Genomic DNA, 56,801 nt, shown 5'->3' with positions numbered 1-56,801 from the left:
CGAGCGACGCGGTGTCGACATAGATGCGCCGGAGACGCTCGCGCGATGCGATCGCGCCTCGGTCGCGCAGGTCGATGGCATCGAAGCGTTCCACGATGAACGGCAGGGTGCCGCCGAGGTTCGCTACCTGCACGGTCACGTCGGGGTAGTCGTCCAGCAGGTCCGTGAAAGCCAGCGTGATCGCCGCCGAGGTGATTCGCGACTGCAGGTCTTGGGCACCGCGGCGGTATGCGGCGTTGTCGATGGCGGTGACGCCTTCAGCGCCTGCAGCCGGCAGCGTTGCGGCCACCGGTCCCGGGTGCACGAACAGGTGGGCGTGCCATCGCTGCGCAACCGCAAGGACGGGTTTCCAGGCCTGCGCGTCGTCATGGCTCAGGAAGGCATCGACCGGAAGGATTGCGCCGATGAGCACGCCCTCCGCCAGTTCGCGCTCGAACACTTCCGCGGCGCGTGCCGGGTCGGCGATCGGCAGGGCTACCAGCCCGGAGAAGCGTTCGGGTCGACTGCGTACGAGCGCTCGCGTCTCGTCATTGAAGATCCGCACCAGCGGTTCAGCCTCCGCAACGGGGAGGCTGTCGATGCGGAACAGCCCGGGCAATGAAAGGACTTGTCGGTCGATGCCGGTCTCGTCCAGCAGGCGCAGGCGGGCGTCGATGTCGTGATAGGTGTCCCAGAGAACGAGGGAAGAGTCCGCATAGAGCAGCCGCTTGGCTTCGAGGTCGATGCGCGGTCCTTCCTTGCGGCGGGCGAGCGCGTCGACGAGTCGTGCAGGCAACCAGTGGGTATGCCAGTCGGTGAGGGACATGGAGTTCCTTGGAGAACGATCTAGATGTAGGTGCGAGGGCCCGGCACCACGCCGTTGAGGTGGTAGTTGCCGAGGTGGTAGAGCTTCCATCGCAGCGGGTCGTGCAGCGAATGGGTCCGTGCATTGCGCCAGTGGCGGTCGAGTCCGCGTGCTTCCAGCGTCGCGCGTGCGCCCGTCAGGGTGAAGAACCGATCGGCGAGCGTGGTCGCGGCGTCACCGCAGTTCAGGCGCGCATCGGCGATGGCGAGTCGTGCTTCCAGCACGCTGCGGTCGCTTGGTGCGGCCCACGCTTCGTCGACGCGCTCGGCCGCGTTGCGCAGCGAAAGCGCTGCCGTGCGCACTTGCACTGCATAGCTGCCGAACTCCTGAACCACGAAGGGCTCTCGCGCGTGCTCGTCATGCGGGTTGTCGATCCACGGACGGTTCTCGTGGAGGATGTACCGGCGCGCGTCGTCGAGCACCTCCTCCGCGATGCCCTGGTCGATGGCGGCATGGATGAGGCTCGCGAGCAATCGCCGCGATTGATTGGCGGGCCCTTCGCTGGCGAACGGCAACACATGCGCATCGGGCACGTGGACCTGGTCGAACAGCGTGGTGCCACTGGCGGTGGTGCGCTGGCCCATGCCGCTCCAGTCGTTGACGACCTTCAGGCCGGGACTTTCCGCATGGGCGAAGAACATGTGCGGACGGCCGGCTTCATCGTCGCCAATGAACGGAATCCACTGCGCGAAGATGGCGCCGGTCGAATAGAACTTGCGGCCCGTCATGCGCCATCCGCCCTCGACGCGCTCTAGGCGGTGCTCGTAGTCGAAGGCGCGCTTGCGGGTGTCTTCGGAATGCGCGTTGCCGATGCGGTCCCCGGCCAGGATGCGGGCATGGAAGAAGCGGGCCTGCTCCGGTGTCCCGTTCGAGAACAGTGGCAGCCAGCAGAAGTGGTTCTGCGGAATCTGCGCGATGCTCGGGTCGGCCGCGGCCAGAACGCGGAAGCAGTGAACCACCGTGGCCGCGGAGACTTCTGCGCCGCCGTGGGCTCGCGGCACGGTGATGCCGAAGAAGCCGGCGCTGGTGAGCTGTTCGATCTCCTTTGCGGGCAGCACACGCTGCTGGTCGCGCTCTCTTGCGCCTTCGCGAAATTCAACAGCCAGACGATCGACGACGTCGCGGGCCTGCGCATCGCTGGCGATAAGAGAAACACTCATGAGGGCTCCGGCGTTAGATGAAAGAGGGTTGAACGCACGGAGCGCGATCGCGCCCGGATGGCTGCGCTGGTTCACACGGAAAAAAAGTATAGGAACGCAATGAGCAGTGGCTTAGAAGCAATCCGCGCATCGATAGTCGTCGAGATGGAGAGTGGCCCGCGCGCATATCGATACTCGCAATTCGATGTTGTGAGCGCCGCCGCCTCTGACTAAGGTCGCGCCTTTGCACTCAAGCAGAGGACAACCATCGTGGGCATCAGACAGTTCGACCAGGAGCCGCTATCGGGCGCGGCCGGCTCCAATCAGCACGCTGCCGACGTGCTCGTGATCGGGGGCGGCCCTGCGGGCACCTGGGCTGCGGTGTCGGCTGCCGCGCAAGGCGCCCGCGTGGTGCTGGCAGACAAGGGCTTCTGCGGGACTTCGGGCGCTACTGCGCCGTCCGGCACCGGCCTCTGGCATGTGTCGCCCGATGGTGCGGCGCGCGAATCGGCCAAGGCCAGCCGCTACGCGATGGGTGGTGAGCTGGCCGAGCATGCATGGATGGATCGCGTCCTCGAACAGACGTGGGACAACGTCGAACGGCTCAAGGAGTGGGGATACCCGTTTCCGGCCGATGACGAGGGGCGCCTGCGTTGCACGTCGCTGCAGGGCCCGGAGTACATGCGGCTGATGCGCAAGCAGGCGAAGGCCGCAGGTGCGCGCATCCTCGATCACAGCCCGGCGCTCGAACTGCTCGTCGACGAACAGGGCACGGTGTGCGGCGCGACCGGCGTCAATCGGCAGAGCGGCGATACCTGGGTCGTGCGGGCGGGCGCCGTCGTGATCGCCACGGGCGGCTGCGCCTTTCTCAGCAAGGCGCTCGGCTGCAACGTGCTCACGGGCGATGGCTTGCTGATGGCGGCGGAAGTGGGTGCGTCACTGTCCGGCATGGAGTTCTCCAACGCCTATGGACTGGGCCCGGCTTTCTCGTCCGTGACCAAGTCGCTCTTCTACAACTGGGCCACTTTCTATACGGCGGACGGCACGCCGATCGAAGGCGCTGGCTCTTCCCGAGGCCGGAGTGTGATCGCGCAGACGCTGCAGACGCAACCTGTCTTTGCTTGCATCGACCGCGCCGATGCGCAGATCCGTGCGTGGATGCGCGTGGCGCAGCCGAACTTCTTCGTCTCCTTCGACCGCCAGGGCATCGATCCCTTTACCCAGCACTTCCCGGTGGCGCTGCGGCTAGAGGGGACGGTGCGCGGCACCGGCGGCCTGCATCTCGTCGACGAGCATTGCAGCACGTCGGTTGCGGGGCTCTATGCGGCCGGAGATGCGGCAACGCGCGAGTTGATCTGCGGAGGCTTCACCGGTGGCGGGAGCCACAACGCAGCGTGGGCAATGTCCTCGGGCTTCTGGGCAGGCGCGGGTGCCGCGGCATTCGGCCGCGCTGCGCGATCCGCTTCGACGCGCGTCGCATTGCGTGCCGGCGGTGCGGGGCTTGGCCGAGGCGATGCGGCACAACTGGACAGCCAGGCGGTGATCCAAGCGGTGCAGGACGAAGTGTTTCCGTTCGAGCGCAACTGGTTTCGTGAAGGCGACCTGCTGCGTGATTCACTCGGACGCCTCGACGCACTGTGGGCGCGGCTGCGCAGCAGCGCCCCCACAGCCAATGCGGTGGCAGCGGTGCGCACGCGTGAAGCCGCGGCCATGCTCGCGACTTCACGCTGGATGTACCGGAGCGCCTTGCAGCGCACGGAAACGCGCGGCATGCACCGTCGCCGCGAGCACACGGGCATCGATCCGGCGCAACGCCATCGCTTGCTCAGCGGCGGCCTCGACGAGGTGTGGGTGCAGCGGCATGCTTTGACGGAAGAGGTGCACGCATGATCGAGATCATCGACACCGCACGCTGCACCGACTGCAACATCTGTGTGAGTGCCTGCCCGACCAATGTGTTCGAGGCCACGCCGGGCGGGCCGCCGCGCATCGCGCGCCAGCACGATTGCCAGACCTGCTTCATGTGCGAGCTGTATTGCCCGGAGGACGCACTCTACGTGGCGCCGATCGCCGACCGGAGCGCCAATGCGGTCGAGCGCGATGCCGCAACCCGCGCGCTCATGGGCAGCTACCGCAGCGCCATCGGCTGGGGCCGTGGCCGTCAGTCGACCGCGTCGCTTGATGCGAGCTTCGAGCTGCTCACGCGAGCGCACTGACCTGATCCGACTTCACCTGCACGTTCATTTCCGACTGACTCATGATCTATTCCCCATCACGTCGAAGACTCCTGCGCGGCGCACTTGCCACCGCAGCGGTCGGCGCGACCACCTCGCTCGCACTGGCGCAAGGCTCTGGCAAGGTATTGCGGCTCGGCTACATCGGCCCGGGCAAGAAGCCCGCCGCGGCCACTGGCTGGGCGCTGCAGCAGGGACAACTGTTGCGCGAGCTTGCACCGCTCGGATTCACGGAGATCGCGACGCGAAACTTTCCGAACGGTCCGGACCTGAACGAAGCCTTCCTCTCCGGCGTGCTCGATGTGGGTATCTATGGCGACACGCCCGCGGTCGTCGCACGATCGAAAGGCCTGGACGGGCAGCTCATCGGCTTTGATGCCGTCGGCATGAACGTCTGGCTGCTGACGCCGCGCGGTGGCGTGCGCAGCGTGAAGGAACTCGAAGGGCAGACGATCGGCGTGGCACGTGGGTCGTACATGCATCGCTACGTGCTGGGTCTGCTCAAGGAGAACGGGCTGCAAGGTTCCGTGAAGGTGATCCACATGTTTCCGCGCGACGGTGAAGCGGCACTCGACCAGGGATCGATCGCTGCCTTTGCGGCACAGATCGATGTCGGTCCGCTGCTTGCGTCACGTGGCTATCCGGTCATCGACGAAGCGGCAAAGCATCCGACGCTGTTGGGGAGTTCGGTGATCGTGGCGTCGAAGAAGATCCTCGCAGCCTCGCCGGACCTGCCGGCGGCATGGACCCGCGCGCGCCGTGCGGCCCTGAGCGACACCCACAAGGACAGCGATCGCTATTACGCCTTTCACTCCGAGGTCAGTGGATTTCCTCTGGCGGCAGTGAAGGCATCACATCCGCTGAGTCAGTTCCCCGCGGAAGCGTATCCGGCACAGGGCCTTGCGCTGCTCGAGGAAGTCAAGAAGTTCCTGCTGGCTGAACGACTGGTGACGCAGGACTTCGCGCTTGCGCAGTGGAGGGTCGCGAACGCCTGAGCAGGCAGAATCGCGGCTGATGTCCGCCTCTGCGCCACTGCTGATCGAGACGCTCACCGAGATCAACATCGCCGACCTTCTGGATTCGGTCGGCCTTTCGCGCTTTAACGGCACGCCCTTGCGCCGCTTGTTCCACCCGGCTGCGCGTCGCTTTGCCTTGACGGCTCACGAGTTCGACAGCCGGGTGGGCGACGAAGGCCTTGCCCAAGGCAGTGAATGGTTGATGGGCCGCATGACGTCGGGCCTCGCTACATCCGGGCTGGAGCATGTCCCGGCACAAGGCCCGGTGGTGGTCCTGGCGAACCACCCGGGAATGACCGATACCGTCGCACTCTTCACCAGTCTCGCGTCGCGGCGGGATCTTCGGGTGATCGCGGCGGATCGTCCGTTTCTTCGTGCCCTGCCCAACGTAGCGCGACAACTGATTCTTCTGCCTGAGAACGAGGGCGGGCACCTGGCCGTCATGCGAGGCGCCGCAAGGCATCTGCGGGAAGGTGGTGCGCTGCTGACTTTCCCGGCGGGAGAGATTGAACCCGACCCCGCGACCTTCGGTCCGCAGCGGGCCATCTCGTCATTGCAGAACTGGTCCGACAGCTTCGCGTTGTTCGCGCGGCTTGTCCCGGAGGTTCGGTTCGTGCCGGCGCTCGTGAGCAATGTCATTTCGCCGCATGCGCAGAAGCATCCGTTCACCTTGCTGCGCCGCACGGCCCGCAACAGGGAGAAGCTTGCCGCCGCGATGCAGGTCGCGCTTCCTCGCTATCGGGACCTTGTCGCCAGGGTTGCGTTCGGCCGCGCATCAGACGCAGGTGCGGTCTCGGCGCGGGAACTCGCTGTGTCGATTTCCGCGCAGATGCGCGATCTGATCCTTGCCGACGGGTCGGCATGGCGTGCAGGGCAGTGAAGGCGCTCCGGAGCGTCAGCTTGCTGTCGCGGGGAAACTTTCTTTGTCTTCCGCGTCGGCTCTGCCTCCCAGCCCAGAGAATCTTTCAAACGTCGCCTTGGGCGTACCCATCCGCTGCGCCGCCAGCGCGTCCAGGGCCTTCAGGATCCTGGCATTGAATATCTTGCCGCCCAGGTGGCTGCCTAGTGCGCGATAGCTCTCCCACTGCGCCTCGTCGAAGAACTGGTCGGCCGTCGGCTCCTGCGGGAATTTGTCGTGATCCAGCGCGTATTGCCGCACGTCCGCCTCGGCGTCGTGCGGCACGTTGGGCTTGATGACGATGATCTGCGTGCTGGGCCGCCGCGCACCTCGCGCGTAGGCCCAGAGCAATAGCGCGGTGGGCGTTGGCTGGTTGTTCACCGCCGGGTCGATGCAAGGGCTCATGCGCTTGAAGGCTTCGGGACGGGCGAATACGCTCGCCAGATCACCCGTGAAGTTCGTCTCCACCTCGACCTCCACGTTGAGGTCGATGCGCGCAAGGCGGATGAGGTTGGCGAGATCCTCGAAGCGATAGCCGGGGTCGGCGCCGTCGTCGCAGGCGAAGATCTGGCGCACCTTGCGTTCCGGACGCAGCAACTCGTAGATGCCGGTGTTCTCGAAGTGGCCGCCGTCGGACAGGTACTGCCACGCGCGCGCCGTGCCGAAGAACCGCGCACGCAGTTCGTAGGAGATGTAGGTCTGCGTGCGGAAGGCCACGCCGATGCCGCGCCGGATCCAGTCCCACGCATGCAGGAACTTCTGCTTGTCCAGTCCAGAGGCCCACCATGTGCCCAGCCGCACATTGGCCGCCCCCATCAGCAGCGACATCCCCAGCGAGGTCTCGCGGCCGATGCCGGTCGAGAACGCGGCGCCGGAAGTGCCGATCCATTGGCCGATCGACAAAGGCCGGCTGGCGTTGGTGCTCATCCGGCGGGGTGGCTGGAAGCTGGCGCATTCCGGGGAATCCAGGTGAAAGCCGAACGGCAGCACGGCCAGCGGTTGACCCTTCCGATCGCGCTGCACCAGCTGCTCCGACGGATCCACCGTCTTGTTCACGGTCACGTTGATGATGTGCAGCGGCGCAAAGGTGGTCAGCACCTTTTCATCCTTCGGGCGACCCGGACGGTGACCGTAGTAGTCCTCCAGGACCAGGTTGTCGCTGGGCAGCGGTTCGGCGGCGCTGAGCGCCGCGCCGTCGGGCTTGAAGCGCTCGCCGTTGGACGCGCCGAGGTAGGCTCGCGTGAGCCGTGCGCTGTAGAAGGACTGCAGGCTCGAGAGGTTGATGAAACCCGCGAACTGGCCCGTGACCGTGGACAGCACGATGCTGATGCCGAGGATGAACAGGAGCGTCATCCGCTGTCCGTCGCCGAGGAAATCGGGGCCGATGCTCGGGCGCTGGCCGTCCCACACGATCCAGTGCACGAGCAGCCCCCACAGTGAGCCGACCAGCACGAAGATGACGATACCGGCGAGCCCGGCCAGCGTGTACATCGGCACCTTGGAGGCCCAGCCCGGCAGGGACGTCCCCTTGGCTGCAAGACGCTTGGCCAGCCATACCAGCACGCCCGCAAGGCCCGCTGGCGTGAGCACGGGGCCAAGCGGCGGTCTGGACGTGGCGAGGATGTAGAGCGTCTGCCCCAGCGTGTCGACCACGGCCATCACCACGATCGCCGCGGTTGCCACCAGCACCGTGCTCAGGAACCTTGTCAGCCACACGCGCTGCACCGCCGCAGAGCGGTTCACGCAGGCCACGATGACGTAGATGACGATCCCGAGCAGGACAGCCCCGCCCACGAAGAGCACCATCACTTGCCGATGCCATAGCGTCGGATCCAGATCCTTCGATGCATAACTCTGGAACGGGCCGCCTTTGAGGCCGAGAAACGAAATGCCGACCATCAGCAGAACGATGACCACGCTGCCCAGCACGGCCAGGTTGAGCGGCAGGCTCTTGCCGTCGCGCCGCTCGTGGACCAGCCAGAACGCGATGCCCAGCGGCAGCCCGATCACCACCGGCGGGACGAGGCTCAAGGGAAACAGCGAACTCCACCAGATGTGGGGCACGAACGTGGGCTCGCTGGCGGCGTAGAGGCTGGCCTGCAGCACGCTCACTTCCCAATCCATGACGAACGGGAAGTAGTAGGCCGCCAACGCCCGCAGCACGCCTACGCCGGCCAGTGCCGCGAGCAGCACCGTGCCGATGACGTAGTGAAGCGCCAGCCAGTTCCGGATGCCGAGCGCCGCCGCGTAGAACGCGTCGCCGGTGCCGGTGGGGATGAGATAGCGGCCGTTCTCGCGCAGCCAGGCCATCGGGGCTTCCAGGATGGCGTTTCCGTCGAAGGGGCCTGACGAGCGGATGCGGCCGGGTGGGCCCGACTGCAGGACCCTCACGGCGTCGTCCGCGGCCTTGGCCGCCTCCTCGGCGGTGAACGAGCGGCCCGGATTCTCATCTGTCGTCGCGCGCTTCAGGCGCGAGAAAAGTGATCCGAATAGGGAGTGGCGCTTTGGCGGCGGGGATTGCGTGGAGGCGCGCGATGGTCCGTGGCGACGCAGGCGGTTGGGCTGGAACAGGCTGCAAAGGAAGGCGCCGATGTAGCCACCTCCACTCACGGTCGACAGATAGTCGAAGCGGGACAGGAAGGAGCTTCTGAAGAGATCGCCCGGCTTGGTCGGCGAGCCAGGCTTGTCGTTGGTGTCGTGCTTCGCGATCGTCTCCAGCACACCGAGCGCGAACGTCGCGCTGCGAATGCCACCGCCCGAAAGCGCCAGGCCCCTATGGCCGGTGGCATCGGTGGACTCACCCGGATTGATCTCGGCCCGCCGGCGGGCCAGCAGGTCATCCTCGGAGGGTGCTTCGGGTGTCGCGGTGCCCTTGTGCATGCTTGCTCCATTCGCGTGGACGATCGACCGAGATCATCCTACGCAAGCGCCCCGGGTGCGACATCGCCCCGATTGGCGATGGATGCAAGCTATTGCCGCACGTCCACGTCGCGCGACTCCGGCAGCATCCACATCGCCCAGAGGCTGATCGCGCTCATGACCACCACGTACCAGGCCGGTGCCATGGGGTTCTTCGTGAGGGCCAGCAGCCAGGTGACGACGAACTGCGTGGTGCCGCCGAAGATCGACGTGCCGATCGCGTAGACCAGCGAGAGGCCGGTGCTCCGCACGGCCATGGGCAGCAACTCGGGCACCTGCACCAGGCCGGCGGTGCCGAACATGGCGGTGAGTGAGGCCAGCACGGCCGTCACGGTGAGCAGCGTGGCGACGCTCGGCGCGCCGGCCAGCCACATGAACAGCGGCACGATCAGCACCAGCAGCGCGAGGCGCGGAAGCATGTTGACGATGCGGCGGCCGTGGCGGTCGCACAGCGCGCCGCCCACCAGTGCGAACACGAAGGTCATCAGCCCGCCCATGAGCACGCTGCCTTGCGCGACTGCGGCGGGCAGCTTGAGCACCTGCACCGCGTAGGTCACCATGTAGTTGCCCACCTGCGAGGCCACCGCGGTCGAGGCCGTGGCCAGCACGCCGAGCAGCAGGATCCTGCGATGCTCGCGGAACACCGCGCCGACGATGGCCGTGCCGCTGCGCTCGTGGGCATGGTCATGCGTCTCCGGCAGGCTGCGGCGGATGTAGAGGGCGATGGGCACCAGCGCCAGGCTCAGCAGGAAAGGCACGCGCCAGCCCCAGGACGCCAGTTGCTCCGGCGACAGCGCGAGCGACAGTCCCACGCCGAGGCATCCGCCCACGGCGACCGCGAGGCCCTGGCTGGCGATCTGCCAGCTCGAATAGAAGCCGCGTTTCCCTTTGGGCGCGGCCTCGATCAGCAGTGCGGTGGCCGGACCCACTTCGCCGCCGAGGGCGAGGCCCTGCAGCAGCCGGCAGAAGACCACGATGATCGGCGCCGCGATGCCGATGCTGGCGTAGCCCGGCGTGGCTGCGAGACCAAGCGTGCCGACGGTGATGAGCGCCACCGTGAGGATCATGGCCGGCTTGCGGCCTGCCTTGTCGGCGAAGGCGCCGATGAGCACGCCGCCCAGCGGCCGTGTGAAGAAGCCCACGCCGAAGGTCGCGACCGCCGCGAGCAGGCTGCCGAACTCGCCGCTCACCGGGAAGAAGGTCTTGCCGATGTAGACCGCGAAATACGCGTAGATCACGAAGTCGTAGAACTCCAGCGCATTGCCGGCGACTGCGGCCGCGACCGCCTTGCGGCTGATGCGGGACGGCGCGGCGTCATGGGCGGCGTCGTTCGGGCGGATGATCGGCTGCACGGGGTTGGAACCGAGAGTGGTGGCGTTCATGGGGATCCTGGGGGTGGAGTGTGTGTGGTGCGGATCGTCTGCGCGCAATCAGCCTTGCGACTGGCGGCCCAACTGCAGGCCGTCGATGGCCTGGAGGCAGGCCTGGCGTCCCTGGTGCCAGATCGCCTGCTTCCAGTCTTCCGCGTCGGGGTAGAAGGCGTCCTTGAGCGCCTGCTTGATGTTGAGCGCCTGCACGCCGTCGTCGGCGCCGTGGCGATGCATCCAGTGTTCGGCGCGCAGCGCGGGCATCACGCGCTCGTTGGGATGCGTGCCGTATTCGAGACAGATGCCGATGTGCACGGCCTGCGGGCATTCCTCGAAGAGCGCCGTCTGGATGGGCCCGGTCATCGGAATGCTGGTTGAGCTGCCCGCGTGCACGTCGGTGAGCTCGCCCCACCACTGCTGCGCTCGCGGAAGCACGCCGTTGTCGAAGCTCGCGAAGATGCGTTCGCCCACGCCGTAGGGCCCAAGGCCCGTGTGGATGTCGATCGACGCGATCTCGCGCGCTCGCGTTGCGTACTGGCGCAAGACGGCGCGGAAGGTGCGGTTGCTCCAAGTGGGCGCGCGCCCGCCGAAGAACATGCCATCCGCGTGCGCATGCTGTCCGAGGCCGATGGCGCGCTGCAATCCGCGCTCGCCGTGCTTGTCGCGGTAGGCGGCCAGGGTGGCTTCGGCTTCGCTCGACGGAGGCCAGGCGGGCGGCAGCAGCGAGTCGTGGATCTCTACATAGCCCGCGTTGAGGGGCAAGGGCTTGCCGAAATCGACGAAGTTGCGGTTGAGGTCGACGTTCTCCTGCGTCACCCGGCGCAGATGCGAGAAGCCGTAGGGATTGATCGCGTGGACGTGCAGCACCGCGGTGTCCGCGTGCGCGGGCTGCCCGAGGCGCAGCACGCCGGTCTGGATCGCCGATCCGCAGAAGCCCTCGACCCCATGCACGCCGCTGAGCACGACCAGCATCCGGCTCGCGTCGGCCGGGCCGTCGAGCACCACGTCCATCGCCAGGGTCTCGCCTTCAGCGCCCGGCAGGTCCAGCACGCGGCTGTCGACCGGCAGGCCGCGCGCCGCCGCGGCATCGAGGAATTTCCGCCGCGCCGTGGCGTAGCTGGGACTGAAGAGGTCGAGGGAGGCGGTGTCGTTCATGGCAGTCAGGAAAGAATCAGGCGGCGAGCGCGACGCGCGCGACACGCTGCGCCGAAGGCACGGAAGATGGCTTGCGCCAAAGGGCAGTCGTCGATGCGCATCTCGGGGTGCCACTGCACGGCCAAGGCGAACGAGGAAGCGCCTTCGACGGAGAAGGCCTCGACCAGCCCGTCGGGCGCGACGGCTTCTGTGCGCAGGCCAGTGCCAAGGCGCTCGATGCCCTGGTGATGCAGCGAGTTGACCGAGAGACGGCGCAGCGGCAGGAGGCCGGCCAGCACGCCACCCGGCGCAATGTGGATCTCATGGCTGTCGTCGTACCAGCGCTGGATGGGCCGGTCGTGATCGCCTTCGCGATGATCGAGCCTGCCGTCCCGCGTGTGCACGGCGGCATCCAGCGTGCCGCCCCAGGCGACGTTCATCTCCTGGAAGCCGCGGCATACGCCGAGCACCGGGACGCCGGCGGCAACCAGCCGCGGCAGCAGCGGCAGCACAGTGGCGTCCCGCTCGTGGTCGAGCAGAACGCTGTCAGGCAATGCGTCGGCGCCATAGCGTTCGGGCGCTACATTGGAGGGGCTGCCGGTCAGCACGATGCCGTCGATGCCATGGATCAGGCTGTCCGCATCCATGGCCTGCGGTGCCGCAGGCAGCGCCAGGGGCAGGGCAGAGGCCAGTTCGGATACCGCGCGCACATAGCCATGCAGCAGGGCATGTGCAGGGTGCATGTGGCGCTCGATGCGGTCGGCGGCGATGGCTACCAGCGGGCGGCCTGGAGGGGTGGAAAGGTTGGAGTCGGTCATGGCGTTGTGGCCCATTGCCGCGAGTCTAGGAATCGGGGACGATTGCGTAAATTGCAAGTTCCATGTCATCAGCTTGCAATTTCTGCAAGTCATGGAGACCGTCCCTTGAACACCCGTCAGTTGCGCCACTTTCTCGCCGTGATGGACCTCGGCTCGCTCGCTGCAGCGGCCGAAGCCGTGCACCTGAGCCCGCCGGCGCTTTCGCGCAGCCTGCGCGCACTCGAAGACGAATTGCGCGTCCCCCTGTTCGACCGCCAGGACCGGAGGCTGCGTCCCACGCCCTACGCCGAGACCTATGCCGAGCGGGCGCGGCGCATCGTGTTCGACGAGCGGGAGGGCGCGCGCTCCCTGGCGCTGATGCGTTCGGGCGAGCTTGGGTCCTTGTCTTTCGGCATGGGCTCGTCGATTGCCATGACGCTGCTCGGCCCCATGGTGCTCGAATTGCTGTCAGCCGCGCCCGGCTTGCGGCTATCGACGCTGGTGCAAAGCACCGACGTGCTGCTGGCTGCGCTGCAACGCGAAGAACTCGACTTCTTCGTGGGCGATGTCCGGGCCGCCGAGGCGGACGACAGCCTGAGCGTCGAGCCGGTCTACGACTGCACCTTCGGATGGTTCGCCAGGCGCGACCATCCGCTGGCCGGCGCTGCGCGCATCGGTATCGAAGACCTGCAGCGCTATCCGCTGATCATGTCCGGCTATGCCAACGAGGCGCTGCTTCGCCGGATGGCGGTGCTGTATGGGCTGTCCCTGCCCTTGCAGGAGCACTTCGCCGCGAGCACGAACGACGTCTCCACCGTGCTCACGCTGCTCAAGTCAAGCGATGCGATCGCGCCTTCGACCGACGTGGCGGTGATCTCGGCGCTGCGCGCGGGAACGCTCGTGCGGCTCGACGTCCAGCCGATGCTCGACCTGCCACTGACGCTGGGCATCATCGAGCAGGCGGGCCGCACGCGCCTGCCGGCGGCAGAGCGAGCGTTCAAGGTCGTCAGGGCGCACTTTGCGGCCGTCAAGGAAGAGGCGGACGCTCAGCGGTCGCAGCTCACTGATCGGGCGGCGGCTCGGGCGGGGCGTCGTCCGAGGGCGTCGACATCTCTCGCATGAGTTGGTCGATCTGGTCCGGTCGCATGCTCTCGTCCGGTGCAAGCGTCGCCGGCGCGGTGCGCAGCCAACGCGTGGTGGCGGGCCATGCGATCACCATGCCCATCACCACCAGCAGCGCGACGAGATAAGGCACGAGCACCGCAAGCACGCGCCACGACCCGGGCCGGGGCGACGTGTGGCCGCGCGCCAGCACCACCGCATAACCGAAGGGCGGAAGCAGGAAACCCGCCTGCAGCGCGAACAGTGCCAGCGTCGAGACCCAGGCGGCATCGTCGATCTGCGCAAGAAGCGGCGGCATGACGATCGGCACCACCAGGAAGATGAGTTCGAAGGCATCCAGCACGAAGGCACATGCCAGCAGCACGCCGAGCACGGTCAGCGTCGCGAGCACCGGATGTCCCTGCAGCGATTGCATCAGTTGCACCGCGAGCTTGTCGGTGCCGAGGATGCGCAGCAGCAGCGAGAAGCTGGTCGCGGCGACCAGCAGGGCGAACAGCGCACCGGTCAGCGACATGGCCTCGTCGAGCACCAGCCAGAGCAGCGGCCCGGTCAGCCTGCGCGACAGGACACCCCAGCCGAGCAGCAGCATGCCCGCAGTGGCTGCCGCTTCGACGGCGCGCACCTTGCCGATCGCGACCAGCGACAGCAGGACGACGATGACCAGTGGCACCACGCAGAGCGAAGCGCGCTCGCCTGTCGTCAGCGGCATGGGCGCTGTGCTTCGAGGCGCGCGCGGTGCGGTGAAGAGGATCAGCATCGCCCATAGCACCAGCAGCACGGCGCCGGGCAGCAGGGCGGCCTGAAGAATGTCCTGCGTATTGACGATGCGGACCGCTGCGCCCGTGTGCGGCAGGCCCATCGCCTGTGCAAGGTTCACGCCCTCGGTGTGCGCCTGCAGCATCGCGTCGCCGAGCAGCAGCAGGACCAGTGACGGCGGCACGATCACACCGAGCGTGCTCGCAAGCGCGACCATCGCCGCGCGCCGCGCGGGCGGACGGCCTTCGGTGGCCCACTTCGCGTCGGCGGTGCGGGACAGCGTCATCAGGCTGGCGCCGACCGATCCGTTCATTGGCGCGAGCATCACGCCGAGTCCGAGCCCGGCGAGCTCGGGCGCCGCCGACGGCGTGCGCCGGCGCAGTACCTTGTCGAGCCCGGTGTAGAGACTGTCGGCGAGCATCAGCCGATTCAGCAGGGCGCCGACCAGCGCATAGAGCGCGAGCGCCTGTAGAAGATCGCGATCGAGCAGGCCCACGATGCGAGTGGGCAGCGTTCCGAGCACGGCGGCGTCGATGGCACCGGATGCCAATCCCGCCAACGTGCCGGCCGAACACACGCCGAGCAACACGGCGTACGTCGGCCAGCCGGTGGTCATCATCAGCACCAGCGCCAGCAGGAGCAGGGCGAGTCCGAACCAGCCCATTTCCATCACGATTCCACCGGCTCGCCGCGCAGTGCGTGAACGAGGTCGAGCGCGGACTGGAGCAGCATCACGATGCCCATCAGCATCAATGCGACCTTGATCATGAAATAGCCCGGGTTGAAGCTGTCCGGGAACAGTTCGAGCGCCTGCACCGACTGGCTCACCGGCGCCGCCGCGCTGACCACGAGGAACAAGGCCCATGGGAGCACGCACAACGGCGCGCCGATGCGGCGCAGCCGCGCCATGACGCCCGCGCCGGACGGCGGGATGTCGGGGCGCGCGACGAGATGTGCGCCCCGGCGTCGCGCATGGTTGATGGCGACCGCGACATAGAGTGCGAACAACCATTGCGCGAGGTCGTTCGCCTGCGTCGACCCCTTGCCGATCCAGTCCCGAAGCGGCCATTGAAGGAACAGCAACAGCGTGATGGCCAGCGCCAGCGGCATCATCGCGATGCTGATGCCGTCCAGCAGGCGCTGCAGGCGCGAGCGGCTGTTCATCGAAAGGGTGTCTCCTGGCTGAGGTGGTGCGCATCGTGCCACGCCTGTGGGTGAAGTCCAAGCAAGCAAGCCCGGCGTGGCGTTCCGCCCAAGGCCATCGCCACGGTCACGAAAGGCCTGTACAAAGCGCGGATGTCCTCGCCCGCTCCGCGACTTCGCGTACATGACCTTCGTTCCGCATTGGCGGGGCCGTTCGACCTGCACGCGGATGCCGGGGAGTGCGTGGTCCTCATGGGCAAGTCCGGCGCCGGGAAGACCGTGCTGCTGAGGTTGATCGCGGACCTCGATCCGCCTCGGACGGGCACGGTGGAGTTGGACGGTGCGCGCCGCGAACGCCTGAGCGGGCCGGACTGGCGCCGCCGGGTCATCTACCAGCCCGCCGAGCCGGCCTGGTGGTCGCCGGTCGTGCGCCAGCATTTCGGCGGCGCCGATCTCGACAGAGTGGGGGCGATGGTCACCGCGCTGGGGCTGCCGCCCGCCATCCTGGACGCGGAACTCATGCACCTGTCGACAGGGGAGCGCCAGCGCCTGGCAATGGTCAGGTCGCTTTCGCGCGGTCCTTCGGTGCTGTTGCTCGACGAGCCGACCGCGGCGCTCGACCAGGCGTCGACCCTGGCCTACGAAGCCTTGCTGCGCGAAGAGACGGCCAAGGGGACGGCCATCGTCTGGGTGACGCACTCGGAGGAGCAGGCCGCGCGTGTCGGGCATCGCCGTCTCGTCGTGGTCGATCGCAGTCTGCAAAGCCCATGAACGTCATCCATCTGCAATTCACGGACATCGCGCTTGCGGCGACGCTGGTTCTGGCGAATGCCGTCGCCTCGATGGTCTTGCGGTTGAGCGTGCATCGCCAGGTCCTCTGGGCGGCGGTGCGGATGGTGGTGCAGCTGCTGCTCGTCGGCTATGTGCTCAGGCTGGTGTTCCAGTCTCAATCGCCGGGCTTCACGGTGCTCGTGGCCGCGTTGATGATGGCCGCCGCGGCGCGTGAAGTCGCGGTGCGTCCGGAATGGCGCCTGCGCAGGGGCGGCAACTACGGCATCGCGGCGGTCACGGTGTCCGTGTCGAGCGTGGCGACGGTGGTGCTTGCCCTGCTCACCGCGATCCGGCCGGAACCATGGCACGACCCGCGCTATGCCATTCCGCTGCTGGGCATCGTGCTCGGCAGCGTGCTCAATTCCGCCAGCCTGGGGCTCGACAGCTTCTTCGACGGTGTGGCGGTGCGACGGACGGCGATCGAAGCGCAGCTTGCGTTGGGCGAAACCATTCGCGAGGCGCTCAGGGAGCTGGTGCGCACGTCGATCCGGCGCGGCATCATTCCGATCATCAACCAGATGTCGGCGGCGGGCATCATCACCTTGCCGGGGATCATGACCGGGCAGTTGCTCGCCGGCATGGATCCGCTCGAATCGGCCAAGTACCAGATCCTGCTGCTGCTGTTGCTGACGGGCGCCGGCGCCTTGGCCTCGATCGGATCGGTGCTGCTCGCTGCCCGCCTCATCACCGACGACCGCCAGCGCTTGCGCATGGACAGGCTGGTGCATGCAAAAGCGGCCAGGCGCAAGGAATGACGGGAACGTATGCGTGTTCATACGTGCGTAAGATTTGTCGTTCAAGATCGCGGCAGACAGTTCGCAGGCGCTGGTAGAGGGCGCTTCGGCGCTGGTCCAGAGGATCGGTTCCCTCGATGCCTCGAACTGTCCCCACCGCCGCGAACTCGTCGCGGCGCGACATATGATCGGACGCCGCCGAACCCGTTCCATGTGGGACGCCCATCCGGTGCCGCCCTAGCCAATCAATGAAAGTCATCGATTTCCTCTGGATTCTCAGCGGCGTGCTGCTGAACGCAGCCGCACAGTTGCTGCTCAAGTCCGGCGCCAACGCCGCCGGCGAAATCAACATGTCGGCCGGCGCGAGTGCGCTCTGGCGCACTGCCATGGGCCTCGCGATGCATCCCGGCATCATCGGCGGGCTGGCCTGCTATGCCATCAGCGTGGTCGTGTGGATCGTCGCACTGTCGCGCGTGGAAGTGAGCGTCGCCTACCCGATGCTGTCCATCGGCTACGTCGTCAATGCGCTGCTGGCGTGGTGGCTGTTCGGCGAGAGCGTCGGCCTGCAGCGCTGGCTGGGCATCGGCGTGATCATCATCGGCGTGATCCTGGTCGCGCGCAGCGGCCATTCGGCATAGCGCAGCTCAGCGCTTGATCACTGCCTTGTAGCTGAACTGGTCCGCGCGGAAGTACATCTCCGAATAGCACAGCGGCTGGTCCGACACGTCATGCGGCGTGAAGCGGATGCGCAGCAGCGGGGCGCTTTCCGGCACGTCGAGCTGGCGTCCGCGCGCCTTGCCGGCGCGCACCGCGCTGGCCTCGATGTGCGTCGATCGCAGGCGGAAGCCGAGCCTGCCCTCCAGCATCGTCATCATGTCGTTCGCTTCCGCGTCCTCGTCGACCAGCGCCTTGATGAGCGACGGCGGCCCGTAGGTCGTGCCGACCGCGAGCGGCTTGCCGTCGACCAGCCGAAGGATCGCCACCGCTGTGAGCGGCGTGCCCGGCGAGACGCCCAACGCTTCGGCGATCTGCGCACTCGCCGCGACTTGCCGGACTGACAGCGTCCGCCCATGCGCCTCGCGCCCCTGGGCGCGCATGTGTTCGTAGAAGCCGGTCAGGCCGCCGAGGCGCGGCAGCTCGTTCGGTCGCGTGACGAAGCTGCCCTTGCCATTGATCTTCTGGATGAAGCCGCTCGCGTGGAGCGACGAGAGCGCCTGTCGCACCGTGATGCGGCTGACGCCGAACTCGCGCTCGAGTTCGGATTCGGAAGGCAGCTTGTCTCCGGCCACCAGCTTGTTGTCCAGGATGCGCTCGCGCAGCGCCGATTCGACTTGCGCGAAGAGAGGGGGCGGGGCGGACGGGGCTTTGGCTTCCATGGGGGTGCGATGACGGGCGAGGAATTCTGTCGACGCCGAGATCATCGCCGAGTGACCTGTTATGACAGCTTAGGTGAAATCCCTATCACCTGTCATAACAGGTACGGCGCATCATTCGACCGTCCGGGCATCGGCGCAATCGCGGCCGCTGCCTCGCCAACACCACTCCGGAGACACCATGATCAGGTCCATCGTCCCTGCAGTCCTCGCCCTGGCGGCCGCTTTCGTGACCGGTTCCGTCCAGAGCGAGGAGGCATTTCCCACCAAGCCGATCCGCGTCATCGTTCCCTATGCGGCGGGCGGCGTGGTCGATGTGCAGACGCGCGCCGTCACGCAGCGCATGGCGACCGAGCTCGGCCAGCCGATGGTGGTCGAGGCCCGCCCCGGAGCCGCCGGCAACATCGCGGCCGACTTCGTCGCGCATGCACCCGCGGACGGCTACACGCTGCTCGTGTCCGCGCCGTTCCTGATCAACAACCCGCTGATGGAAAGCCACCTGCGCTGGGCGCCGAAGGACTTCGCGCCGGTCGGGCGCTTCACGCTCTCGCCGAGCTACTTCGTCGTGCCCGCCAGTTCGCCCGCGAAGACAGTGAAGGAGTTCGTCGCGATGGCGAAGAAGGCGCCCAAGCCGCTGCAATTCGGCGACGGCGGCTCTGGCAGCACGCAGAACATGGCGAACGAGATGTTCAAGATCGTGGCCGATATCCCGCTGGAGCCCGTGACCTACAAGGGCGCGCCGCCGATGGTGCCGGACCTGATCAACGGTGCCTTCTCGATGGCGATCCTGCCGTCGAGCGTGGCCTATCCGCACATCAAGTCGGGCGCGATCCGCGCGCTTGCCAACATCAACAGCACACGCTCCGCGCAACTGCCGGATGTGCCGACCATTGCCGAAGCAGGCTATCCGGAAGTGACGGCGCTCTCGTGGTACGGCTTCCATGTGCCGGCGGGTACGCCGCCCGAGGTCATCCGGAAGCTCGATGCCGCGCTGCAGAAGGCCACCGCCGCGCCCGAGACGAAAGAACGCCTGGTCAACGCCGGCGGCGAAGAGGCCTACATGAACACGGCTGACTTTGCCGCGTTCATCAAGGCCGATGCGGTTCGTTGGGAAAAAGTCGCCAACGCGATCCGCAAGTGATGCAGCAGACAAGGCAGGAGAAGCGAACGTGAGCGTGGCGCGCAACACCGCTGAATTCAATGCGCTGATCGAGAATCTGCGCGACTTCATCGATACGGAAGTCATTCCCTGCGAGGACTTGCGCCTTGCCGGCGACCGCGAGGCGATGCGCGAACTGACGGGCCGCCTGCGCGATCGAGCGATCGCGCGCGGCCTTGGAGCGCCTCGCACGCCGCGTGAGATGGGCGGGCTCGATCTCTCGTGGGAGGAATGCTGCAGCTTCCTCGAAGAAGCAGGGCGTAGTTTCCTCGGGCCGGCCACCTTGCAATGCGCGCCCCCGGGCCAGCCGGACATCGCCGCGCTCGACAAACTCGCGAGCCCGTCGCAGCGCGAACGCTTTCTCGAGCCGCTCATGCGCGGCGAGCGGCGCTCCTGTTTCGCGATGACCGAGCCCGCTCCTGGCGTGGGCTCCGACCCTCGCATGCTGCGCACCACCGCACGGCGAGATGGCGAAGGCTGGGTGATCGACGGGCACAAGTGGTTCATCACCGGCGCGATGCAAGCGGACTTCGCGATCGTGGTCGCGCGGACCGAGGCGGGCCCGTCGTGGTTCCTCGTCGAGCGGGGAACGCCCGGCTTCGAGCTGGTGCGCGACATTCCGAACATCGAGCCCTTCGACCTTGGCGGCCATGGCGAGTTGCGCTTCACCGAATGCAGAGTGGGATCCGATGCATTGGTCGGCGAGGAAGGGCGTGGTCTCGAGAACGCCCAGTTGCGGCTCGAAGGCGCGCGGCTCTTTCATTGCATGCGCTACATCGGCCTGGCCTCGCGCGCGATGTCGATCGCGCAGGACTACGCGAGCGGACGCGAGTCGCACGGCACGCGGCTCGCGGAGCATCAGATGGTGCAGGCCATGGTGGCCGATGCGCACATCGAGCTCTATGCAGCACGACTGATGACCGTGGATGTTGCGCGACGGCTGGACCGCGGCGAATCGATCCGCCATGAATCCTCGATGGCCAAGGTCTTCGTGTCCGAGGCGGTGAACCGCGTCGCCGATTCGGCAGTGCAGATCGCCGGCGCGCTCGGCATCTCGGAGGACGCGCCGCTCTCGATGATCCTGCGCATGCTGCGCCCCTTCCGCATCTACGACGGTGCGTCCGAGGTTCACCGCTCGGCGATCGCCCGCCGGGCTTTTCATCAGCGCCTGAGGGCCTGAGCCAACAAACCCATGACAGCGACTTCCGACCTTTCAGACTTCCGGCGCCGCGTGCGCGACTTCGTGCAGGAGCACCTTCCACCGGATATTCGCGACAGCGTTCGGCGCGGTCAGCAGTTGTCGCGCGAGCGCACGGTGGCCTGGAACGAAATCCTTGCCAGGCACGGCTACCTTGTGCCGCACTGGCCGCGTGAATGGGGCGGGCAAGGTTGGACGGTGAGCCAGCAGCTCGCGTTCGACGAGGAGATGTGCACGCACGACGCGCCCGAACTCAACTCGGTCACCTTCGACATGATCGGCCCGGTGCTGGTGCGCTATGGCACCGACGCACAGCGCGATCGCTTCCTCCCGGCCATTGCTTCGGGGCGTCAGTGGTGGTGCCAGGGATATTCGGAACCGAACGCGGGCTCCGACCTCGCATCGCTCGCCACGCGTGCGGAGCGCCACGGAGACCGGTATGTGGTCACCGGCTCCAAGATATGGACGTCCTATGCGCAGTACGCGGACTGGATGTTCTGCCTCGTCCGCACCGACACGCAGGCCAAGCCGCAGGAGGGCATCTCGTTCCTTCTCATCGACATGAAGAGCCCTGGCATCACCGTGCGCCCCATCGTCGGCATCCACGGCTGGGTGGTCTTCAACGAAGTGTTTCTCGACGCGGTGGAAGTGCCTGTCGCCAACCTGGTGGGCGAGGAACATCGCGGCTGGGGCATCGCGAAATCGTTGCTGGAGTTCGAACGGCTCAAGCTTGCGCGCGTTGGCGAGAACAAGCGGCGCCGCGCACGGGCGCGTGCGGTCGCAATGGAGCGTCATGTCGATGGTCGGCGCATCGCGGATCACGGCTGGTTCCGCGAGCGTTTCGCGGAACTCGACATGCGCCTCATGGCGCTTGAGGCGAACGCCGCACGTTTCATCGCGCGCTCGCAGGCCGGCGAGCCGATCGGCGCCGAGGTCTCGATGTTGAAGCTGCGCGGCAGCCAGTTGATCCAGCGCTGGGAGGAGCTCACCGTCGATGCGCTCGGCGAGGACGCCCTGCCGCTCGATCCGGCCGCGCTCGATGGCAGCGGCCGTGCGGAAGGACTTGCCGCAATCGCATTGACCGCGTCTTCGAGGCGCTTTCTGTCGCGCGGCTACACGATCGCGGGTGGCTCCAGCGAGATCCAGCACAACATCCTTGCCAAACAGGTGCTTGGCCTATGACCGACATGACCCTCAGCGATGACCAGGGCATGCTGGCCGATAGCGCGCGACGCTACGTCGAGCGCGCCTACGACGCGGCCGTGCGCGAGCGCTCGATGTTGGACGGCCATGGTTGTCTGAAGGAAGTCTGGCAAGCCTTCGCCGGTATGGGATGGCTTGCCATGGCGCTGCCCGAGTCGGCGGATGGCCTCGGGGCTTCGGTGCTCGATCTGTGTCTGGTGGCCGAAGAGCTGGGTCGGGCGCCGGTGAACGAGCCATGGATCGCCGCGAGCGTGTTCGCCGCGCCGCTGCTCGCGGCATGCGCCGACGATGAGCTTCGTCGGGAGTGGCTTCCCGGGCTCATCGACGGCACGCGTCGTATCGCCTTCGTGCCTTGGACGCACGGCACGGTCTTGCGCAAAGAGAACAGCGTGGAGGTGCTCGAAGGCGGCGGCGGCGCACTCGTGATCGGCGGCTCAGGTGCCGATGCGTACATCGTGGAAGCCTCGCCGCAGGAAGGACGGCGGGCGCTGCTGCTGGTTCGCGCGGATCAGGCGGGTGTGACCATCGATGCCTGTGCGCTGTACGACGGGCGTGGTGCCGCCAGGTTGCGCTTCAGCGGCGTTGAAGCCACCTGCTTGCGGTCGGATACGCGCGAAGCCATCGCTGCATGTGTGGAGGTCGTCGTGCAGCAGGCCACCGTGGCGCACTGTGCGGAAACGGTTGGCAGCATGCAGCGTGCCTTCGAAATAACCCTGGAGTACCTGAAGACGAGGCGGCAGTTCGGCGGGAGCATTGCTGCAAACCAGGTGGTGCAGCATCGGCTTGTCGACCTGATGATCGAGATAGAGGAAGCGCGTGCTCTGACGCATGCGGCTGCGCGCTCGCTGGACGACGACGCTGCGACCGATGCGGCACGGCGGCGGATGGTTTCGGGTGCGGCGAGTTGCGTCTCGAGCGCCGCGCGGTTGGTGTGGAAGGAGTGCGTGCAGTTGCACGGCGCCATCGGCATGACGCAAGAGTACGAGCTCGGCCAGTTCGTCCGCCGGCTGGCAGCGGCAGCGACGCTTCATGGCGGTGCGGCTTCGCATCTCGAAGCGCTTGCCGCTCTCTCATTGGACGAAGAAGGAATTCCGGCATGACCGCAGATCAACGGCCCGTGGTCGACATCGAGCGCAACGATGGCGTGCTTCAGCTGCGCATCGATGCGCCCGCGACACGCAATTCACTTTCCACGCCGGGCGTCGTCGAGGGCCTGCTCGCGGGGCTCGACCAACTCGAGAACGATCCCGAATTGCGTTGCGCCATCCTGACCGGCGCAGGCGGCGCGTTCTGCTCGGGCGGTGATCTCCGGCAACTCGCGAGTGCGCCCGAAGCCGACACTCGCCGCAAGATGAGCGCGAACGCGTGGCTCTACAGGCGCATCGCATTGGCCGACAAGCTCGTCATCGCGGCAGTGGATGGGCCGGCCTTTGGTGCGGGGCTCGGGCTCGCGACCTGCTGCGACCTGGTCGTCGCCGGCGCCTCGGCGCGCTTCTGCTGTGCCTTCGTTCGCGTGGGCGCGATGCCCGACGCCGGGTTGTTCTGGTCGCTGCCCGCGCGTGTGGGTGTGCCCATGGCGCGGCGGATGATGCTCTTTGCAGAAGAGCTGGACGGTGCTCAGGCGCGGGCGGCAGGCCTCGCCGACGAGCACGTGACGGAGGGTTCCGCGCTGCCCGCGGCGCATGCGCTTGCGCGCCGACTAGTCGAAGGACCGGGCAGGGCACATGGGCGCATCAAGGCGGGGTTGCGGCAGTCGCCGATGTCGATCGAGCAGGCGTTGGCGTTTCAGCTCGACAACGCGCCGGGTCTGTTCGCGAGCGCGGACTTCCAGGAGGGCGCGGCGGCCTTCTTCGAAAAGCGCAAGCCGGTCTTCACTGGACGATGAGGTCGGGCATGCAAACGCAAGATTCCTTTTCGTCGACCAGTGCGCCGCTCGCGGGCTTGCGCGTGGTCGAGTTCGGTCAATTCATCGCCGCGCCCGCGGCAGCGCAGACGCTGGCCGACCTGGGCGCTGATGTGATCAAGGTCGAACCCGCCGCCGGTGATGCCGCACGCGCAGTGGGCTGGACCCGCGATGCGTTCGGCCCGATGTTCACCGCCTACAACCGGTCGAAGCGCTCGGTGGTGCTTGACCTGCGCTCCGAGGCGGGTCGCGCGCAGGCGCGCAAGCTCGCGGGCAGCGCCGACGTGCTTCTGCAGAACATGCGTCCAGGGAGCATGGAGAAGCTCGGCCTTGGCGCGGCACAGTTGGTCGATGCGTTCCCTCGACTCGTCTACGGGCAGGTCAGTGGCTTCGGGCAGGCCGGGCCCGCAAGCGTGCGGCCGGGTTTCGACATTGCAGCGCAGGCCGAGAGCGGGATGATGAGCCTCAATGGCCCGCGTGACGGCGACCCCACCCGCGTCGGATTCACCGCGGTCGATTCGATGGCCGCTCACGCGCTCGCGACCGGGGTGCTCGCGGCATTGGTGCGGCGTGGCACTACCGGTCGCGGCGGGTTGGTGGATGTCTCGCTGGTCGACGTTGCGATCGAGGCGCTGGGCAATGCATGGGCCGAGTACGGCCTGACTGGTGAACTGCCCATGCGCTGCGGCAACGGGCAGCCGCACACCGCGCCCGCGGCGGACGTGATCGCGACCGCCGACGGGATGGTGGTGGTGTCGGCATACACGCAGGAGCACTTCCCGCGTCTGTGCGCTGCCATCGGGCGCGAGGACATGGCAATCGATCCACGCTTTCGCGAGAACGCCGGGCGTGTGCAGAACCGTGCGGCGTTGCGCGCCGAACTATCGGCAGCGCTGCGGCACCTGTCGTCGGATGCCGTGTCCGAATTGCTCACGCGCGCAGGCGTCGTGGTCGGCGCGATCCGCACGATGGCCGAGGTGAAGCCCGGGCGTGCGGGTGTTTCGGCAGATCTGTTCGTCGACATCGCAGCGCCGGGGCGCGATGCGGTGCGCATCCCGGGCCTGCCTTTGACGATCGATGGCGGTCTGCGACACGGAGCGCGATTGCCGGCTGTCGGAGAGCACACGCGCGAAGTGCTCGCCGAACTTGAAGCGCTGGGTGCGGGCGGCTAGTCGAGCGTGATGCCGGCCTTGCGCGTCACGCCGCGCCAGCGGGAGAGGTCCGCTTCGAGATCGGCACGGAATTCGCTCGGGCTGTTCAGCACCGGCTCAACGCCGCGGACTGTCAGACCCTTGCGGGACTCGGAATCGCTGAAACCCTGCCCGAGCGCGACGTTGAGTTGCTGCGCGATCGCGCTGTCGAGCCGGGGCGGCGCGAGGACGCCGAACCATGTCGTCGGGCTGTACTCGGTAAGACCTGCCTCTTGCATCGTCGGGATGTCCGGTGCGGCCGCGGAGCGCGCTTGCCCGGTGACCGCCAGTGCGCGCAATTGCCCGTTCTGGATGAAAGGCAGGGACGAAGGTAGCGTGTCGAAATAGGCCTGTACCTGGCCGCCGATCAGGTCGGTGATGACCTGCCCGCTTCCCTTGTACGGAATGTGCCGGAGCTGGGTGGCGCCGGTGGTCTGCACGAAGAGCTCTGCCGCCATGTGCGTGATGTTGCCGATACCTGCCGACCCATAAGGCACAGGCTCCTTGCTGGCCTTCACGTAGGTGATGAACTCGCTCACCGATCTGACGGGCAGCTTCGGATTGACCACCAACACTAGCGGCGTGAAGCCGACCATGCTGATCGGCGTGAAGTCCCGCAGCGGGTCGTAAGGAGGCTTCGCCACCAGCACGGGGCTGATGGACTGGCTCGCGGTCACGCCCAGGAGCAGCGTGTAGCCATCCGCCGCAGAGCGGGCCACGTCGGCCGCCGCGATCATGCCGTTGGCGCCCGCCTTGTTTTCCACGACGACGCTGGCACCCAGCGCCTGGCTCATGCGCTGGGCAACGAGCCGGCCGACGAAGTCAGCGCCGCCTGCCGGCGGGAAGCCGATGACGAGGCGAACGGGACGCTCTGGATACGCAGCCGCATGCAGGGGAAGGGCGGCCGCTCCGAGCAGACACGAAAGACCGCCGAGCATGGCACCTCTGCGGGTGATGGAAGGGTTCACGTATGTCTCCTTGATCGAGCATGGTGCCCGCTCTCGCGCGTCGTGTCAGGCGGCTTCGCGGACCGGCGCCCAGGCGAACGAGCCGGGCTTGGCTGCAATCACGGCGCCGGACGCGAGCAGGGCGTCGCGCTGTGCGCCGATGACACCTGCGGCTTCGAGAACTTCGAGCGTGTGTTCACCCAGTTCGGCGGGTGCGAGGGTTCGCACGCCGTCTGTTGCCGCGTGCAGGCGCGGGAACTCCGGCGCCTGGAATTCCAGGCCGCGGAAGCGCAGCGCGCGTGTCTTGCCCGGCTGTTGCGACTGCGGTGCCTCGAGCACGCGCTCGAGCGGCAGCACTTCGGTGCAGCCCACACCCGCTGCCTTGAGCCGCGCGACAACGTCGTCGAACGCGTGCTGCGAGATCGCGCGGCGGACGATGTCCTCGACATGCTCGCGCGCCTTCTTACGCAGCCGAAGTGTGGCGAGCGCGGGGTCGGCAGCCTGCGGAAGACTCATCGCCTCGCAGAACTTGAGCCAGTGCCCGTCGGTGAGCATGAGCAGGTAGATCCAGCGCTCGTCGGCAGTGCGATACGCGCCATAGCCCGGCATGCTGAATTCACCATGCGGCTCGCGCTCGGGCCTTCCGAGCAGTTGCGTCTTGAGCTGCACGCCCACCAGATCGCGCGATGCGACATGCAGGCCGGTTTCGTACAGGCCGATTTCGACATGGCCCTGATCGCTTTCCTGTCGGGGCTGCAGCATCGATGCAAGGATGCCGATCACGGCATAGGCCCCGGCGAACTGATCGTGATAGGAGGGGCCGAGGCGGCTCGGGCGGCCATCGATGCGGTTGGCATCCATCACGCCGGTAGCGGCTTCCGCCACGGGGTTCGATGCGAGGTCGTCTTCCTGCGGGCCGCCGGCGTAGCCGCGGATGTGGCAGTAGATGAGAGCCGGGTTGATCTTTGCGCACGCTTCGCGCGTCACGCCCAGCTTGCGCGCAGCGCGCGGCGCGAGGTTGTGGACCAGCGCATCGGCGCTTGCGAGCAACGCACGCAACGCGGCCTGGCCGTCGGGCTTCGACAGGTCGATGCAGACGCTTTTCTTTCCGTGGCTGTAGGCGATGAACGTGCCGCTCGGGCCGCCGCGCACCAGGCTGCGCGTGGGGTCGCCTGCAGGCGGCTCGACCTTGATTACCTCCGCGCCCAGCTGGGAAAGGATGTGTGTGGCAAAGGGGGCGGCCAGCATCGTGCCGAGTTCGATCACGCGTTTGCCGGTAAGGGGCGGTTGGCTCATGGCTTCGGTTTGACTCCTTGAGAATGCATTCTATAAGTGTGATTCGGATAGGGAAATGGCATTTCCCAAAGGAAAACCCTAAGACATTGGCTTCACGATGAACTTATAGAATGCATTCTTGAGTGGTTCGAAAGCGATTTTTCTTCCAGTTCAGGAGACAACCATGCGTAGAAGGACTTTTCTCTCCACCGGGGTTGCGGCGGCATCGGTGGCGTTGCCCACCTGGGCGCCTGCGCAGCAGGCCTCGCCCGGTATCGATACGGCGACGAAGACGGTGACGGTCGGTGCGTTCACCCCGATCACCGGTCCGGTGCCCTTCTACACAATCCTCACGCACGCGGCGGAGTCCTGCTTCAAGTGGGCCAACGAGACCAACGCCCTCGATGGCTGGAAGATCAACTACGTCACCTACGACGACGGCTACGAGCCCGCACGCAGCGTTGCGGTCACGCGCCGGCTGGTGGAAGAGAACAAGGTCTTCGCGCTCGCCGCGCCAGTAGGCACAGCGCAATCGGTCGCAGTGATTCCCTATGCCAAGGAAGTGGGGCTGCCGATGATCGGCCCCATCGGCGGCGCTACCGCGCTCTTCTCCGAACGGCTCGTCTTCCCGCTTCTGCCTGACTACGGTTGGTCTGCCGCGGCCAACCTGGACTACGCACTCGGCGATCTCAAGGCCGACCGCGTGGCGCTTCTCTGTGAGAACGACGAACTCGGCCGCTCGGCCAAGCGCGGTTTCGACCTCCATATGGAAACCGTGAAGAAGGAAGCGGCCGAGTCCATCCCCTTCGAGGTGCGCAACACCGACTTCACACCGCACGTTCGCCGACTGGCCAACGCGAAGGCAGATGTGGTCATCCTTTTCGGCTCCAACGCCAATCTCGCGGCCGCGTTGAAGGCCGCCGATCGCGTCGGCTACCAGGCCAAGTGGATGGCGCCCTTCTTCACGGCCGACCCGACCACGCGCAAGCTGGCCGGCAATCTCCTCGACGGCACCTATTTCTCCTCGTGGCTGATGCCGGTCACGGCCGACGATGCCGACATCAAGGCCTATCGGGAGCAGGTCGCGAAGTACTTTCCGTCCGATCCCATCGGCGTGTTCGGCCTCAATGGCTGGAGCAACGGTGCGCTGTTTGTGAAGGGCTTCAAGACGCTGCTGGCCAGCGGCAAGCCGCTCACGCGCGCCAGCCTCGTCGACGTGATGGAGACCATGACCGACCAGACCGTGGGCGGCGCGCGCGGCGTGAGCTTCAAGTCCGGCGACCACCGCGGCGCACGGCAGGAAGCCATCATCCAGGCCGCGACGGACGGCAGCTTCAAGATGGTGAGGGACTTCCGGCCGTACCCGGCCGCGGTCTTCGACGCCAAGATCTCGTGAGGTGCGACCGTTGACTGCTTCCTACGAAAGCTGGATCGGCCGCGAAGAAGAGCGCACCGAGCGCATCTCGGTCCACGCCGTCGAAACCATGGCGGCCACGCTCGATCTCGAAAGCAGCCCGCGCCTCGGCGACGCACTCCCACCGGGCTGGCAATGGATGTTCTTCAACCCTGCGGTGCCCCGCCGCGGACTCGGCGTGGATGGTCACCCGCGCCGTGGTGGCTTCCTGCCGCCGATCGAGCTGCCTCGTCGCATGTGGGCAGGCAGCCGCATTCGGTACCTGGCGGATCTGCCTGTGGGCTCGAGCGCGACGAGAAAGAGCCGCATCCAGAAGGTGGAGAACAAGGTCGGCAAGCGCGGTTCGCTGTGGTTCGTCACCGTGCAGCACACCACGCAGTGCGAAGGGGTGGACTGCATCGTCGAAGAGCAGGACATCGTCTATCGCGAGGCAACGCCTCCGGGTGCCGCAACACCTGCGCCGGCGCGGCACGACGACGTGGCGCAATGGGGCCGCGAGATCGTGCTCGATACGACGCTGCTGTTCCGCTACTCGGCCCTGACCTTCAATGGCCACCGCATCCACTACGACCAGGCGTATGCGCGCAATGAGGAAGGCTATCCGGACCTTGTCGTGCACGGCCCGTTGACCGCGACCCTGCTGCAGGGCCTCGCGATGGAACACGGCGGTGGACGCGCGCTCGCGAGCTTCGAGTTCCGCGGCGTCAGCCCGTTGTTCGTCTCGCACCCGTTCCGCGTGGAAGGCCGCGAAGGCGAGGGCGGAACGCTCGTGCTGTGGGCCCGTGGGCCTGCCGGCGAACTCGCCATGTCGGCCAGCGCGTCCTTCCGTTGATACGCGCGGCGATCCAGCAACAACATCATCAGGAGCAAGTGGAATGGCACAACATCTGAGCGGCCCCGCCAGCCTGGAAGGCCAGGTGGCGTTCATCACCGGCGGTGCCGGCGGCATGGGCCGGGCCATCTCGGCCGCATTCAAGGCAGCGGGTGCGCGCGTCATCGCGACGGACCGCGCCGAGAAGGAAGACATCGGCGCCGGCATCGAGTACCGCCGCTACGACGTGACCTCGCGCGCCGACACCGACGAGGTGATCGATAGCGTGATCGCGAAGCACGGCCGCATCGACATCCTCGTCCTCTGCGCAGGGATCATCGCGCGCACACCGCTCGGCGACAGCACCGACGAGGAGTGGGACGCCATCATGCAAGTCAACGTGCGTGGCGTCGTCAATCCGGCGCGAAAGCTCTTCCCGCTGATGTGCGAGCGCGGCTACGGAAAGATCCTCGCGGCCGGTTCGATTGCGGCGAAGAACGGCGGCGTCGCCTCCGGCCCGGCCTACGTCTCCTCGAAGGCCGCAGTGCACGGAATGATGCGCTGGATCGCCAAGGCCGGCGCGCCGCATGGCGTCTACGCCAACACGCTGGCACCCGGACCGGTCGAGACCGCGATGTGGGCCAACGTCACCGGCAGCGCCGCTCCGTCGGCCAATGCCACGGTGCCGCTCGGTCGCTATGGCAACGCGGAAGACATCGCGCAGGCGGCCCTCTTCCTCTGCTCACCCGCTTCCAACTGGATCACCGGCACGTCGCTCGACATCAGCGGCGGCATGTGGATGGACTGACCGCGAGGAGCGAGCCATGACAGAACAATCCAGTCCGGTGATCGGCTTCGTGGGCCTGGGCGTGATGGGCGGACCCATGTGCCGCAACATGGCGCTGAAGCACTCGGGCGAGGTGCTGGCCTTCGACACGAACGAATCGGCCTTCGAGGCGGTGCAAGGCACGAAGGCACGCCGCGTGCAGACGCTCGGCGACCTGGCCGCGCAAGCAGACATCGTGTTTCTCTCGCTGCCGGGTGGTCCTGCGGTCGAATCGGTGTGCCTCGGCGCGCAGGGGCTCACAGCAGGCGCGCGTCGTCCGCGGGTGATCGTCGACCTGAGCACCACCACGGTGGCATCGGCCCGCAGCGTCGCCGAGCGGCTCGCGGAACGCGATGTGCAGTTTGCCGACGCACCGGTGGCTCGTACACGCGAAGCGGCACAGCGCGGCGAGCTCAGCCTCATGGTGGGCGCGCAGCCCGCGCTCTTCGAGCGCATCGAGCCCTTGTTGCAATACATCGGCTCCGACGTCACGCTGTGCGGCGGCGTCGGCTGCGGCCAGGTGGTCAAGCTGATCAACAACGCACTGGTGTTCGAGAACACCGTCGCGCTGGCCGAGATGATGGTGCTGGGCGAGCGCGCGGGCGTGAAGCCCGAGACGCTGCTCGATGCAGTCTCCAAGGGTTCCGGCGACAGCTTCGTGCTGCGCAACCATGGCCGCAAGGCGATGCTGCCGCGCAGCTTTCCCGACAAGTCCTTCTCGCCCGAGTACGTGCTCAAGGACATCTCGTACGTGCTCGAACTGGCCGGGCAGACCGGCGTGTCCGCGCACGTCACCGAACTCGCGCAGCGCTACTACGCGGCCACGGCTGCCAACGGTTTCAGCGGTCGCTACTTCCCTGCGGTCATCGAAATGGTGGACCGCAACCAGCGCCTCGCCGAAGGAAAGGCCTGACACGCCATGGCCGACTTCCTGGGTCTCGTGTGGGCAGGCATCGTGAGCGGATGCCTCTATGCCATGGGCGCGATCGGCATCGTGCTGATCTACAAGAGCTCGATGGTCGTGAACTTCGCGCACGGCAACCTGGCAGGCCTCGCGGCCTTCCTGGTGTTCGGCTTCACTGGCGGCATCCTCGGCAACATGGCGTGGGGCGCGGCGGTCATGCTGTCGCTGGCGATCATGGTGGCAGCGATGGCGGTGGCCTACCTGCTCATCGCGCCGCTGGTATTCAAGTCTGACCTGACCAGCACGATCGCGACCCTGGGCGTGGGCCTTGTGACGCAGGGCATCACGCAACTGGTGTTCGGCTCCAACGTGGTCTCGCTCGAACTGCCACTGCCTGCATGGCGCATCGACGTGGGCACGATCCGCATCTCGTCCTATGACCTCGCGGTGCTCGGCGTCACGCTGCTCGTGATCGGCGCGCTCTACCTGCTGATCGAGCGCACGCGCATCGGCATTGCCTTCCGTGCGGTGTCGGCCCATCCCTTCGCCAGCCGGGTGTGCGGACTGAGCCTGCGGCGGATCCATCTCTTCTCGTGGGTCGTGGCGGGTGTGCTGGGGCTGATCGCTTCGCTGCTGATCGTGCCGACCACCTTCCTGTCGTCCACCAGCGTGGCTTCATTCATGTTGCAGGCCTTTGCCGCGGCAGTCGTCGGCGGCTTCGCCAGCTTGCCCGGCGCGGTGGTCGGCGGCATCTTCATCGGGGTGCTGATGAACCTGCTGTCCTTCTACGTGGCGGCGGAGTTCAACAACACCTACATGCTGGCGACGATCCTGCTGGTGCTCAACCTCTTCCCCAAGGGCGTCCTTGCGGTTCGCGGAGGTGCCCGTGTCTGAGGCGGCCATGGTCAGCGCCACGCACGCGCCAGCGGTGGAGACAAGGGCCGCTGCTGCGCGCCAGCTTCCATGGGCCGCCGTGGTGCTCGGCGCAGTGCTGATGCTCCTGCCGTGGGTGGCGGGTGGCTACTGGACGTTCACGCTGGGCCTGTGCTTCGCCAATGCGATTGCGCTGCTCGCGGTGAGCTTCATGGTCCGCTACGGCGGAGAGGTGTCGATCGGCCATGGCGTCTTCGTCGCGGTGGGTGCCTATGTGGTGGCCCTCGCGGAAAGGTACCTGGGTCTTTCGCTGCTGTTCAGCCTGCCTGTGGCCGCAGTCGCGGGTGCGTTGCTGGGGCTGGTGTTCGCCTATCCGTCGCGCAATCTCTCCGGCATCTACCTGGCCGTGGCGACCATGGCGCTGGCGCTCGCGTTGCCCGAGGTGCTCCTGTACTTCTCGAAAGTCACCGGCGGCTACGAAGGCCTGTATGTCAAGCGCGACGCGCTGCCCGGCATGTCGCGCGAACTGCAGCGCTACTACCTCCCGTTGGCCGGGCTGGTCATCGTGGTGCTGCTACTGCGACAGTTCCGACGCTCGCGGCAGGCCATGGCGCTTCTGCTCATTCGCACTTCGGCGCCAGCGGCTGAATCGTTCGGCGTGAAGCGCAGCTGGGCGCGGCTGTCGTGCATGGCGCTCAGTGCCGCGATCGCGGCCATCGGCGGGGCGCTGCTGTCCTTCAGCTCGTCGACCGTGTCGCCTAACAGTTTCACGCTGTGGACGTCGATCTTCCTGCTGGTAGGTTCGGTGGTGAGCCTCTATTCGCTGAGCTTCATCGGCAGCTTCATCGGAGCCTTGTTCCTCACGCTCATGCCGTTGCTGCTCGCAGGTGCCGGCGATTGGGTGCCGATCCTCTATGGCGGCGCGCTGCTGGCGGTGGTGCTGGGTGTGAACGCGCTGCCCGCCTCACTGCGCAAGCGCCTCGAGGGAGGTCACGCATGAGCGCGACGGTGATGCAACCGGCGCCGCTCGCAGTGCAGGGCCTCTCGCTTTCCTTCGGCGGCATCCAGGTGCTGCAGAAGATCAGCCTGCAGCTCAGGCCGGGCGAAATCACCGGCTTGATCGGCCCCAACGGCGCTGGCAAGACGAGCTTCTTCAATTGCCTGACTGGCTTGTACTCGCCGCAGGTGGGCAGCATCCGCCTCGGCGACGTGCAACTGGAGGGCGTGCCCCCAACGGGCCGCGCTTCGCTCGGCTTCTCACGCAGCTTCCAGCACGTCGCCTTGTGCCCGGAGCTGTCGGTGGTCGAGAACGTTGCGATCGGTCTGCATCGCCAGAGCCGCGCGGGTTGGCTCGATGCGTTCCTGCCGCTGCCGCAAGGGCGTGCAGAACGCGCAAGCAATCGTGAGCTCGCTCTGGCCGCGCTGTCTCGCCTGGGCATCGCGCACGTCGCGGATGAAGCGCCCTCGCAATTGCCGCCCGGCGTCCTGCGGCTGGCCGAGATCGCACGCGCCATTGCCGGGCAGCCTCGCGTACTCCTGCTGGACGAACCGGCGGCTGGACTGAATTCGGTGGAGACGCGCGACCTGTCCAGCGCGCTCAAGAAGCTGCGCTCGCCGGACCTCGTTCTGGTGGTCGTCGAGCACGACATGGACCTGATCATGGACGTGTGCGACAGCATCCATGTGCTCAACGTCGGCACCTTGCTGGCCTCCGGCACGCCAGCACAGATCCGCGGCAACGCCGACGTGGTGCGGGTCTACCTGGGAGACGACGATGAGTGAGCTGCTGCGCATCGAGGCCTTGAGCGTGGGCTACGGCGCGGGCCCTGTGGTGCACGGCGTCTCGCTCGCCATGGGCGCCGGCACCGTGGCGGCGCTGCTGGGTGCCAACGGCGCCGGCAAGTCGAGCACATTGCGCGCGATCGCAGGACTGGAGCCGGCGCAGGGCCGCGTGGTCTTCGACGGACAGGACATCACCCGGCTCGATGCAGCGCAGCGCTTTCGCGCCGGGATCGTCTACGTGCCCGAGGGCCGCGCAATCGTGACCGACCTGAGCGTGGCCGAGAACCTCACGCTGGGTTCCTACTTCGTCGACAGCCGTACGCGCGCGCAGCGCCAGCAGATGGTGCTCGACTTCTTCCCCGAGATCGCCAATCGCCTGAAGGCGCCGGCAGGGCTGCTCAGTGGCGGCGAACAGCAGATGCTGGCCATCGGCCGCGGACTGATGTCGGCACCGCGCCTGCTGCTGCTCGACGAGCCTTCGCTCGGCCTTGCACCGTTGCTGGTGGCGCGCGTCTACGAGCGGCTCGCGCGCATCCAGAGCGAACACAAGCTCAGCGCGCTGCTGGTCGAGCAGAGCTTTCACGCGGCGGCCAAGCTGGCTTCGCGTGCCTGGGTGATGCGCCATGGGCACATCGTGGGTGAACTGGATTCGGTCGCGCTGGGCAGCCGCGAAGGTCGCCAGCGTGCGATCGACGCTTACCTCGGTGCGCGGGCCGAAGCGGCGCAGGCCGCACATGCATGAGCGGAGACGACAAGCAATGAAGCAACTCAAGCTGCAAGGTCGCGTGATGGCCGAGGGCCTGCGCTTTCCCGAAGGGCCGATCGCCATGCCCGACGGAAGCGTCCTGGTGGTGGAGATCGAAGGTGCGCGCTTGATACGCGTGCACCCTGATGGCCAACTGCAGGTTGTCGCAACCCTTGGCGGCGGCCCGAATGGCGCGGCGATCGGGCCGGATGGCCATTGCTACATCTGCAACAACGGCGGCTTCAGCTGGCGCACCGATGCCGGCTTCACCCGGCCCACGGGCCCCGCAGCGGACTACGAGGGAGGTGCGATCCAGCGCGTGAACCTCAAGACCGGTGCGGTCGAGATGCTCTACACGCACTGCGACGGCATTCCGCTGCACGGGCCCAACGACATCGTCTTCGACGGCGAGGGCGGCTTCTGGTTCACCGACTTCGGCAAGACCTTCGAGGACCGAATGTTGCGCGGCGCGGTGTACTACGCGCGCACCGACAAGCGCTTCATCCGCCGTGCCGCGCATCCGGTGCTCACGCCCAATGGCGTGGGGCTGTCGCCAGACGGTCGCACGCTCTACGTGTCCGAGACGGAAACGAGCCGCCTCTGGTCCTATCCGGTTCGGCGGCCCGGCGAACTGGACCTCGCGCCGTGGCCCTCGCCCAACGGCGGAACACTTGTGCACGGCCTGAGTGGTTACCAGCGCTTCGACTCGCTGGCGGTGGAAGAGAACGGGAACATCTGCGTGGCCACGCTGGTGCGCGGCGGCATCAGCGTGTTCTCGCCAGAGGGCGAACTGCTCGAATTCCACGAGGCGCCGGAGGGCTACTGCACCAACATCTGCTTCGGCGGACCCGATCGGCGCACCGCCTTCATCACCCTGTCGGGCCATGGGCAACTGTTCGCGGCCCAATGGCCCCGGCCGGGCCTGGTGCTGGCGGCTTGAGCGCGATGGAGAACAGCATGAAAGCACTGAAGGCGCTCCTACGGCCCATCCGCCGCAATCTGCTGTGCATGGGCGCGGCCGCGGTCCTTGCGCTCGGCGCGCTGCCCCAGCGCTCGATGGCGCAATCGAGCTGGCCCGAGCGGCCGGTGCGGCTCATCGTGCCCTACGCGGCCGGGCAGGGCGCCGACGTTCTGGCGCGCCTGCTCACGCAGGAGCTGCAGAAGACGCTCGGCCAGAGCTTCGTGATCGACAACCGCGCGGGGGCCGGCGGCAACATCGGTGCAGCAGCCGTGGCCAAGGCGGCGCCGGATGGGTACACCTTCCTGCTCGGCACCAACGCCACGAATGCGGCCAACGAGTTTCTGTTCGCGACCCCCGGGTTCAGCGCGGCCACTGATCTCGAAGGCGTCGGCATGATCGGCCTGCTGCCGATGGTGTTCTCCACCTCGTCGCCGGACTTTCCGGCCAACGGCATCGCCGAGCTCATTGCCGCCGCGCGCGCCAAGCCCAACACGCTCAATGTCGGCCTGCCGAGCACGACCGCCCAGGTGGTCTTCGCGCAGTTCGTGAAGGAAGCGCAGGCACCGCTCTTCGCGGTCAACTACAAGTCGTCGGGTCAATCGATGACCGACGCCCTCGGCGGACAGATCCCGCTGGTCATCGACACGGTGACCGCATCGCGCACGCACATCGCTAGCGGCAAGCTGCGCGCACTCGGCATCACCTCGCTGCACGCCAGCGACATGCTGCCGGGCGTCAAGCCGATCTCGGAACAGGGCGTTCCGGGATTCGACGTGGTCGCGTGGGACGCGGTGTTCGCGCCTCGCGGAACGCCGCCCGAGGTCGTCCGCAAGCTCAGCGAGCACATGCAGCGCGCGCTGCAGCAGCCCGAGATGCGCCGCCGAATGATGGAGATCGGGGTCGAACCCCGATCCATGTCCGCCCCCGAGCTCGATGCCTTCGTGAAGGCCGAGCGCAAGAAGTGGGGCGCAACCATCCAGGCCGCCGGCATCCGCAGCGAGTGAGCCCACATCCCTTTCCCCCCAACCAACGCATTTCGCATCTGACTTCAACCTGCCCTTAGGAGCATCAACGTGAGCACTGCCATCGCAACCCCCCCTCAATCCGACGTCGGCAATCGCCCCGCCGAGGGACTCATCACCGACGAAGCCATCGCCGCCGCCAAGGCGATGATCGGCCTGCACCTTCGTCCCGAGGGGCCGTATCTGCAGGATGCGACCGCGGACACCATGCGCAACTGGTGCAACGGCATCGGCGACATGAATCCGCTCTATCGCGAAGCCGGCTACGGTCCTGCAACGCGCTACGGTTCAATGGTCGCGCACCCGATGTTCCCGATGGCTTTCGGCTGGCTTGGCCGCACCCGCTGGGGTCTGCCCGGCGTGCACGGCTTCTATGCCGGCAACGACTGGGAGCTGTTCCGCCACATTCGTCCTGGCGATCGCATCTCGGCGATCGAGCGCGTGGTCGGTGTCGAGGAAAAGGAAAGCAAGTTCTCCGGCCGCCTCGTGCTCCAGTACGTCGAAGCCTGCTACTACAACCAGCGCAGCGAGCTGGTGGCCCGCGCGCTCGGCACCTGCACGCGCCACGAACGCAAGGCCGCGCGCGACACCGGCAAGTACAAGGACATCGAGCAGCACGAGTACTCGGACGAGGAACGCGACCGCATCGACGAGATCGTGCTCGACGAAGTCAAGAAGATCCGCGGCGCCAACGTGCGCTACTGGGAAGAGGTGCGCGAGGGCGAAGAGCTTCCGACCATCGCACGCGGCCCGCTGTCGCTGATGGACACGATGGGCTTCCTCGTTGGCTGCGGTCGCGGTCACACGCACGGCGTGGTGCTCCAGGCGGCGGTCAAGCACCCGGGTCACTTCTTCCGCAACCCGGAGGCCGGCGGCGGCGTCGAGTACACGGGCATCGGCCATCACCGCGAATCGGTGGCCAAGGAAGTCGGCGTGCCCGGCACCTACGACTACGGTCCGCAGCGCTCGGCATGGATGTGCTCGCTCGTGACCAACTGGATGGGCGATGCCGGTGTCATCAAGCGCGTTCGCACCGAGATGCGCCGCTTCAACATCGTCGGCGACACCACCTTCTGCAAGGGCAAGGTCCTGCGCAAGTACGTCAAGGACAAGATCGGCCTCGTGGACATCGAGATCGCCGCAGTCAACCAGCGCGGCGAAGTCACGACCCCGGGGATCGCCACCGTGGCCCTGCCGTCGCGCGATGTGAAGCTGCCTGCCTTCATCGACGGGTCGGCAGTGGATCTCGAATTGCCCGTGGTCCGCTGACGCCACAGGCCATCCGTACGCAAGAGGGAGTGCGCATGCAATCGAAGGAAGACTCGCCGCAGGTGGACCAGCCCCTGGCCGGCTGCCGCGTCGTCGAGCGTTCGCGCTCGGTGGCGGCCGCCTACGCCGGCCGGCTGCTGGCGGCCATGGGCGCGGAGGTCGTGATGTTGGAGCCCGAGCACGGGTCGATCCTGCGGCACGCGCCTCCGCTGCTGGAAGACGGCGGCGACAGCGCACTCTTCGCGTATCTGTCGGTGGGCAAGCGCAGTCTCGTGTGCAACCCGCACACGGCGGCCGGGCAGGCGCTGCTGCAGCAGCAGCTTGCGCAGGCGGACATCCTCATCGACGACACGCCGTTGGCGGAGCGCGCGGCCGTGAACCTCGATCCCTCCGAGGTTGCGGAGCGGCATCCGCAACTGGTGCATGTGAGCGTGCTGCCCTTCGGCGCCAGCGGGCCCAAGGCGCGCTGGTGCGGTGAAGAGGTCAACCTGCTGCACGCGGGCGGCGAGGGTTACCTGCTGCCCAACGGGTTGTCGAACGAACTCTTTCCGGATCGACCCCCGCTGAAGATCTACGGACACTTCGCGGGCTACCAGGGCGGCAGCACCGCCGCAATGTGCGCGCTGGCCGCATGGTGGTCGGTGCCGCTCCAGGGTGGGCAGTACGTGGATGTGTCGGTGCAGGACGCGACGCTGTCCGTGGGCGCCTTCGCGTTGCAGCGCCTGGGCGACGGTTCGCTGGAGCACCGGACCACCCGGCGCTTCCGCTACGGCGGCGTGTTCAAGACGCTCAACGGCTATCTGGAACTGCTGACACTGGAAGACCGCCAGTGGAGTGGCCTCGTCGAACTCATGGGGCGGCCCGAGTGGGCGCTCGACGACGCACTGCGTGACCCGCTAGAACGCAGCCGCCGCGGCGACGAACTCAACCAGCACATCCGCGAGTGGATGGCCCGCCATCCGGTGGAAGAGATCGTCAGGCGCGCGCAAGAGCTCGGCGTGCCGGCGGCGAAGTACCGCACGCCTGCGGAGGTGGTCAGCGGCGAGCACGAATCCGCGCGCGGCCTGTTCGGACCGGCCATGCTGGAAGACGGCGAAGAGGTGGATGTGCTGGTCGCGCCGTTCCAGTTCCGCTGCACGCCGCTGCGGCGGGGCGGCAGGGTGCCCGCGCTGGGCGAGATGAACGAGGATGCGATCCAGGTATGAAGCAGGTCCGAGCTCCGCTGGCCGGTGTGCGCATCGCCGACTTCACGATCCATGCGGCTGGGCCGTTCTGCACGCACCTGCTGTCGCAGCTGGGCGCGGAGTGCATCAAGATCGAAAGCCGCACGCGGCCCGATGCCTTCCGCAAGCCCCATGCGGTGTACGGGCGCATGCAGGCGGCCACCTTCGACCAGGTGTCGGCCAACAAGCTGTCGGTGCGCCTCAACCTCAAGCAGCCCGAGGCGGTGGCTCTGGCCAAGCGCATCGTGGCCCTGTCCGATGTGGCGGCGGAGAGCTTCCGGCCCGGCGTGATGAAGCGGCTGGGGCTCGATTTCGACGCGCTGCGCGAGGCAAGGTCGGACATCGTGCTGCTTTCTCTGTCGTCGTGCGGTCAGAGCGGGCCCGATTCGCACTTCGCCGGCTATGCGCCGCTCTTCGGCGCGTGGGGCGGCCTGGGCTGGATGACCGGCTACTCAGATGGTCCGCCGGTGGAGATGCGGCATGTGATGGACCATTCCGCCGGCGTCCATGCGGCGCTGGCGACGATCGCGGCCCTGCACCAGCGCCGCCGCACCGGGCGTGCCCAGCACGTGGACTTGGCCGCGCGCGAAGTGGCCTCGGCCATGATCGGCGATGCACTCGTGCAGGCCAGCGCCGGGCATGAGCCGGTCCGCACCGGCAACGCCCACGCGGCCATGGCGCCGCATGGCATCTACGCCTCCGCGGAGCCCGATCGCTGGCTGACGCTCGCGGTTCGGCATGACGAGGACTGGCGCAACCTGCAGCGCGTGCTGGGGCAATTCGCCGACGATCCGCGCTTCGAGACCGCCGAGGGGCGCCGTCGCCATCGACCGGACCTCGACGCGCTGGTCGCACGCTGGCTGTCGCGCTGCGATGCGGACGAGACGGCCGCGCGGCTGCAACAGGCGGGCGTCTGCGCGCATGTGTCCTGGAACATGCAGGACATCGCGGAGGATGCGCACCTGCGAAGCCGGGGCGCGCTGACCGAGGTGAGCGCGCCGGACATCCCGGCGCGGCTGGCAGTGGGTGCACCCGCGCGTTTCAGCCGCTCCGACGACGTCGGCATCCGCCGGCTGACACCGGCCCTCGGACAGGACGAAGATTACGTCTACGGCGAACTGCTGGGTCTCTCTAGCGCCCAGCGCGCCGAACTCGAAGCGCGCGAGGTCATCCTCTGACCGCCCGCTTCACATCGACCTGAAGGAGTTTCAATGAAAGATTCGATCTACCTCGTCCTCGACATGGAGAACGACCTCGTGCACGCCGATGGCCCGAACGGCAAGGCCGCCTACGGCGAGCAGGTGCGCGGCCGCCGCATCATCGAGAACACGCGAAAGGCGCTGGACAAGGCCCGTGCGGCCGGCCTGCACATCGGCTTCGTGCGCGTGGGTTTCTCGCCCGACTACCGCGAGTGCCCGCCCGAGTCGCCCGTCTTCTCGGGCGCGCGCAAGAACGGCATCTTCAAGCTCGGCACCTGGGGCACCGAGATCCATCCGGACCTGGGCATGCAGCCGGGCGATTTCGACATCGTCAAGCATCGCGTGAGCCCGTTCTACAGCACCAGCCTCGAAGCCATCCTGCGTGCCAAGGGCATCCGGCGGATCTACTGCTCGGGCATCTCCACCAACGCAGTCGTTCAGGCCACGGTGCGCGATGGACACGACCGCGACTACGAGATGGTCGTGCTGGAAGACTGCTGCTGCGCCTTGTCGGCCGAGGAGCACGAGCAGTCCATCTCCGGACTCAAGCGCTTCTGTCGCTTGACGAGCTCGCAGGACGTGGTCTTCGAGTGATGAACGCTGCGACCGCGCCACGCGCTGCCCGCAGCCTGCTTTTCGTGCCGGGCCACCGGCCGGACCGGTTCGACAAGGCCGCGGCTTCCGGCGCGCACCAGGTGGTGCTGGACCTCGAGGACGCGGTGGCGCCTGAAGCCAAGTCCGAGGCGCGCGAAGCCGTCGCCGGCTGGCTGAAAGAGGGGGGCCGTGCGCTGGTTCGCATCAACGCTGCGGACACCGCCTGGCATGAGGCCGACCTCGGCATGCTGAAGGCCTTTCCCAACGCCGGCGTGATGCTGGCCAAGGCCGACCGGGCCTCGCTCGCGCACACCGTTTCCGAGTTGCCCGGGCGGCCCGTGGTCGCACTGCTGGAGACGGTGGCCGGCTATCTCGACCTGCCGGCCCTGTGCGCGGTGCGCGGTCTCACGCGCATCGCCTTCGGCAGCGTGGACTTCGGGATCGACAGCGGCATCGCGGACGAGGGCGATGCGATGACATCGGTGCGCGTGCAGGTCGTGCTGCATTCGCGACTCGCGGGCCTCGATGCCCCGGTGGACGGCGTCAGCGTCAATTTCAGCGATGTCGGCCGCATGCGCGAGGATGCGCTTCGATCGCGGCAACTCGGCTTCGGCGGCAAGCTGTGCATCCACCCCGCTCAGGTTTCGGCGGTGAATCAGGCCTTCGAGCCCACGGAAGAAGAGCGCATCTGGGCGGGGCGTGTGCTGGCCGCCTTCGAGGCCAGCGCGGGTGCCGCGACGGCGCTCGACGGCAAGATGATCGACCGCCCCGTCGTCGAGCGCGCACGGCGGATCCTGGCCGACCTTGCGCCCCGGACGGCCGCTTAGAATCGAGCGCGCCGAGCGATACCCGAGCCGAACCGGTTGGAGCGAGCCGTGAGCCATCTGCTTTCAGGCGAGACCTTCGGAGACTTCTCGCTCGGCCTGGACACAAGGGGCGTGCGGCTCGTGATGGAATACCGAACCAAAGAAGAACAGGTCGCGGACTACCTCCGGGAGAGGATCATTTCCGGGGTCTACCAACGCGGCTCGCGCCTCAAGCAGGCCGAGATCGCCGAGCAGCTCAACCTGAGCATCACTCCCGTGCGCGAGGCGCTCAAGCTGCTGGAGGCCGAAGGCTACGTCAGCGGCGATTCGTATCGCGGCGCCCGCGTGGTGCCCTTCGATGCCGGGGCTTCCGGCGAGATCCTGAGCCTGCGCCTGATGCTCGAGGCGCAACTGGTCCGCGGCGCGGCCGAGCGCGCGACCTCCGAAGACCTCGCCGAACTGCGCACATTGGCGGACGAATTCGCCAAGGCCTTCGAGACCGGCAACCGCGCCATTGCCCGTGGCGTCAACTACCGCTTCCATCGCCGCATGTACGACATCGCGGCAATGCCGCAGACGCTGCATTTCGTGCAGATCCTCTGGGCGCGCTATCCCTTCGACCTCATCAATGCCGCCGAGGGGCGTGGCGCCGATGCGGTGAAGGAGCACGACGAGATCCTCGATGCGCTCGCCAGCGGCGATGTGTCGGCGGCCGTGCTGTCGATGCGCAAGCACATCGAGTCCGGCTGGACGGTGCTCAAGGAAATACAGTAGCCGTCGGGCCGCAGGCAGCGGCCTTCTAGGACATCCCCGCGTTTTCCGGGTTCGCCAGCTGGCGCAGGGTCTCGAAGACCAGCCGGCGCGGCGCGATCTCCAGGCCGAGTCGTTGCTTCGTCGCATTCACCGCGCGCATCGCCAGCAGCGAATGGCCGCCGAGCTCGAAAAAGTTGTCGGTGCGTCCGACGACTTCCACGCCGAGCAGCTCGGACCAGATCTCGGCGATCACCCTCTCTTCTTCGGTGGATGGCGGCTGGTGCGTGCCGCCTTCCGCGCGCGAGGCGTCGACCACTGGCGCCGGCAGTGCGTTGCGGTCCACCTTGCCATTGGGTAGCAGCGGCATCGCCCGCAGAACCACGAGGTGCTGCGGCACCATGTATTCCGGTAGCGATGCCTGCAGGTGTTCGCGCAGCGCGGCCAACCGCAGGTCCGGCGATTGCGCCACCACGTAGCCCACGAGGCGCACGTCGTCCTCGCCCCCGGGGCGGGTGACGACCACGCACTGGGCAACTTCGGGATGGTCCAGCAACGCCGCTTCGATCTCGCCCAGCTCGATGCGGAAACCCCGGACCTTGACCTGATGATCGAGGCGCCCCAGGTGCTCCAGCAGCCCGTCATGGCGCCAGCGGCACAGGTCGCCGGTGCGATAGAGCCGTGCACCGGGCTCGTCGCTCCAGCGGTCGACGACGAAGCGCTCGTCCGTCAGCGCCTTGCGCTTGTGATAGCCGAGCGTCACGCCCGCGCCTCCGATGCACAGCTCGCCCGGAACGCCGATGGGGCAGGGCAGGCCGTTGGCGTCGAGCACCCAGACGGAGGTGTTGTCGATCGGCCGCCCGATGGAGATGCCGAGTCGCGGCGCATCCACCTTCCACGCGGTGGACCACACGGTGGTTTCCGTCGGGCCGTACATGTTCCAGAGCGCCGAGCAGCGCGACAGCAGTTGCTCGGCCAGCGTCGCCTGCAGCGGCTCGCCGCCGACCAGCGCGCGGAAGCCCGGCCGGCCGGTCCACCCGATGTCGAGCAGGGCGCGCCACAAGGAAGGCGTGGCCTGCATCACGGTCGCGTCGTGCCGCTCGATGAGCGTGCGCAGCCGGATCGGGTCGCGGACGTGGTCGCTGTCGGCAATCACCACCTGCGCACCGACCGCGAGCGGCAGCAGCAGCTCGAGCACCGCGATGTCGAAGGACAGGGTGGTCACGGCCACCAGACGGTCGGATGCATCGAGACCTGGTTCGCGCGCCATCGAGGCGAGGAAATTCGCGACCGCGCGATGCGGCACGGCGACCGCCTTCGGCCGGCCGGTGGAACCGGAGGTGTAGATGAAGTAGGCCGGATCGAGTGGGCGCGCGTCGCGCTCGGGGTCAGGGCGCAGAAGTTCCGACTCTGCGCCTGCGGACTGCTGCGCGAGCTCGATCGGGTCCAGCAAGGGAATGCCGGTTGCGCTGAATGGCGCGGCCATGTCCGGCCGCACGAGGATGGCCGAGAGTTCCGCATCGCTGGCCATGTAGGTCAGCCGGTCGATGGGGAAAGCGGGGTCCAGCGGCACATAGGCCGCGCCCGACTTGAGCACCGCGAGCTGCGCCACGAGCATGCCCGCGTCGCGCGCGAGGCTCAGGCCGATGCGGTGGCCACGCCCATAGCCGTGCGCGCGCAATGAGGATGCGAGCCGGTCCGACGACGCATTCAGCTCGCCGTACGTCATGCGGCGCCCTTGCGAATCGAACACCGCGATCCGGCCGGCCCGCGCCGGATCCTCACAACGCAGGTGGCGATGAATCAGCAGATCCGGTGGCAGTTTGTGTTGCGTCGCGTTCCACTGGTCGTGCAGCAAGGCCAGTTGCGCGGGCGCGAGGATCGCGTAGTCCGCGATCGGCCGGTTCTCGTCGCCGAGCACCTGGTCGACCAGCCACAGGTAGTTCTCCAGCATGCGGCTGGCCGTTTCCGCGGCGAAGAGGTCCGTCGAATACTCGAGGTGAATACGGTGGCCGAACTCGGTGTCCACGTGGAACGAGAGATCGAACTGGGCTGCAGTGGCTTCGAGCTCGAACGCCTCGTAGCTGAAGTCCACCGGTGGCAGCTTGCCGAGCGGCGCGTTCAGCACGTTGAACAGGGTGCGCACGAGTCCCTCGGGATGGGTGCGGCGGTCCTGCCCCAGCACTTCCACGATCTCGTCGAAGGGCGCGTCCTGGTGGGCGTACGCCTCCAGGGCGGTCGCGCGCACGCGCTGCACCAGCTCGGCGAAGTCCGGGTTGCCCGAGAGGTCTGTGCGCATGACGAGCGTGTTGACCAGCGTGCCGACGAGCTGCTCGGTTACGAGGTGATGCCGATTGGCGATCGGCGTGCCCACCGCGATGTCGTGACTTGCACAGTGACGCGACAGCATGAGCTTGAAGGCCGCGAGCAGCACCACGAACGGCGTGACCGCATGGCGTCCGCAGAAGCGGCGCAGGCTGTCGCGCATCGCGGGCGGAAGCGGCATCGAGACTTTTGCGCCGCGGAAGCTCGGCAGCAGCGGCCGCGGATAGTCGGTGGGCAGATTGATCGGCTGCAGGTCGCGCAGCCGCTCCGCCCAGAAATCGATCTGGCGTTGCCGCTGCGCGGTCGCGGCCGGCGAACGCTGCCATGCGGCGTAGTCCGCGTACTCGATGCCGAGCGGCGGCAGCTCCGCCTGCCCACGGGTCGATAGTGACGCGTACAGCTGCAGCAAATCGCGCATCAGGATCGCGATCGACCAGTTGTCGGTGATCGCGTGGTGCATGCGCCAGAAGAAAAGATGGTCCTCGTCCCCGAGGTTGACGAGCGTCGGGAAGTGCAGCGGCGCCTGCGTCAGATCGAATGGCCGCGATCCGCGTTCCTGCAGCAGGGCCCGTGCTTCGTCCATGCGAAGCCCGTCCGGCTGGGCGCGCAAGTCGATCCGCTCGATCGCAACCTGCATTGAAGGCGCGATCTGCTGCATTGGTTCTTCGCCGTGCATCTCGAACCAGGTGCGCAGCCCTTCGTGCCGCTCCACCAGCCGCTCGAAGGCAAGTCGCATGGCATCGTCGTCCAGCGCACCGCGCAGGCGTAGCGAGACCGCGATGTTGTAGGCGACCGATTCGGGGTCGAACTGCTGGATCACCCACATGCGTCGCTGCGACAGCGATACCGGCAGCGGCCCGTCCCTCGCCACGCGCGGAATCGACGCCGGCGCGGTCGACCAGGTCCGGGGCAACTCCTCGTCCAGCCGCGCCGCGAGCCCTGCGATGGTCGGATGCTCGAACAGTAGCGCCAGCGGAAGCTCGATGCCCAGTTGTTGCCGGACGCGCGAAGCCACCTGCATCGTCAGCAGCGAATGGCCGCCCAGGTCGAAGAAGCTGTCGTCCACGCCGAACGCGGTGGCGTGCAGCACGCTGCGCCAGATCTCCCACAGCGTCTGCTCCGTGCTGCTTCGTGGCATCACGCGCTCGCCGCCGTCGTTTTCGCGCGCTGGCAGTGGCAAGGCTCGGCGATCGACCTTGCTGCTGCTGGTGAGCGGCAGCGCATCGAGCACGATGAACGCGGCGGGCACCATGTATTCGGGCAGCACGCCGTGCAGGTACCGCTTCAGCGTCGCCGTGATGCCGGTGGCGACAGCGCCCGGCGCCAGTGTCATATAAGCCACCAGGCGCTTCTGCCCGGGCTCATCCTCGCGCAGCAGCACGGCGACGTCGGCGACCGACGGATGTTGGTCGATGTGCGCCTCGATCTCGCCCGGCTCGATGCGGAAGCCGCGCAGCTTGACCTGGTCGTCGCAGCGGCTGACGTACTCGATGCTTCCGTCGCTGCGCCAGCGGCCGATGTCGCCGGTCTTGTAGAGGCGCGCACCCGTGTGCGTGGCAAAGAGGTCGTCGAAGAAGGCCGCTCCGTCCAGCGCCGCCTGTCCGAGGTAGCCGAGCGCCATGCCCGAGCCGCCGATGTAGATCTCGCCCTTGACGCCGATCGGCACCGGCTGGCGCAGGCCGTCGAGGATGCGCACCGTCGTGTTGTCGATCGGATGGCCGATCGATGGGAGCAACGGCCAGTCGTGCGGCGCGCCTTGCAGGTCGAGCGCGGTGGCGATCGGGTATTCGGTAGGGCCGTACTGGTTCTGTAGTCGGCAGCCGCCCAGTCGCTCGAAGAACTCGCGGATTTCCGAGCTGATGCGCAATTGCTCGGCACCGGTGATGACCTGCTTCAGAGGGGGCAGCGGCTCGCCGGAGGTCGCCGCCTGTTCGGCCAGGTGCTGCAGCGCGATGAACGGAAGGATCAGCCGCTCGACGCGTTCTTCCCGCAGCACGCGGAGCACCGCAGCCATGTCGCGGCGCGCGCCCTCGTGGATCAGCACCAGCGCGCCGCCGCCGCAAAGCGTGCTGAATATCTCCTGGAACGCGACGTCGAATCCAATCGCGACGTACTGCAACGTCCTCGGCGCGGGCTGGCCGTCGCGATGACGCGCTTGCCAGTGGATCAGGTTCGTGAGCGCCGAATGCGGAACGGCAACGCCCTTCGGCGTGCCGGTCGAGCCCGAGGTGTAGACCACGTAGACAGGATCGTCGGGATGCACCTCGACTGCGATCGGCCCGGCGTTCGCATCGGCAGCAGGGTCCGCGTCGACGATGAGCGGGGTCTGCTGGGTGCGGGGCAGGGCGGCCAGCAGGCGCTTCTGGGTCAACAGCACGCGCGGGGCGGCATCGTCCAGCATGCGCGCGATGCGTTCCTGCGGATCGGTCGGGTCCAGCGGGACATAGGCTGCGCCGGTCTTGAGCACTGCGAGCATCGCCACGATCAGGTCCACGCCGCGGCCAAGGAACAGCGCCGCTCGCATTCCACGCCCGAGCCCTTCTGCCTGGAGCCGATGGGCGAGGCGATTGGCCTGCGCATCGAGTTCGCCATAACGCAGGCTGCGATGGTCGGCGACCAGTGCGACGGCCTCCGGCGTGCGCGTGGCCTGCGCCTCGAAGAGAGCATGGACCCGCGTTTCGCCCCCGTGCGTGACGCGTGTGTCGTTGAACCGGTCGAGCAGCAGGCTCCGCTCGTGGTCGCCCATCATCGGAAGGGCGGCGACCCGCTGTGCGCCGTCTGCAGCCATCGCTTCGAGCAGGCGCAGCAGGTAGCCGGCCCAGCGCTCGATGGTCGCGCGGTCGAAGAGGGCAGTGGCATACGCGATGCGGCCGAGCAGGCCGTCGGCCGTCTCGCGGAACAGCATCATCAGATCCGTGGCCACGCTCTGAGGCGGCACCTCGATCAACTGCAGGGTCGCGCCGGGCAGGTCGATACGCTCGGTCTCGAAGTTCTGGATGACCATCAACACCTGGTAGATCGGGCTGTGGCTCGGGTTTCTCGCCGGCCGCACCAGCTCCACCACCTGCTCGAAGGGCACGTCCTGCCGCAGGTACGCCGCTTGCCCGATTCCGCGCACCCGTTCGAGCAGTGCATCGGCGGTCGGGTCGTCGCTCAGGTCGGTGCGCAGTGCGACGGTGTTGACGAAGAACCCCACCGCCTGCCGGTATGCCGGACGGCGGCGGTTCGCGACTGGCGTTCCGATCACGATGTCCTGCTGGCCGGCAAGGCGCGAGAACAGCACGTTCAGGCCCGCGTGCAGCGCCATCGTCAGCGTGGCACCGCGGCTCCTCGCCCATTCGCGGAGCGCGGCGACCAGCGGCGGCGGAAACACGATCTCGACGCGGTCGCCTGCATGGTCCTGTATAGCGGGGCGCGGCCGGTCGGTGGGAAGCTCGAGCAGTTCGGGCGCACCTTCGAGCTGGCGCCGCCAGTAGTCGAGGCGCGCCTGGCGTGCGGGCGATGTGGCCCGCTCGCGTTCTTCGGCCACGTAGTCGCCGTAGTGAGCGGGCAGGTCTGGCAACGGATTCGGCTTGCCCTCGGCAAAAGCGGAGTAGACGGCCGCCACGTCCTTCATGAAGACGGCGATCGACCAGCCATCCGCCACCATGTGGTGCGCACAGAGCACCAGCGTGTGCCGCTGTGGGCCGAGCCGCAGCAGCCGTCCGCGGACCAGCGGGCCGCGTTCGAGGTCGAAGGGTGCCGAGCATTCTTCGCGGATCTGCCTTTCGCGTTCCGCTTCCATGGCTTCGGTGCCGAGATGGCTCAGATCGTCGATTCGCAATGGAAACGGTCCCGGCGGCGCGATGCGCAGCACCGGCTCCTCGTCGACTTCCTCGAAGGTCGTGCGCAGGACTTCATGGCGCGCCATGAGTGTCTCAAGACTGAGACGGAGGGCGTCTTCGTCGAGATGGCCCTCGAACTCCAGCGCGCCCGAAAGGTGATAGGCATCGCGGACATCGGCCTTGATCCGGTCGAGAAACCACAGGCGTCGCTGCGCAGACGAAAGTGAAACTGGCTGTTGTGAGGCTTCCCCGCCGATATCCATCCGGACCAATATACGAACTCCATGTCAGGTTTGGGTCAGACAATACCCCGAGTACGACAGGCATATTTCGTACGTTCGCGGTGAATTACCGATTACGGCCCGCAATTCATCCCGCTTCTGTTTCACGCGGATGAACGTCCCACCAGCGGACAGGGTCGGCCTCCGGCGTCATGGACCGGCCACGAGGCACAACTACGCTCGCATGCAAACAAGTATCCGAACAGGCGGCACGGAGACGAAAAACCTGTCGAGGGGAACCAGGCGATCCATCCATCCACCGCAAAGGATTTGAACCATGCAAGCTTCTTCCACCATCCATCGGCTGATTGCCACCACCGCCGCGCTTTGGCTGGTGACAGGCACTGCCCACGCGCAGCAGCCCGTGGGGCGCAGCCGCGCCGAAGTGCAGGCCGAAGCCGTCTCGGCGGCGCATGCACCCGACCAGAACGTCACGCGCGGCTCGCGCGGGGCAGAGAAGTTCACGCCGATGGCCGATCCGGGCAAGGTCTATGAGCAGGCCGTCGACACCGCACGCGCGCCCGACCAGAACGTCGTGCGTGGCTCGCGCGGCGCAGAGAAGTTCACGCCAATGGCGGACCCGGAGCAGGTCTACCGCCAGGCCGTGTCGACCGCGAGCGCACCGGACCAGAACGTCAACAGCGGCTCGCGCGTCAACAGTAAGGTGATCTCGACCATGTCCAACCCGGCCGAGGTGGCCGCCCAGACACAGCCAGGCTTGGCGAAATAGCATTCACGCGGGCGTCATCGCGACCGGCGAGCATCGGCGTCCATGGATCAAGACATGGCGCCCTGCCGCACCCGCTGAATGCCGCGGGGCTTCTACTTGCTGATCGCCGGACAGGCGATCTCCGCGTTGGCGGACAACGCGCTGCTGATCGTCGCCATTGCGCTGCTGCAGGAGCGCGGCTCGCCGCTGTGGTGGGCGCCGCTGCTCAAGTTCGCTTTCACGCTGTCCTACGTGGTGCTCGCGCCCATGATCGGCCCGTTGGCCGACGCCATGCCCAAGGCCCGGCTCATGACCGCGATGAACGGCGTCAAGCTGGTGGGCGTCGGCCTGCTCATGGGCGGCATCAACCCGCTCGTGGCCTTCGCGGTGGTGGGTTTCGGCGCCGCGGCGTATGCGCCGGCCAAGTACGGCCTGGTCACCGAGATGGTGGGACCGCGCCGTCTGGTCGCGGCCAATGGATGGATCGAAGTGTCTGTCGTCTGCGCGGCGCTGCTGGGCACGGTGCTTGGCGGCCTGCTGGTGGCGGACCTGCTGCGCGGCTCATCGGCCAGCCTCGCGATGCGCGACTGGCTCGCGCCGTGTGCCGCCAGCACCCTGCAGTTGTCGATGGCTGTGTTGCTGGCCGCGTATCTGGTCGCCGCGCTGATGAATGCCGGCGTGCCCGACAGCGGCGCGCGCTATGCACCGCCCACACGCCTTCACCTGCTGGTGCTGATACGCGAATTCCGCAGCGCGAACCGCACGCTGTGGAGCGATCGCGACGGCGGGCTCTCGCTCGCGGTCACCAGCATCTTCTGGGGCGTGGGTGCGACGCTGCAGTTCGCGGTCCTCAAATGGGCCACCGAGATTCTTGGCCTCACGCTGGAGCGCGCGGCCTATCTACAGGTGGCGGTGGCGGTCGGCGTGATCGCGGGTGCCGGGCTCGCGGGTCGCCATGTGGCGCTCGGTCGCGCCAAGCGGGTGCTGCCGGCGGGCGTGCTGCTGGGGCTGTGCATGCCCATGGTGGCGTCGACCGACGCGTTGTGGCTGGCGGTGTTGTTGATGGTGTTCGTCGGCGCTGTGGGTGGCATCCTGGTGGTGCCGCTCAACGCGCTCCTCCAGCACCGTGGCTACAACCTGCTGAGCGCCGGCCGCTCGATCGCGGTGCAGGGCTTCAACGAGAACCTCAACGTACTGATGATGCTGGCCGGCTATGCGGCGCTGATCGCGATGGATGTGCCGATCGTGCCGCTGATGTGGATCCTGGGGCTGCTCGTGGCCGCTGCGATCGCGCTTCTGATCTGGCGCGAGCACGGTATCGAGCGCCGCCTCGGCCCGAGCGCGGACAGCCAGTTCACGTCCTTGCGCTGACGGCGTTGTGCTCGACGCGCTTCAGGCTGCGCCGGCGATGGTGCGGCCGCGCGCATCGGCCACTTGTGACGTCTCTCCCGCGGCGATGGTGGCGTAGAGCACTTCTTCCACCTGCGCGACGATGCGGTCCCAGCCTGCTTCGCCGGCGCTCTCGCGCGCACGCAGGCCCATCTGCCGCGCGGCGTCACGGCCGCCGGCCACGAGTTCGCGCGCCAGCCGGACGAAGGTCGGCTCGTCGCCGAGCGGTGCGAGCAGGCCATTGCTGCCGCTGTGAATCATCTGTCCGGCACTTGCATGGTCGTAGGCCAGCACCGCGAGTCCGCTGGCCATGGCCTCGAGCGTCACGTTGCCGAAGGTCTCCGTCATGCTCGGAAAGATGAACAGATCGCTCGAGGCATAGTGCGCGCCGAGGTCCTCTCCGCGGCGCGTGCCGGCAAAGATCGCGTCGGGCACCGCGGCAGCGAGCTGGGGCGCGGCAGGGCCTTCGCCCACCACCACGAGGCGCGTAGCCGCATCCTGTGCCTGCATCGCGCGGAAGGCATTGGCCAGTGCGTCGAGGTTCTTCTCGGTGGCCAGCCGCCCCACGTAGAGCGCGACCGGCGTGTCCGGAGAGACACCCCATTGCGCACGCAATGCCTCGCTGCGACGCGCGGGCGTGAACTGCTCGGTGTCGACTCCGCGCGTGACCAGCATCAGGCGCTCGAAGCCGTGGCCGCGCAACTGCTGCCGGAGGCTCTCGCTGGGCACCATCGTGAAAGCGGTGCGGTTATGGAACTTGCGCAGGTAGCTCATGATCGGCCGGTACAGCCAGCCGATGCCGTAGTGCCGGCTGTAGACATGAAAGTTGGTGCGGAAGTCCGAGCACACGGGCAGCTTGAGCTTGCGTGCGATCTGCAGCGCCGACCAGCCGAGGGGTCCCTCGGTGGCGATGTAGACCAGGTCCGGCCGCTGGCGGCTCCAGAGTTGCACCAGTGCCTTGTTGGCGGGCATGCCCATCTTCATTTCGGGGTAGCGCGGGATCGGCACGCCACGCACGAGCACCTCGTCGAGCCGGTCCAGGCGCCGGGCGAGATCGCCGTCGGTCTGGCGGGGCCGGACGAGCTGGATGTCGTGCTGGAGTGCGCGCAGTCCCTCCACCACCCGCTGCAGGGTGAGGGCCACACCGTTGACTTCGGGCGGGTAGGTCTCGGTGACCACCGCAATGCGCATCGAGCGCCGGGCGGGCGGCATGTGCTCGACAACGATCGGACCAAGCGATGAGCTCATGTCGCGGATGCTGGCGGCTGTTGGCGACAGAGCGATGACGGTCCGCACATCGTCACCAAGAATTCACGCATGCCCGTCACGATGCCGTCACGCGCTGCGCTCGTGCGGCGTCGTTCCAACCCAGGTCCAACAGGAGAGCCCGTGAACGAATTCTTGCGCAACCTTCAGATCCAGCGCTGGGACGATCATCGTTACTACCACCACAGCCGCATCAACCAGTCGCTGCACCTCGTGAGCGCGATCAGTTTCGTGATCGCCTACGTGATGCTGTTCATCGACCCGGTGATCGCCGCGCTGATCGGCTGGGGCGTGTCGATGACCAGTCGCCAGGCGGGCCACTTCTTCTTCGAGCCCAAGGGCTACGACGAGGTGAACCACGCCACGCACGAATACAAGGAAGAGATCAAGGTCGGCTACAACCTGCGCCGCAAGGTGGTGCTGATGGCACTGTGGGCCGCAGTGCCCGTCGTGCTGTGGTGGGACCGCACGCTGTTCGGCCTCATGGACCCAACCACCGGGTTCGAAGGCTACGTGCGCCAGGTCGGCTTCGCATGGCTGGTGCTGGGCGCGGGCGGCCTGCTGTTCCGCACTTTCCATCTCTTCCTGCTCAAGGACGTGAAGACCGGGCTGGTGTGGATGACGAAGATCCTCACCGACCCGTTCCACGACATCAAGCTCTACCACCGCGCGCCCCTGTACCTGCTGCGTGGCGAGCTGATCGACCCCGCGCACGGGGCCGGTCACCGCGCCTGAGTGCCGTCAGATTCCGAATCGCTGCGCGAGCATCTCGCGCAGGATGCCGCGCTTGATTGCCTTGTTGGTCAGCGCGGCGTCGTGCGACCACCAGCCGTCCTGCTGCATCTGCCGGGCCGCGGCGACGAACCTTTCGGCCACTTGCTCGAAATCGGCATCGGTGTAGTTGAGGCTGAAGATCAACCGGCCGCTGCCGACCCAGCTCAGTGCCAGCCGCTGCGCGCGCAGGTAGTACTGCAGCAGCCAGTTGTAGCGGCCGGGCGAGGTGTAGAGCACGGTCCAGATCGACGAGATGTTGGCCACGCGCACCGGCAGCCCGGCCTGTTCGAGCCGGTCGTTGAGGTCGCGTGCGCGGCGGTTCCAGCGTTCGTCGAGGTCGTCGTAGAGCACCCGGACTTCCGGCTCGTCGATGCGCCTCAGGAAGGCGTACATCGCGCCCATCACGTAGGGATGCGCGTTGAAGGTGCCACGCGCGAAGCAGATGTCGGCCGGGCGCTCCTCGCGGTAGCGCTTCATCAGATCGGCCCGTCCGCAGACCACGCCGACCGGCAAACCGCCGCCCAGTGTCTTGCCGTAGGTCACCATGTCCGCCTTCACCCCGAAGTACTCCTGCGCACCGCCGGGCGCGAGCCGGAAGCCCACGAAGATCTCGTCGAGGATCAGCACGATGCCGCGCTCGGTGCAGACCTGGCGCAGCTTGTGCAGCCACTCGGTGTAGGCGACGCGGTCGAAGCTCGCACGCCTGCTGCTGTCGACCAGCGACGAATCGCCGGGCGCGCCGGAGTTGGGATGCAGCGCCTGCAGCGGATTGACCAGCACGCAGGCGATGTCGCGGCGCTTGCGCAGCACGCGCAGCGACCGCTCGTCCATCTCGCGCAGGGTGTAGGTCTCGTGCGGTTGCAGCGGGTTGCCCACGCCGGGCTGCACGTCTTCCCACCAGCCGTGATAGGCGCCGCAGAAGCGCACGAGATGCGTGCGCCGCGTGTGATAGCGCGCCAGCCGCACCGCCTGCATCACGGCCTCGGTGCCGGACATGTGGAACGACACCTCGTCCTGCCCGGAGATCTCGCGCAGCCGATGCACGTTCTCCAGCACGCAGGGGTGATAGGCGCCGAGCACCGGCCCGAGTGGCTCGGCAAGCCGGCTGCCCTCTGCGATGCACTCCTTGTAGAAGTCCACGCCGAGCAGGTTGACGCCGTACGAACCGGTGAGGTCGTAGAACTCCTGCCCATCCAGGTCGCGCAGCATGACGCCGTTCGCGGACTGCATGAAGGCGCCCACCGGGAGGTGCTCGCGCACATGCGGGCTGTACTGGAAGGGCACCCGGTAGCTGCTGGTGAACTGCAGGTCCGACACCGAGGGGCGTGCCGCGCGCGTGGCCGCGATCGACTGCGCATGGCGGGTCTTCAGGAGCCGCGACAGCGCCTCGAAGCCGGCCCGGCGCCGGGCCACCACGTCGTCCGGCGCGCCGTCGGAATCGTAGAAGCGCTGGTCGTCGTAGGCGTAGCCCGGAAGCTGCGCCGCGACCCGTTTGGCCATGCGCGAATGGCCGGTCAGCGAAGGATGCTTGGCGCGCGAAAGCTCGAGCCGGCGCCAGGCCGGAACCGCGGAAGCGGCGAGCGCCGCAAGCGCGACGGAAGAGAGAAGGAATGTCTGGCTCATGAACTCTTTATTGCAATGAACAGCGAACACCCCACGGTCTATCTCAGCTTCTTGACGCGCTCATGAAAACACTTCGACAAACACGTGATGCCCTGTTGCAGCAGGAAGACATCAACTTCCTGCTCACCAACCGGGTACCCCGCATCGCGCTGACGCGCTTCATGGGCTGGTTCAGCAAGATCCGCAATCCTGTGGTGCGCGATCTTTCGATCGGCGTGTGGCGGCTCTTCACCGAACTCGACCTGAGCGAGGCGAAGAAAACACGCTTCGACAGCATGCACGACTGCTTCACCCGCGAGTTGAAGGAGGGCGCCCGCGTCGTCGATGCGCGCGAGGATGTGCTCGCAAGCCCATGCGATGCCATCGTCGGCGCCTGCGGGACGGTGAACGGGATGGAGGTCTTCCAGGCCAAGGGTTTCCCGTATGCGATGGCCGACCTGTTCGGCGATGCACGATCCGCGGAGCCTTTCCGTGACGGCACTTTCGTGACGCTCCGGCTGACGTCGAGCATGTACCACCGCTTCCATGCGCCCCACGACTGCACGGTCGAGCGGGTCAACTACATGTCGGGCGACACCTGGAACGTGAACCCGATCGCGCTAAAACGCGTGGAGCGCCTCTTCTGCCGCAATGTGCGCGCGGCGGTCCACACGCGCCTGCATGCGGGCGGGCACCGCATCGCACTGGTGCCGGTGGCAGCCATCCTGGTCGCGAGCCTGCGGCTGCATTGCCTCGATGCACTGCTGAACCTCGGCTGGAGCGGCCCGACGCGCATGGATTGCGATGCACCCTATCGCAAGGGCCAGGAGATGGGCTGGTTCGAGCATGGCTCGACCATCATCGTGTTCGCGCCGAAGGGCTTTGCTTTGGCCGAGGGCATCGAGTCCGGCACGCGCATCCGGATGGGGCAGGCGCTGATGAAGTTGCCCGGCTATTTGGCCGGCTCGGCCCAGTAGGCTTCGATCCGCTGCACGAGGCTGTCGGGCAGCGGCACGTAGTTGAGCGCCCGTGCGTCCGCCTTGCCTTGCTCCAGCGACCATTTGAAGAAGCGCAATGCCTCGGCCGCCTGCTCCGGCTTCCGGGGGTTTCGCGGCATCAATGCGAATGTGGTCGCGGTGATCGGCCAGGACGCATCACCGGACGCATCGGTCAGCACCTCGTAGAAGTCCGGGCTCGTCCAGCCGGTGCTCGCAGCCGCGGCCTCGAAGCTCGCGGGCGTGGGCCCGACGAAGGCGCCGCTCTTGTTCTTCAGCATCGGATAGGTCATCTTGTGTTCGAGCGCATAGGCGAGCTCGACATAGCCGATCGACCCTTTCACGTAGTTCACGTAGCGGGCCACCCCGTCGTTCCCGCTGCCACCGCTTCCGGCCGGCCACTTGACCATCGTGCCTTCGCCGACCTTGGTCTTCCACTCGTCGCTGACCTTGGAGAGGTAGTTGACGAAATTGAAGGTCGTGCCCGACGCGTCCAGCCGATGCATGGCCGTGATCTTCAGGCTCGGCAGCCCCACGTCGGGGTTCAGCGCGGCGATGGCTGCGTCGTTCCAGTTCGTGACCTTGCCGAGGTAGATGTCGGCGAGCAGTTCGCCCGTGAACTTCAACCGACCGGGCGCGACGCCGTCGAGATTCACCACCGGCACCACGCCACCGATCACGAGTGGGAACTGCATCAAGTCGGCGGCCTTGAGTTCATCCGGTGGCAGGGGCTTGTCCGACGCACCGAAGGCCACCTGGCCGGCCTTGACCTGCTGGATGCCGCTGCCGGAGCCGATCGCCTGGTAGTTGACCTTGACCTTTTCGTTGTTGTAGTAGCCGGAGGCCCATCGGAGCATGACCGGATAGACAAAGGTCGAGCCGGAACCGGTGATGTCCGTGGCGGATGCCGGCTGGGCCATGAGCATCGTGGCGGTCAATCCCAGCATGGTCTGAAGGGCGCGAAGGCCGTTCTGCATTGCCATGGTCGTGATTCCTCCAAGCGTCGGGCAGTATGCGGGGGGCACCCGGGCTTGCCAACACGCCGAATGGCCGATGCACAGCGTCGAGCGAGGGCTGCGAAACAGGGCTTCCGCCTACAGTCGCGCGACCTGGGGCCGCTAGGGTGCAGGCATGCGGAACTTTCATCCACCCCTCGTTCTCGTGGCTCTGGCAGCGGTCCTGTCGCTGAGTGCGTGCGATCCGAAGCCGTCGCCGCCCAAGGCTGACGCGCCGCAGTCCTCGCCGGCAACGGACCCGGCGCACCCCGCTGCGACC

At 67.2% G+C, this 56,801-nt stretch carries 50 protein-coding genes (2 of these 50 only partly in view); 35 read left to right on the top strand and 15 right to left on the bottom strand.

The features are described 5' to 3' along the window. Positions 1 to 805, bottom strand: partial view of an amidohydrolase family protein gene (locus FHW64_RS29090; RefSeq protein ID WP_184531825.1) — the 5' portion only. Its footprint begins 179 nt before the window's first position; the window shows 805 of its 984 coding nt (coding positions 1–805); it begins with the start codon at positions 803 to 805; the stop codon falls past the left edge of the window. Positions 806 to 825: 20 nt separating this feature from the next. Then, complete coding sequence (locus FHW64_RS29085) at positions 826 to 2,004, bottom strand: SfnB family sulfur acquisition oxidoreductase (protein WP_184531823.1); 1,179 nt, start codon at positions 2,002 to 2,004, stop codon at positions 826 to 828. 255 nt (positions 2,005 to 2,259) lie between these two features. Here FHW64_RS29085 and FHW64_RS29080 point away from each other — a divergent pair, with 255 nt between their 5' ends. Genes FHW64_RS29080 through FHW64_RS29065 form a run of 4 tightly spaced genes read left to right on the top strand, consistent with a single transcriptional unit; the run spans position 2,260 to position 6,113 of the window. Continuing rightward, positions 2,260 to 3,873: an FAD-dependent oxidoreductase gene (locus FHW64_RS29080; protein ID WP_409350658.1), complete on the top strand. Its 1,614-nt coding sequence runs from the start codon at positions 2,260 to 2,262 to the stop codon at positions 3,871 to 3,873. Next, positions 3,870 to 4,199 carry a ferredoxin family protein gene (locus FHW64_RS29075; protein WP_184531819.1) on the top strand — a complete coding sequence of 110 codons (330 nt, stop codon included), beginning with the start codon at positions 3,870 to 3,872 and terminating at the stop codon, positions 4,197 to 4,199. The genes FHW64_RS29080 and FHW64_RS29075 overlap by 4 nt, the downstream gene beginning before the upstream one ends. A 41-nt stretch (positions 4,200 to 4,240) precedes the next feature. After that, entirely contained in the window at positions 4,241 to 5,212 is a 972-nt protein-coding gene (locus tag FHW64_RS29070) for an ABC transporter substrate-binding protein (protein WP_184531817.1), read from the top strand. Between the two features lie 19 nt (positions 5,213 to 5,231). Beyond that, positions 5,232 to 6,113 carry a 1-acyl-sn-glycerol-3-phosphate acyltransferase gene (locus FHW64_RS29065; protein WP_184531815.1) on the top strand — a complete coding sequence of 294 codons (882 nt, stop codon included), beginning with the start codon at positions 5,232 to 5,234 and terminating at the stop codon, positions 6,111 to 6,113. Between the two features lie 15 nt (positions 6,114 to 6,128). Here the strand turns inward: FHW64_RS29065 and FHW64_RS29060 are convergent, their stop codons facing one another. The 4 genes from FHW64_RS29060 to FHW64_RS29045 form a co-directional block, all read right to left on the bottom strand. Next, a complete protein-coding gene (locus tag FHW64_RS29060; RefSeq protein ID WP_184531813.1) occupies positions 6,129 to 9,011 on the bottom strand; it encodes a hypothetical protein in 2,883 nt (960 codons plus the stop codon). 89 nt (positions 9,012 to 9,100) lie between these two features. Next, positions 9,101 to 10,432: an MFS transporter gene (locus FHW64_RS29055; RefSeq protein WP_184531811.1), complete on the bottom strand. Its 1,332-nt coding sequence runs from the start codon at positions 10,430 to 10,432 to the stop codon at positions 9,101 to 9,103. A 48-nt stretch (positions 10,433 to 10,480) separates the two neighbouring features. Then, a complete protein-coding gene (locus tag FHW64_RS29050) occupies positions 10,481 to 11,572 on the bottom strand; it encodes a M14 family metallopeptidase (RefSeq protein WP_184531809.1) in 1,092 nt (363 codons plus the stop codon). Positions 11,573 to 11,577: 5 nt separating this feature from the next. Beyond that, the gene (locus tag FHW64_RS29045; protein WP_260306451.1) at positions 11,578 to 12,369 is read right to left on the bottom strand and encodes a gamma-glutamyl-gamma-aminobutyrate hydrolase family protein; all 792 of its coding nucleotides are present in this window, start codon (positions 12,367 to 12,369) and stop codon (positions 11,578 to 11,580) included. A 105-nt stretch (positions 12,370 to 12,474) separates the two neighbouring features. Between FHW64_RS29045 and FHW64_RS29040 the strand changes: the two genes are divergently transcribed. Continuing rightward, positions 12,475 to 13,470, top strand: a complete 996-nt coding sequence (locus tag FHW64_RS29040; protein WP_184531805.1) for a LysR family transcriptional regulator — start codon at positions 12,475 to 12,477, stop codon at positions 13,468 to 13,470. Here the strand turns inward: FHW64_RS29040 and FHW64_RS29035 are convergent. Continuing rightward, a complete protein-coding gene (locus FHW64_RS29035) occupies positions 13,409 to 14,896 on the bottom strand; it encodes a TRAP transporter large permease subunit (RefSeq protein WP_260306450.1) in 1,488 nt (495 codons plus the stop codon). The two genes, FHW64_RS29040 and FHW64_RS29035, sit on opposite strands and share 62 nt — an antisense overlap. Then, positions 14,896 to 15,390, bottom strand: a complete 495-nt coding sequence (locus FHW64_RS29030) for a C4-dicarboxylate ABC transporter substrate-binding protein (protein ID WP_184531803.1) — start codon at positions 15,388 to 15,390, stop codon at positions 14,896 to 14,898. Before FHW64_RS29030 ends, FHW64_RS29035 begins: the two co-directional genes overlap by 1 nt. Positions 15,391 to 15,522: 132 nt before the next feature. Here FHW64_RS29030 and FHW64_RS29025 point away from each other — a divergent pair, with 132 nt between their 5' ends. The 3 genes from FHW64_RS29025 to FHW64_RS29015 all read left to right on the top strand — a co-directional run bounded on the left by FHW64_RS29025 (position 15,523) and on the right by FHW64_RS29015 (position 17,572). Beyond that, positions 15,523 to 16,140, top strand: a complete 618-nt coding sequence (locus tag FHW64_RS29025) for an ATP-binding cassette domain-containing protein (RefSeq protein ID WP_184531802.1) — start codon at positions 15,523 to 15,525, stop codon at positions 16,138 to 16,140. Beyond that, positions 16,137 to 16,955, top strand: a complete 819-nt coding sequence (locus FHW64_RS29020) for an ABC transporter permease (RefSeq protein ID WP_184531800.1) — start codon at positions 16,137 to 16,139, stop codon at positions 16,953 to 16,955. The genes FHW64_RS29025 and FHW64_RS29020 overlap by 4 nt, the downstream gene beginning before the upstream one ends. A 227-nt stretch (positions 16,956 to 17,182) precedes the next feature. Continuing rightward, positions 17,183 to 17,572, top strand: coding sequence for an SMR family transporter (locus FHW64_RS29015; RefSeq protein WP_184531798.1), 390 nt, complete (start codon positions 17,183 to 17,185; stop codon positions 17,570 to 17,572). Between the two features lie 6 nt (positions 17,573 to 17,578). On the opposite strand, the gene FHW64_RS29010 is transcribed toward FHW64_RS29015, so the two are convergent. Next, positions 17,579 to 18,310 (bottom strand): GntR family transcriptional regulator, encoded by a 732-nt coding sequence (locus FHW64_RS29010; RefSeq protein WP_184531796.1) that lies wholly within the window; start codon positions 18,308 to 18,310, stop codon positions 17,579 to 17,581. Positions 18,311 to 18,488: 178 nt separating this feature from the next. On the opposite strand from FHW64_RS29010, the gene FHW64_RS29005 reads away from it, so the two are divergent. From FHW64_RS29005 to FHW64_RS28980, 6 genes are read left to right on the top strand one after another with little or no spacing between them, the layout of a single operon-like run. After that, positions 18,489 to 19,448, top strand: a complete 960-nt coding sequence (locus FHW64_RS29005; RefSeq protein ID WP_184531794.1) for a tripartite tricarboxylate transporter substrate binding protein — start codon at positions 18,489 to 18,491, stop codon at positions 19,446 to 19,448. A gap of 28 nt (positions 19,449 to 19,476) precedes the next feature. After that, on the top strand, positions 19,477 to 20,646 hold the full coding sequence (locus FHW64_RS29000) for an acyl-CoA dehydrogenase family protein (protein ID WP_311733393.1): 1,170 nt from the start codon (positions 19,477 to 19,479) through the stop codon (positions 20,644 to 20,646). A gap of 12 nt (positions 20,647 to 20,658) precedes the next feature. Continuing rightward, on the top strand, positions 20,659 to 21,846 hold the full coding sequence (locus FHW64_RS28995; protein ID WP_184531790.1) for an acyl-CoA dehydrogenase family protein: 1,188 nt from the start codon (positions 20,659 to 20,661) through the stop codon (positions 21,844 to 21,846). Next, complete coding sequence (locus FHW64_RS28990) at positions 21,843 to 22,967, top strand: acyl-CoA dehydrogenase family protein (protein WP_184531788.1); 1,125 nt, start codon at positions 21,843 to 21,845, stop codon at positions 22,965 to 22,967. The genes FHW64_RS28995 and FHW64_RS28990 overlap by 4 nt, the downstream gene beginning before the upstream one ends. Then, on the top strand, positions 22,964 to 23,752 hold the full coding sequence (locus tag FHW64_RS28985; RefSeq protein ID WP_184531786.1) for an enoyl-CoA hydratase/isomerase family protein: 789 nt from the start codon (positions 22,964 to 22,966) through the stop codon (positions 23,750 to 23,752). Before FHW64_RS28990 ends, FHW64_RS28985 begins: the two co-directional genes overlap by 4 nt. A gap of 8 nt (positions 23,753 to 23,760) precedes the next feature. After that, entirely contained in the window at positions 23,761 to 24,942 is a 1,182-nt protein-coding gene (locus tag FHW64_RS28980) for a CaiB/BaiF CoA-transferase family protein (protein WP_184531784.1), read from the top strand. Here the strand turns inward: FHW64_RS28980 and FHW64_RS28975 are convergent. Next, on the bottom strand, positions 24,939 to 25,928 hold the full coding sequence (locus FHW64_RS28975) for a tripartite tricarboxylate transporter substrate binding protein (RefSeq protein ID WP_184531782.1): 990 nt from the start codon (positions 25,926 to 25,928) through the stop codon (positions 24,939 to 24,941). The genes FHW64_RS28980 and FHW64_RS28975 overlap by 4 nt on opposite strands. Before the next feature lie 45 nt (positions 25,929 to 25,973). Continuing rightward, on the bottom strand, positions 25,974 to 27,203 hold the full coding sequence (locus FHW64_RS28970) for a CaiB/BaiF CoA-transferase family protein (protein WP_184531780.1): 1,230 nt from the start codon (positions 27,201 to 27,203) through the stop codon (positions 25,974 to 25,976). Positions 27,204 to 27,366: 163 nt separating this feature from the next. Here FHW64_RS28970 and FHW64_RS28965 point away from each other — a divergent pair, with 163 nt between their 5' ends. From FHW64_RS28965 to FHW64_RS28890, 16 genes are all read left to right on the top strand, one after another. After that, a complete protein-coding gene (locus FHW64_RS28965) occupies positions 27,367 to 28,578 on the top strand; it encodes an ABC transporter substrate-binding protein (RefSeq protein ID WP_184531778.1) in 1,212 nt (403 codons plus the stop codon). A 1-nt stretch (position 28,579) separates the two neighbouring features. Further along, positions 28,580 to 29,428, top strand: coding sequence for a MaoC family dehydratase N-terminal domain-containing protein (locus FHW64_RS28960; protein WP_311733392.1), 849 nt, complete (start codon positions 28,580 to 28,582; stop codon positions 29,426 to 29,428). A 43-nt stretch (positions 29,429 to 29,471) separates the two neighbouring features. Continuing rightward, positions 29,472 to 30,215, top strand: a complete 744-nt coding sequence (locus FHW64_RS28955) for an SDR family NAD(P)-dependent oxidoreductase (RefSeq protein WP_184531776.1) — start codon at positions 29,472 to 29,474, stop codon at positions 30,213 to 30,215. 16 nt (positions 30,216 to 30,231) lie between these two features. Next, the gene (locus FHW64_RS28950) at positions 30,232 to 31,146 is read left to right on the top strand and encodes an NAD(P)-dependent oxidoreductase (RefSeq protein ID WP_184531774.1); all 915 of its coding nucleotides are present in this window, start codon (positions 30,232 to 30,234) and stop codon (positions 31,144 to 31,146) included. Positions 31,147 to 31,152: 6 nt separating this feature from the next. Beyond that, positions 31,153 to 32,031 carry a branched-chain amino acid ABC transporter permease gene (locus tag FHW64_RS28945; protein ID WP_184531772.1) on the top strand — a complete coding sequence of 293 codons (879 nt, stop codon included), beginning with the start codon at positions 31,153 to 31,155 and terminating at the stop codon, positions 32,029 to 32,031. After that, the gene (locus FHW64_RS28940; protein WP_311733391.1) at positions 32,024 to 33,010 is read left to right on the top strand and encodes a branched-chain amino acid ABC transporter permease; all 987 of its coding nucleotides are present in this window, start codon (positions 32,024 to 32,026) and stop codon (positions 33,008 to 33,010) included. The genes FHW64_RS28945 and FHW64_RS28940 overlap by 8 nt, the downstream gene beginning before the upstream one ends. Continuing rightward, the gene (locus tag FHW64_RS28935) at positions 33,007 to 33,792 is read left to right on the top strand and encodes an ABC transporter ATP-binding protein (RefSeq protein ID WP_184531770.1); all 786 of its coding nucleotides are present in this window, start codon (positions 33,007 to 33,009) and stop codon (positions 33,790 to 33,792) included. The genes FHW64_RS28940 and FHW64_RS28935 overlap by 4 nt, the downstream gene beginning before the upstream one ends. After that, positions 33,785 to 34,534, top strand: a complete 750-nt coding sequence (locus FHW64_RS28930; protein WP_184531768.1) for an ABC transporter ATP-binding protein — start codon at positions 33,785 to 33,787, stop codon at positions 34,532 to 34,534. The genes FHW64_RS28935 and FHW64_RS28930 overlap by 8 nt, the downstream gene beginning before the upstream one ends. Before the next feature lie 16 nt (positions 34,535 to 34,550). Further along, entirely contained in the window at positions 34,551 to 35,477 is a 927-nt protein-coding gene (locus FHW64_RS28925) for an SMP-30/gluconolactonase/LRE family protein (protein WP_184531766.1), read from the top strand. Between the two features lie 17 nt (positions 35,478 to 35,494). Next, positions 35,495 to 36,502, top strand: coding sequence for a tripartite tricarboxylate transporter substrate binding protein (locus tag FHW64_RS28920; protein ID WP_221210538.1), 1,008 nt, complete (start codon positions 35,495 to 35,497; stop codon positions 36,500 to 36,502). 69 nt (positions 36,503 to 36,571) lie between these two features. Next, positions 36,572 to 37,789, top strand: coding sequence for a MaoC family dehydratase N-terminal domain-containing protein (locus FHW64_RS28915; RefSeq protein ID WP_311733390.1), 1,218 nt, complete (start codon positions 36,572 to 36,574; stop codon positions 37,787 to 37,789). A gap of 35 nt (positions 37,790 to 37,824) precedes the next feature. Then, positions 37,825 to 38,994: a CoA transferase gene (locus FHW64_RS28910; protein WP_184531765.1), complete on the top strand. Its 1,170-nt coding sequence runs from the start codon at positions 37,825 to 37,827 to the stop codon at positions 38,992 to 38,994. Further along, positions 38,991 to 40,190, top strand: coding sequence for a CaiB/BaiF CoA-transferase family protein (locus FHW64_RS28905; RefSeq protein ID WP_184531763.1), 1,200 nt, complete (start codon positions 38,991 to 38,993; stop codon positions 40,188 to 40,190). Before FHW64_RS28910 ends, FHW64_RS28905 begins: the two co-directional genes overlap by 4 nt. Before the next feature lie 33 nt (positions 40,191 to 40,223). Further along, complete coding sequence (locus FHW64_RS28900) at positions 40,224 to 40,805, top strand: cysteine hydrolase (RefSeq protein ID WP_184531761.1); 582 nt, start codon at positions 40,224 to 40,226, stop codon at positions 40,803 to 40,805. Further along, positions 40,805 to 41,632 (top strand): CoA ester lyase, encoded by an 828-nt coding sequence (locus tag FHW64_RS28895; RefSeq protein WP_184531759.1) that lies wholly within the window; start codon positions 40,805 to 40,807, stop codon positions 41,630 to 41,632. The genes FHW64_RS28900 and FHW64_RS28895 overlap by 1 nt, the downstream gene beginning before the upstream one ends. Positions 41,633 to 41,680: 48 nt before the next feature. Continuing rightward, positions 41,681 to 42,385: a GntR family transcriptional regulator gene (locus FHW64_RS28890; RefSeq protein ID WP_311733389.1), complete on the top strand. Its 705-nt coding sequence runs from the start codon at positions 41,681 to 41,683 to the stop codon at positions 42,383 to 42,385. A 25-nt stretch (positions 42,386 to 42,410) separates the two neighbouring features. Here FHW64_RS28890 and FHW64_RS28885 read toward each other — a convergent pair whose 3' ends face one another. Beyond that, a complete protein-coding gene (locus tag FHW64_RS28885; RefSeq protein WP_260306470.1) occupies positions 42,411 to 48,773 on the bottom strand; it encodes a non-ribosomal peptide synthetase in 6,363 nt (2,120 codons plus the stop codon). A gap of 295 nt (positions 48,774 to 49,068) precedes the next feature. On the opposite strand from FHW64_RS28885, the gene FHW64_RS28880 reads away from it, so the two are divergent. Together FHW64_RS28880 and lplT are read left to right on the top strand one after the other, a co-directional pair. Continuing rightward, entirely contained in the window at positions 49,069 to 49,521 is a 453-nt protein-coding gene (locus tag FHW64_RS28880; protein WP_184531755.1) for a hypothetical protein, read from the top strand. Positions 49,522 to 49,599: 78 nt separating this feature from the next. Continuing rightward, entirely contained in the window at positions 49,600 to 50,871 is a 1,272-nt protein-coding gene (gene lplT, locus FHW64_RS28875) for a lysophospholipid transporter LplT (RefSeq protein WP_184531753.1), read from the top strand. A 21-nt stretch (positions 50,872 to 50,892) separates the two neighbouring features. On the opposite strand, the gene FHW64_RS28870 is transcribed toward lplT, so the two are convergent. Beyond that, on the bottom strand, positions 50,893 to 52,137 hold the full coding sequence (locus tag FHW64_RS28870) for a glycosyltransferase family 1 protein (RefSeq protein ID WP_184531751.1): 1,245 nt from the start codon (positions 52,135 to 52,137) through the stop codon (positions 50,893 to 50,895). 141 nt (positions 52,138 to 52,278) lie between these two features. Between FHW64_RS28870 and FHW64_RS28865 the strand changes: the two genes are divergently transcribed. Further along, positions 52,279 to 52,890 (top strand): hypothetical protein, encoded by a 612-nt coding sequence (locus FHW64_RS28865; RefSeq protein WP_184531749.1) that lies wholly within the window; start codon positions 52,279 to 52,281, stop codon positions 52,888 to 52,890. Between the two features lie 6 nt (positions 52,891 to 52,896). Here the strand turns inward: FHW64_RS28865 and FHW64_RS28860 are convergent, their stop codons facing one another. Then, positions 52,897 to 54,552, bottom strand: coding sequence for an aminotransferase class III-fold pyridoxal phosphate-dependent enzyme (locus FHW64_RS28860; RefSeq protein WP_184531747.1), 1,656 nt, complete (start codon positions 54,550 to 54,552; stop codon positions 52,897 to 52,899). A 62-nt stretch (positions 54,553 to 54,614) separates the two neighbouring features. Between FHW64_RS28860 and asd the strand changes: the two genes are divergently transcribed. After that, on the top strand, positions 54,615 to 55,508 hold the full coding sequence (gene asd / locus FHW64_RS28855; RefSeq protein ID WP_184531745.1) for an archaetidylserine decarboxylase: 894 nt from the start codon (positions 54,615 to 54,617) through the stop codon (positions 55,506 to 55,508). On the opposite strand, the gene pstS is transcribed toward asd, so the two are convergent. Beyond that, the gene (gene pstS, locus FHW64_RS28850) at positions 55,484 to 56,503 is read right to left on the bottom strand and encodes a phosphate ABC transporter substrate-binding protein PstS (RefSeq protein ID WP_184532091.1); all 1,020 of its coding nucleotides are present in this window, start codon (positions 56,501 to 56,503) and stop codon (positions 55,484 to 55,486) included. The genes asd and pstS overlap by 25 nt on opposite strands. A 154-nt stretch (positions 56,504 to 56,657) precedes the next feature. Between pstS and FHW64_RS28845 the strand changes: the two genes are divergently transcribed. Next, positions 56,658 to 56,801, top strand: the beginning of a protein-coding gene (locus tag FHW64_RS28845) for a hypothetical protein (protein WP_184531744.1). It continues 180 nt past the right edge of the window; 144 of the gene's 324 nt are visible here — the first part of the coding sequence; the start codon lies at positions 56,658 to 56,660; its stop codon lies beyond the right edge, outside the window.

The sequence above is a fragment of the Variovorax sp. Sphag1AA genome, from assembly GCF_014192575.1.
In the GTDB taxonomy this organism is placed as follows: Bacteria; Pseudomonadota; Gammaproteobacteria; order Burkholderiales; family Burkholderiaceae_C; genus Variovorax.
The sequence above is the reverse complement of the archived record's forward strand: the minus strand, read 5'-3'. Positions and strand labels throughout refer to the sequence as shown.

Excerpts from the sequence above, each read along its gene's own strand:
- FHW64_RS28950 (WP_184531774.1), top strand. The coding sequence starts at position 30,232 with ATGACAGAACAATCCAGTCCGGTGATCGGCTTCGTGGGCCTGGGCGTG.
- FHW64_RS29020 (WP_184531800.1), top strand. The coding sequence starts at position 16,137 with ATGAACGTCATCCATCTGCAATTCACGGACATCGCGCTTGCGGCGACG.
- FHW64_RS28945 (WP_184531772.1), top strand. The coding sequence starts at position 31,153 with ATGGCCGACTTCCTGGGTCTCGTGTGGGCAGGCATCGTGAGCGGATGC.
- FHW64_RS29060 (WP_184531813.1), bottom strand. The coding sequence starts at position 9,011 with ATGCACAAGGGCACCGCGACACCCGAAGCACCCTCCGAGGATGACCTG.
- FHW64_RS28885 (WP_260306470.1), bottom strand. The coding sequence starts at position 48,773 with ATGGATATCGGCGGGGAAGCCTCACAACAGCCAGTTTCACTTTCGTCT.
- FHW64_RS28995 (WP_184531790.1), top strand. The coding sequence starts at position 20,659 with ATGACAGCGACTTCCGACCTTTCAGACTTCCGGCGCCGCGTGCGCGAC.
- FHW64_RS28965 (WP_184531778.1), top strand. The coding sequence starts at position 27,367 with ATGCGTAGAAGGACTTTTCTCTCCACCGGGGTTGCGGCGGCATCGGTG.
- FHW64_RS29050 (WP_184531809.1), bottom strand. The coding sequence starts at position 11,572 with ATGAACGACACCGCCTCCCTCGACCTCTTCAGTCCCAGCTACGCCACG.
- FHW64_RS28895 (WP_184531759.1), top strand. The coding sequence starts at position 40,805 with ATGAACGCTGCGACCGCGCCACGCGCTGCCCGCAGCCTGCTTTTCGTG.
- FHW64_RS28930 (WP_184531768.1), top strand. The coding sequence starts at position 33,785 with ATGAGTGAGCTGCTGCGCATCGAGGCCTTGAGCGTGGGCTACGGCGCG.
- FHW64_RS28970 (WP_184531780.1), bottom strand. The coding sequence starts at position 27,203 with ATGAGCCAACCGCCCCTTACCGGCAAACGCGTGATCGAACTCGGCACG.
- FHW64_RS29035 (WP_260306450.1), bottom strand. The coding sequence starts at position 14,896 with ATGGAAATGGGCTGGTTCGGACTCGCCCTGCTCCTGCTGGCGCTGGTG.
- asd (WP_184531745.1), top strand. The coding sequence starts at position 54,615 with ATGAAAACACTTCGACAAACACGTGATGCCCTGTTGCAGCAGGAAGAC.
- FHW64_RS29055 (WP_184531811.1), bottom strand. The coding sequence starts at position 10,432 with ATGAACGCCACCACTCTCGGTTCCAACCCCGTGCAGCCGATCATCCGC.
- FHW64_RS29075 (WP_184531819.1), top strand. The coding sequence starts at position 3,870 with ATGATCGAGATCATCGACACCGCACGCTGCACCGACTGCAACATCTGT.
- FHW64_RS29065 (WP_184531815.1), top strand. The coding sequence starts at position 5,232 with ATGTCCGCCTCTGCGCCACTGCTGATCGAGACGCTCACCGAGATCAAC.
- FHW64_RS28935 (WP_184531770.1), top strand. The coding sequence starts at position 33,007 with ATGAGCGCGACGGTGATGCAACCGGCGCCGCTCGCAGTGCAGGGCCTC.
- FHW64_RS29070 (WP_184531817.1), top strand. The coding sequence starts at position 4,241 with ATGATCTATTCCCCATCACGTCGAAGACTCCTGCGCGGCGCACTTGCC.
- FHW64_RS28900 (WP_184531761.1), top strand. The coding sequence starts at position 40,224 with ATGAAAGATTCGATCTACCTCGTCCTCGACATGGAGAACGACCTCGTG.
- pstS (WP_184532091.1), bottom strand. The coding sequence starts at position 56,503 with ATGCAGAACGGCCTTCGCGCCCTTCAGACCATGCTGGGATTGACCGCC.
- FHW64_RS29010 (WP_184531796.1), bottom strand. The coding sequence starts at position 18,310 with ATGGAAGCCAAAGCCCCGTCCGCCCCGCCCCCTCTCTTCGCGCAAGTC.
- lplT (WP_184531753.1), top strand. The coding sequence starts at position 49,600 with ATGCCGCGGGGCTTCTACTTGCTGATCGCCGGACAGGCGATCTCCGCG.
- FHW64_RS28880 (WP_184531755.1), top strand. The coding sequence starts at position 49,069 with ATGCAAGCTTCTTCCACCATCCATCGGCTGATTGCCACCACCGCCGCG.
- FHW64_RS28920 (WP_221210538.1), top strand. The coding sequence starts at position 35,495 with ATGAAAGCACTGAAGGCGCTCCTACGGCCCATCCGCCGCAATCTGCTG.
- FHW64_RS29085 (WP_184531823.1), bottom strand. The coding sequence starts at position 2,004 with ATGAGTGTTTCTCTTATCGCCAGCGATGCGCAGGCCCGCGACGTCGTC.
- FHW64_RS28925 (WP_184531766.1), top strand. The coding sequence starts at position 34,551 with ATGAAGCAACTCAAGCTGCAAGGTCGCGTGATGGCCGAGGGCCTGCGC.
- FHW64_RS29030 (WP_184531803.1), bottom strand. The coding sequence starts at position 15,390 with ATGAACAGCCGCTCGCGCCTGCAGCGCCTGCTGGACGGCATCAGCATC.
- FHW64_RS28860 (WP_184531747.1), bottom strand. The coding sequence starts at position 54,552 with ATGAGCCAGACATTCCTTCTCTCTTCCGTCGCGCTTGCGGCGCTCGCC.
- FHW64_RS29005 (WP_184531794.1), top strand. The coding sequence starts at position 18,489 with ATGATCAGGTCCATCGTCCCTGCAGTCCTCGCCCTGGCGGCCGCTTTC.
- FHW64_RS28905 (WP_184531763.1), top strand. The coding sequence starts at position 38,991 with ATGAAGCAGGTCCGAGCTCCGCTGGCCGGTGTGCGCATCGCCGACTTC.
- FHW64_RS28910 (WP_184531765.1), top strand. The coding sequence starts at position 37,825 with ATGCAATCGAAGGAAGACTCGCCGCAGGTGGACCAGCCCCTGGCCGGC.
- FHW64_RS28980 (WP_184531784.1), top strand. The coding sequence starts at position 23,761 with ATGCAAACGCAAGATTCCTTTTCGTCGACCAGTGCGCCGCTCGCGGGC.
- FHW64_RS29045 (WP_260306451.1), bottom strand. The coding sequence starts at position 12,369 with ATGACCGACTCCAACCTTTCCACCCCTCCAGGCCGCCCGCTGGTAGCC.
- FHW64_RS28955 (WP_184531776.1), top strand. The coding sequence starts at position 29,472 with ATGGCACAACATCTGAGCGGCCCCGCCAGCCTGGAAGGCCAGGTGGCG.
- FHW64_RS28985 (WP_184531786.1), top strand. The coding sequence starts at position 22,964 with ATGACCGCAGATCAACGGCCCGTGGTCGACATCGAGCGCAACGATGGC.
- FHW64_RS28990 (WP_184531788.1), top strand. The coding sequence starts at position 21,843 with ATGACCGACATGACCCTCAGCGATGACCAGGGCATGCTGGCCGATAGC.
- FHW64_RS29015 (WP_184531798.1), top strand. The coding sequence starts at position 17,183 with ATGAAAGTCATCGATTTCCTCTGGATTCTCAGCGGCGTGCTGCTGAAC.
- FHW64_RS29025 (WP_184531802.1), top strand. The coding sequence starts at position 15,523 with ATGTCCTCGCCCGCTCCGCGACTTCGCGTACATGACCTTCGTTCCGCA.
- FHW64_RS28870 (WP_184531751.1), bottom strand. The coding sequence starts at position 52,137 with ATGAGCTCATCGCTTGGTCCGATCGTTGTCGAGCACATGCCGCCCGCC.